The organism is Mesorhizobium sp. f-mel (assembly GCF_053850215.1).
Map to the genome: position 1 here is coordinate 1 of NZ_JBSPTO010000005.1, position 56081 is coordinate 56081.

56 protein-coding genes and 1 tRNA gene (1 of these 57 running past the window's edge) are annotated in these 56081 nt (G+C 63.2%); 23 read left to right on the forward strand and 34 right to left on the reverse strand.

The genetic code is table 11. The features are described from left to right. The coding region (locus ACWUKX_RS09140) for a hypothetical protein (protein WP_456005942.1) at positions 1–244 on the reverse strand (244 nt) is incomplete at its 3' end. A gap of 240 nt (positions 245–484) precedes the next feature. On the opposite strand from ACWUKX_RS09140, the gene ACWUKX_RS09145 reads away from it, so the two are divergent. Further along, positions 485–2446 carry a M23 family metallopeptidase gene (locus ACWUKX_RS09145; RefSeq protein WP_456005945.1) on the forward strand — a complete coding sequence of 654 codons (1962 nt, stop codon included), beginning with the start codon at positions 485–487 and terminating at the stop codon, positions 2444–2446. A 26-nt stretch (positions 2447–2472) separates the two neighbouring features. Here the strand turns inward: ACWUKX_RS09145 and ACWUKX_RS09150 are convergent, their stop codons facing one another. The 9 genes from ACWUKX_RS09150 to ACWUKX_RS09190 form a co-directional block, all read right to left on the reverse strand. Next, the gene (locus tag ACWUKX_RS09150; protein ID WP_456005948.1) at positions 2473–4038 is read right to left on the reverse strand and encodes an MFS transporter; all 1566 of its coding nucleotides are present in this window, start codon (positions 4036–4038) and stop codon (positions 2473–2475) included. A gap of 200 nt (positions 4039–4238) precedes the next feature. After that, positions 4239–5705, reverse strand: a complete 1467-nt coding sequence (locus ACWUKX_RS09155; RefSeq protein ID WP_456005951.1) for a L,D-transpeptidase family protein — start codon at positions 5703–5705, stop codon at positions 4239–4241. Between the two features lie 251 nt (positions 5706–5956). Beyond that, on the reverse strand, positions 5957–6322 hold the full coding sequence (locus tag ACWUKX_RS09160; RefSeq protein ID WP_456005953.1) for an MmcQ/YjbR family DNA-binding protein: 366 nt from the start codon (positions 6320–6322) through the stop codon (positions 5957–5959). A gap of 43 nt (positions 6323–6365) precedes the next feature. Further along, on the reverse strand, positions 6366–8972 hold the full coding sequence (clpB, locus tag ACWUKX_RS09165) for an ATP-dependent chaperone ClpB (protein ID WP_456005956.1): 2607 nt from the start codon (positions 8970–8972) through the stop codon (positions 6366–6368). Positions 8973–9196: 224 nt separating this feature from the next. After that, positions 9197–10183: a DUF4167 domain-containing protein gene (locus ACWUKX_RS09170; protein WP_456005958.1), complete on the reverse strand. Its 987-nt coding sequence runs from the start codon at positions 10181–10183 to the stop codon at positions 9197–9199. 303 nt (positions 10184–10486) lie between these two features. Next, on the reverse strand, positions 10487–11365 hold the full coding sequence (gene prmC, locus ACWUKX_RS09175; protein WP_456005960.1) for a peptide chain release factor N(5)-glutamine methyltransferase: 879 nt from the start codon (positions 11363–11365) through the stop codon (positions 10487–10489). After that, entirely contained in the window at positions 11358–12437 is a 1080-nt protein-coding gene (prfA, locus tag ACWUKX_RS09180; RefSeq protein ID WP_456005962.1) for a peptide chain release factor 1, read from the reverse strand. Before prfA ends, prmC begins: the two co-directional genes overlap by 8 nt. A gap of 9 nt (positions 12438–12446) precedes the next feature. Further along, positions 12447–14717, reverse strand: a complete 2271-nt coding sequence (gene ptsP / locus ACWUKX_RS09185) for a phosphoenolpyruvate--protein phosphotransferase (RefSeq protein WP_456005964.1) — start codon at positions 14715–14717, stop codon at positions 12447–12449. A gap of 180 nt (positions 14718–14897) precedes the next feature. Then, positions 14898–16151, reverse strand: coding sequence for an aspartate kinase (locus ACWUKX_RS09190; protein ID WP_456005966.1), 1254 nt, complete (start codon positions 16149–16151; stop codon positions 14898–14900). A 278-nt stretch (positions 16152–16429) separates the two neighbouring features. Here ACWUKX_RS09190 and ubiG point away from each other — a divergent pair, with 278 nt between their 5' ends. Then, the gene (gene ubiG, locus ACWUKX_RS09195) at positions 16430–17179 is read left to right on the forward strand and encodes a bifunctional 2-polyprenyl-6-hydroxyphenol methylase/3-demethylubiquinol 3-O-methyltransferase UbiG (protein WP_029348550.1); all 750 of its coding nucleotides are present in this window, start codon (positions 16430–16432) and stop codon (positions 17177–17179) included. A gap of 27 nt (positions 17180–17206) precedes the next feature. On the opposite strand, the gene ACWUKX_RS09200 is transcribed toward ubiG, so the two are convergent. Next, the gene (locus tag ACWUKX_RS09200; protein ID WP_456005969.1) at positions 17207–18136 is read right to left on the reverse strand and encodes a DMT family transporter; all 930 of its coding nucleotides are present in this window, start codon (positions 18134–18136) and stop codon (positions 17207–17209) included. Between the two features lie 105 nt (positions 18137–18241). Between ACWUKX_RS09200 and ACWUKX_RS09205 the strand changes: the two genes are divergently transcribed. Continuing rightward, positions 18242–18727, forward strand: a complete 486-nt coding sequence (locus tag ACWUKX_RS09205) for a MarR family winged helix-turn-helix transcriptional regulator (protein ID WP_456005971.1) — start codon at positions 18242–18244, stop codon at positions 18725–18727. A 41-nt stretch (positions 18728–18768) separates the two neighbouring features. Here the strand turns inward: ACWUKX_RS09205 and ACWUKX_RS09210 are convergent, their stop codons facing one another. From ACWUKX_RS09210 to ACWUKX_RS09230, 5 genes are read right to left on the reverse strand one after another with little or no spacing between them, the layout of a single operon-like run. Further along, positions 18769–19473 carry a hypothetical protein gene (locus ACWUKX_RS09210; RefSeq protein WP_456005973.1) on the reverse strand — a complete coding sequence of 235 codons (705 nt, stop codon included), beginning with the start codon at positions 19471–19473 and terminating at the stop codon, positions 18769–18771. 6 nt (positions 19474–19479) lie between these two features. Further along, complete coding sequence (locus ACWUKX_RS09215; RefSeq protein ID WP_456005975.1) at positions 19480–19905, reverse strand: DUF1178 family protein; 426 nt, start codon at positions 19903–19905, stop codon at positions 19480–19482. Further along, entirely contained in the window at positions 19902–20783 is an 882-nt protein-coding gene (locus ACWUKX_RS09220) for a carbon-nitrogen hydrolase family protein (protein WP_456005977.1), read from the reverse strand. Before ACWUKX_RS09220 ends, ACWUKX_RS09215 begins: the two co-directional genes overlap by 4 nt. Positions 20784–20793: 10 nt before the next feature. Continuing rightward, positions 20794–21063 carry a glutaredoxin 3 gene (grxC, locus tag ACWUKX_RS09225; RefSeq protein WP_065008462.1) on the reverse strand — a complete coding sequence of 90 codons (270 nt, stop codon included), beginning with the start codon at positions 21061–21063 and terminating at the stop codon, positions 20794–20796. Positions 21064–21090: 27 nt separating this feature from the next. Beyond that, entirely contained in the window at positions 21091–21876 is a 786-nt protein-coding gene (locus tag ACWUKX_RS09230; RefSeq protein ID WP_456005979.1) for a ComF family protein, read from the reverse strand. 53 nt (positions 21877–21929) lie between these two features. Here ACWUKX_RS09230 and ACWUKX_RS09235 point away from each other — a divergent pair, with 53 nt between their 5' ends. Beyond that, a complete protein-coding gene (locus ACWUKX_RS09235; protein WP_456005981.1) occupies positions 21930–22802 on the forward strand; it encodes a methyltransferase domain-containing protein in 873 nt (290 codons plus the stop codon). Between the two features lie 49 nt (positions 22803–22851). Here the strand turns inward: ACWUKX_RS09235 and ACWUKX_RS09240 are convergent, their stop codons facing one another. The 6 genes from ACWUKX_RS09240 to ACWUKX_RS09265 all read right to left on the reverse strand — a co-directional run bounded on the left by ACWUKX_RS09240 (position 22852) and on the right by ACWUKX_RS09265 (position 26421). After that, positions 22852–23031: a Flp family type IVb pilin gene (locus tag ACWUKX_RS09240; protein WP_029348558.1), complete on the reverse strand. Its 180-nt coding sequence runs from the start codon at positions 23029–23031 to the stop codon at positions 22852–22854. A 98-nt stretch (positions 23032–23129) separates the two neighbouring features. After that, complete coding sequence (locus ACWUKX_RS09245; protein ID WP_456005984.1) at positions 23130–23516, reverse strand: hypothetical protein; 387 nt, start codon at positions 23514–23516, stop codon at positions 23130–23132. A 115-nt stretch (positions 23517–23631) separates the two neighbouring features. Next, positions 23632–24054, reverse strand: a complete 423-nt coding sequence (locus tag ACWUKX_RS09250) for a (deoxy)nucleoside triphosphate pyrophosphohydrolase (protein ID WP_456005986.1) — start codon at positions 24052–24054, stop codon at positions 23632–23634. Further along, on the reverse strand, positions 24051–24830 hold the full coding sequence (locus ACWUKX_RS09255; protein ID WP_203546890.1) for a GNAT family N-acetyltransferase: 780 nt from the start codon (positions 24828–24830) through the stop codon (positions 24051–24053). Before ACWUKX_RS09255 ends, ACWUKX_RS09250 begins: the two co-directional genes overlap by 4 nt. Continuing rightward, positions 24830–26071, reverse strand: a complete 1242-nt coding sequence (gene argJ, locus ACWUKX_RS09260) for a bifunctional glutamate N-acetyltransferase/amino-acid acetyltransferase ArgJ (RefSeq protein WP_456005988.1) — start codon at positions 26069–26071, stop codon at positions 24830–24832. Before argJ ends, ACWUKX_RS09255 begins: the two co-directional genes overlap by 1 nt. 119 nt (positions 26072–26190) lie before the next feature. Beyond that, positions 26191–26421, reverse strand: a complete 231-nt coding sequence (locus ACWUKX_RS09265; RefSeq protein WP_456005990.1) for a hypothetical protein — start codon at positions 26419–26421, stop codon at positions 26191–26193. Between the two features lie 112 nt (positions 26422–26533). Here ACWUKX_RS09265 and ACWUKX_RS09270 point away from each other — a divergent pair, with 112 nt between their 5' ends. Next, the gene (locus ACWUKX_RS09270; RefSeq protein ID WP_456005992.1) at positions 26534–27196 is read left to right on the forward strand and encodes a TetR/AcrR family transcriptional regulator; all 663 of its coding nucleotides are present in this window, start codon (positions 26534–26536) and stop codon (positions 27194–27196) included. Positions 27197–27323: 127 nt separating this feature from the next. On the opposite strand, the gene ACWUKX_RS09275 is transcribed toward ACWUKX_RS09270, so the two are convergent. Next, on the reverse strand, positions 27324–28256 hold the full coding sequence (locus ACWUKX_RS09275) for a peptidylprolyl isomerase (protein WP_455839981.1): 933 nt from the start codon (positions 28254–28256) through the stop codon (positions 27324–27326). A 251-nt stretch (positions 28257–28507) separates the two neighbouring features. Here ACWUKX_RS09275 and secA point away from each other — a divergent pair, with 251 nt between their 5' ends. The 4 genes from secA (at position 28508) to ACWUKX_RS09295 (ending at position 35429) form a co-directional block, all read left to right on the forward strand. Next, entirely contained in the window at positions 28508–31240 is a 2733-nt protein-coding gene (gene secA / locus ACWUKX_RS09280; RefSeq protein WP_456005994.1) for a preprotein translocase subunit SecA, read from the forward strand. A gap of 575 nt (positions 31241–31815) precedes the next feature. After that, positions 31816–33216 (forward strand): lipopolysaccharide biosynthesis protein, encoded by a 1401-nt coding sequence (locus ACWUKX_RS09285; protein ID WP_456005996.1) that lies wholly within the window; start codon positions 31816–31818, stop codon positions 33214–33216. Beyond that, positions 33216–34496, forward strand: a complete 1281-nt coding sequence (locus ACWUKX_RS09290) for a GNAT family N-acetyltransferase (RefSeq protein ID WP_456006411.1) — start codon at positions 33216–33218, stop codon at positions 34494–34496. Before ACWUKX_RS09285 ends, ACWUKX_RS09290 begins: the two co-directional genes overlap by 1 nt. Positions 34497–34820: 324 nt before the next feature. Beyond that, a complete protein-coding gene (locus ACWUKX_RS09295; RefSeq protein WP_456005998.1) occupies positions 34821–35429 on the forward strand; it encodes a hypothetical protein in 609 nt (202 codons plus the stop codon). 140 nt (positions 35430–35569) lie between these two features. Here the strand turns inward: ACWUKX_RS09295 and ACWUKX_RS09300 are convergent. Beyond that, a tRNA-Leu gene (locus ACWUKX_RS09300) sits at positions 35570–35654 on the reverse strand. A gap of 272 nt (positions 35655–35926) precedes the next feature. On the opposite strand from ACWUKX_RS09300, the gene ACWUKX_RS09305 reads away from it, so the two are divergent. Both ACWUKX_RS09305 and ACWUKX_RS09310 read left to right on the forward strand, forming a co-directional pair. Beyond that, a complete protein-coding gene (locus ACWUKX_RS09305) occupies positions 35927–36514 on the forward strand; it encodes a YqaA family protein (RefSeq protein WP_095517776.1) in 588 nt (195 codons plus the stop codon). Between the two features lie 115 nt (positions 36515–36629). After that, on the forward strand, positions 36630–37148 hold the full coding sequence (locus ACWUKX_RS09310) for a disulfide bond formation protein B (protein WP_456006001.1): 519 nt from the start codon (positions 36630–36632) through the stop codon (positions 37146–37148). Between the two features lie 154 nt (positions 37149–37302). Here the strand turns inward: ACWUKX_RS09310 and ACWUKX_RS09315 are convergent, their stop codons facing one another. Beyond that, the gene (locus ACWUKX_RS09315) at positions 37303–37860 is read right to left on the reverse strand and encodes an HNH endonuclease (RefSeq protein WP_029348574.1); all 558 of its coding nucleotides are present in this window, start codon (positions 37858–37860) and stop codon (positions 37303–37305) included. A gap of 229 nt (positions 37861–38089) precedes the next feature. Next, on the reverse strand, positions 38090–38731 hold the full coding sequence (locus ACWUKX_RS09320; RefSeq protein WP_456006003.1) for a DNA-3-methyladenine glycosylase family protein: 642 nt from the start codon (positions 38729–38731) through the stop codon (positions 38090–38092). A 91-nt stretch (positions 38732–38822) separates the two neighbouring features. Between ACWUKX_RS09320 and gluQRS the strand changes: the two genes are divergently transcribed. Both gluQRS and ACWUKX_RS09330 read left to right on the forward strand, forming a co-directional pair. Further along, positions 38823–39698 (forward strand): tRNA glutamyl-Q(34) synthetase GluQRS, encoded by an 876-nt coding sequence (gene gluQRS / locus ACWUKX_RS09325; RefSeq protein ID WP_456006006.1) that lies wholly within the window; start codon positions 38823–38825, stop codon positions 39696–39698. Between the two features lie 146 nt (positions 39699–39844). Next, a complete protein-coding gene (locus ACWUKX_RS09330; protein ID WP_029348577.1) occupies positions 39845–40720 on the forward strand; it encodes a DMT family transporter in 876 nt (291 codons plus the stop codon). A 70-nt stretch (positions 40721–40790) separates the two neighbouring features. Here the strand turns inward: ACWUKX_RS09330 and ACWUKX_RS09335 are convergent, their stop codons facing one another. Beyond that, the gene (locus ACWUKX_RS09335) at positions 40791–41642 is read right to left on the reverse strand and encodes a YihY/virulence factor BrkB family protein (RefSeq protein WP_456006008.1); all 852 of its coding nucleotides are present in this window, start codon (positions 41640–41642) and stop codon (positions 40791–40793) included. 57 nt (positions 41643–41699) lie between these two features. On the opposite strand from ACWUKX_RS09335, the gene ACWUKX_RS09340 reads away from it, so the two are divergent. From ACWUKX_RS09340 to ACWUKX_RS09370, 7 genes are all read left to right on the forward strand, one after another. Next, a complete protein-coding gene (locus ACWUKX_RS09340) occupies positions 41700–42566 on the forward strand; it encodes an SDR family oxidoreductase (RefSeq protein ID WP_095517783.1) in 867 nt (288 codons plus the stop codon). A 22-nt stretch (positions 42567–42588) separates the two neighbouring features. Further along, positions 42589–42780: a twin transmembrane helix small protein gene (locus ACWUKX_RS09345; RefSeq protein ID WP_029348580.1), complete on the forward strand. Its 192-nt coding sequence runs from the start codon at positions 42589–42591 to the stop codon at positions 42778–42780. A gap of 28 nt (positions 42781–42808) precedes the next feature. Continuing rightward, complete coding sequence (locus tag ACWUKX_RS09350) at positions 42809–43390, forward strand: ATP:cob(I)alamin adenosyltransferase (protein ID WP_456006011.1); 582 nt, start codon at positions 42809–42811, stop codon at positions 43388–43390. 26 nt (positions 43391–43416) lie between these two features. Continuing rightward, positions 43417–44220, forward strand: a complete 804-nt coding sequence (locus ACWUKX_RS09355; RefSeq protein WP_456006013.1) for a rhomboid family intramembrane serine protease — start codon at positions 43417–43419, stop codon at positions 44218–44220. 212 nt (positions 44221–44432) lie between these two features. Beyond that, the gene (locus tag ACWUKX_RS09360) at positions 44433–45182 is read left to right on the forward strand and encodes an electron transfer flavoprotein subunit beta/FixA family protein (protein ID WP_456006015.1); all 750 of its coding nucleotides are present in this window, start codon (positions 44433–44435) and stop codon (positions 45180–45182) included. Between the two features lie 19 nt (positions 45183–45201). Next, a complete protein-coding gene (locus ACWUKX_RS09365; protein ID WP_456006017.1) occupies positions 45202–46131 on the forward strand; it encodes an electron transfer flavoprotein subunit alpha/FixB family protein in 930 nt (309 codons plus the stop codon). Positions 46132–46247: 116 nt separating this feature from the next. Continuing rightward, the gene (locus ACWUKX_RS09370; RefSeq protein ID WP_029348585.1) at positions 46248–47126 is read left to right on the forward strand and encodes a 3-hydroxybutyryl-CoA dehydrogenase; all 879 of its coding nucleotides are present in this window, start codon (positions 46248–46250) and stop codon (positions 47124–47126) included. Positions 47127–47315: 189 nt separating this feature from the next. Here ACWUKX_RS09370 and ACWUKX_RS09375 read toward each other — a convergent pair whose 3' ends face one another. The 4 genes from ACWUKX_RS09375 to ACWUKX_RS09390 form a co-directional block, all read right to left on the reverse strand. Next, a complete protein-coding gene (locus ACWUKX_RS09375) occupies positions 47316–47765 on the reverse strand; it encodes an OsmC family protein (protein ID WP_456006020.1) in 450 nt (149 codons plus the stop codon). Beyond that, positions 47762–48391 (reverse strand): GntR family transcriptional regulator, encoded by a 630-nt coding sequence (locus ACWUKX_RS09380; RefSeq protein WP_455850073.1) that lies wholly within the window; start codon positions 48389–48391, stop codon positions 47762–47764. Before ACWUKX_RS09380 ends, ACWUKX_RS09375 begins: the two co-directional genes overlap by 4 nt. Positions 48392–48647: 256 nt before the next feature. Next, entirely contained in the window at positions 48648–49286 is a 639-nt protein-coding gene (locus tag ACWUKX_RS09385) for an NrsF family protein (RefSeq protein ID WP_456006023.1), read from the reverse strand. Position 49287: 1 nt separating this feature from the next. Next, on the reverse strand, positions 49288–49857 hold the full coding sequence (locus tag ACWUKX_RS09390; protein ID WP_456006025.1) for a sigma-70 family RNA polymerase sigma factor: 570 nt from the start codon (positions 49855–49857) through the stop codon (positions 49288–49290). A gap of 207 nt (positions 49858–50064) precedes the next feature. On the opposite strand from ACWUKX_RS09390, the gene ACWUKX_RS09395 reads away from it, so the two are divergent. The 3 genes from ACWUKX_RS09395 (at position 50065) to ACWUKX_RS09405 (ending at position 53913) form a co-directional block, all read left to right on the forward strand. Further along, on the forward strand, positions 50065–51072 hold the full coding sequence (locus ACWUKX_RS09395; protein WP_456006028.1) for an iron ABC transporter substrate-binding protein: 1008 nt from the start codon (positions 50065–50067) through the stop codon (positions 51070–51072). 175 nt (positions 51073–51247) lie between these two features. After that, complete coding sequence (locus tag ACWUKX_RS09400; protein ID WP_456006030.1) at positions 51248–52834, forward strand: ABC transporter permease; 1587 nt, start codon at positions 51248–51250, stop codon at positions 52832–52834. Then, positions 52831–53913 carry an ABC transporter ATP-binding protein gene (locus ACWUKX_RS09405; protein WP_456006032.1) on the forward strand — a complete coding sequence of 361 codons (1083 nt, stop codon included), beginning with the start codon at positions 52831–52833 and terminating at the stop codon, positions 53911–53913. Before ACWUKX_RS09400 ends, ACWUKX_RS09405 begins: the two co-directional genes overlap by 4 nt. A 48-nt stretch (positions 53914–53961) precedes the next feature. On the opposite strand, the gene ACWUKX_RS09410 is transcribed toward ACWUKX_RS09405, so the two are convergent. The 3 genes in view from ACWUKX_RS09410 to ugpA are tightly spaced (at most 8 nt apart) and all read right to left on the reverse strand, a layout consistent with a single transcriptional unit that may run on beyond the window. After that, positions 53962–55029 (reverse strand): sn-glycerol-3-phosphate import ATP-binding protein UgpC, encoded by a 1068-nt coding sequence (locus ACWUKX_RS09410; protein WP_456006034.1) that lies wholly within the window; start codon positions 55027–55029, stop codon positions 53962–53964. Between the two features lie 7 nt (positions 55030–55036). Continuing rightward, positions 55037–55885 (reverse strand): sn-glycerol-3-phosphate ABC transporter permease UgpE, encoded by an 849-nt coding sequence (gene ugpE, locus ACWUKX_RS09415; RefSeq protein ID WP_095493408.1) that lies wholly within the window; start codon positions 55883–55885, stop codon positions 55037–55039. An 8-nt stretch (positions 55886–55893) separates the two neighbouring features. Next, positions 55894–56081, reverse strand: the 3' portion of a protein-coding gene (gene ugpA, locus ACWUKX_RS09420; protein WP_029348593.1) for a sn-glycerol-3-phosphate ABC transporter permease UgpA. The gene runs 697 nt beyond the window's last position; 188 of the gene's 885 nt are visible here — the last part of the coding sequence; its start codon lies beyond the right edge, outside the window — the gene reads right to left on this strand; it ends in the stop codon at positions 55894–55896.

A 56081-nucleotide genomic window follows, 5' to 3' on the forward strand; every position in this document is an offset into this window, starting at 1 on the left:
TCGGGGCCGTTCGAGTGTCGCTCACGCGGCTCTCTTGAATTTCGCAGAGGGCAGATCTAGAAGCGAACTTCTTCGTCGCCAGCGGCGCGCCGCCCTCGTTGGTGAGGCGTATATAGTCGGCAGGCGTCCAAAGTGTCAACAACGATTTCGGTCTTTTTTGAATTTTTTGCGACGAAAGATTGCGGTGCCGATTTTCGCTAGCCGACTTCCGCTGCGGCATGGGGATAACAAAGCCGACCACCACCAAGGAGCCCTATTGCCGCCGCATTGCGGTTTGACACCAAGGCCCAACGAAGCTGGCGCATGCACCACCGGCGCGGCGCCCTTATAAGCGACTGTAAGAGAGCCACTAAGAGAGAAGTATGACTGGGGATCTCGGCCGAAGCCAGGCGCTTCGTTGACTTCGCCCGCCGTGACAGGCAAATGTCATGGCCACAACAAAAGCGACAAGCCGTCCCGCCCGGGGAAGAAGCAGCCTTTCTGGATGCCAGATACGGAAAATGTCATAGCCGAACTCGGCAACGAGCCGCCGCTGATTGCGGACGGTCGCAGTGGCCCGCCCGACCGGCGCGAGGTTTCGGCGCGCTGGCTGTCGGGCACTTTTCTGACTGGCGTGACGTCGAGCGTGCTGATGGGCGTGGCGCTGTTCGCAGCCCTCGACGGCCGTCAGCAATTGGCAACACCGCCCGAGATCGCGGAGCTGATCAGCCTTGCAAGAGGCGACGATTCCGGCGAGATCGCCAAGACCACCAGGCTGGTGGCGCCGCGCCAGATCGCCAAGGCCAAGGACCGCCGGCGCATGGAAGTGTCGATGGTGACCAAGGTCGGCGACCGCGATGTCATCCACACCATGCCTTTCGTGCAGATCAAGATGGCGCTTGCCGCCGGGCACACGACCAGCCGAGCCTATCCGCCTTTCAACCCGATGCAGGTGTTTGGGGACGACCGCGACGGCAATGCCGGTCAGCCGGCGACCGCCGCCGCCGGCCAGATCTATGGCGCCAAGGTCGAAAGCGAGATGAGCCTGAAGACGGTCGATTTCCCGATCGAGAAGGCGGCCTTCGACGAAAAGAGTGACTTGTCCGCCGACGAGGTGGAAAAGGTGGTGCGCCAGGCCGGCACGGGCCTGAGCGACGGCGCCGTGCAGGTCGCGTCGCTGCATTATGTCGACCCGCAGCGATTCGGCGATGCATTCGCCGAGAGCATGGCCGGCTCCTACGACGTCAGGATCGTCCCGGAAAACGTCTCGGTGTCGCCGCGTGCTGCCCCCGATGATCAGGCGCCAGCCTTCGCCGAGGAGATCATCCCCTTCACCAGGGACCGCAACATTGTCGAGGCATTTGCCGATTCGGGCTATACGGGCGAGGACGCCACCGGCATGGCCGAGGCGATCGCCAAATTGCTGAATGCGACAGCGCTCAAGGCGGGAACCGTGCTGCGCGTCGGCCTCGAGGTCCATGGCGACGCCGCCAAGGTCGTTCGCACCGGCATCTACGACAGGGCCCAGCATATCGTTACCATCGCGCTCGATGATCACGGCCAATATGTGCCGGCGCAGGAGCCGGAGCCCAATCCCGAATTGCTGACCGCGTTCGATGATTCGCCGCCGGTTGTCGTGCGCGGCAATCTGCCGAACGTCTATGACGGCATCTACCGCGCCGCCTATTCCTACGGCATGTCCAAGGCGATGACCAAGCGGCTGATCAAGCTCCTGGCGTCCGGTGTCGATTTCCAGTCGCGGCTCAATCCGTCGGACCGCATCGAGGTGCTGTTCTCGCAGCCGGATGGCGACGACCAGGCATCCGACGAATCCGAGCTGCTCTATGTCTCGGCGACGTTCGGCGGCACGACGCGCAATTTCTATCGGTTTCAGATGCAGGACGGCAGTACCGACTATTTCGACGAGGACGGCCGCAGCGCCCAGCAATTCCTGCTGCGCAATCCCCTGCCCGCAGGAAAATTCCGCTCCGGCTTCGGTGCCCGCAGGCATCCGATCCTCGGCTATGTGCGCATGCATACCGGCGTCGATTGGTCAGCCGCCATCGGCACGCCGATCATCGCTGCCGGCAACGGTGTCGTCGAGAAGGCCGGCTGGGCCGGCGGCTATGGCAAACAGATCATCATCCGCCACGCCAATGGCTACGAGACCTCCTACAATCACCAGAGCGCATTTGCCAAAGGCATCGCGCCGGGCGTGCGCGTCCGCCAAGGCCAGACCATCGGCTTTCTCGGCCAGACCGGCCTCGCCACCGGTCCGCATCTCCACTACGAGCTGATCGTCAACGGCACCAAGGTCGATCCGATGCGCGTTCGCCTGCCGGTCGGCAAGGTGCTGAAGGGCGACGACCTCGTCGCCTTCAAGCGCGAGCGCGGGCGCATCGATGATCTGCTCAATCAGGAAGACAGTGATTCGCTGAAGGTCGCGAGCGCCAAGATCGAAGGCTGAGCTGACCTTGAAGCCTTCCGGGCTCCTCAACTCTGCGGAGTCTCAGATACACGCGACCATGGCAGTCGTTCGCCGGAGACGGTCGTCCACGCCACGATCGCCGAGAGCAGGCAAAGCAGCGCGGTCGCCAAGGCGACGGCTGCGAAAGCTGCATCGCTGGCGGCAAGCCTTACTGCATCGAGATCCGGTGCCAGGCCCGCCGGCGCCGGTTCGCCGAAACCCGGAATGCCGGATGCGGCACCGCTATTCAGCACTGCCGCATAGACCCAGGCCGCCAGTGACCCCATCGCCGCCACTGCGATCAGGCCGCCAATGCGCGAGACGGCATTGTTGATTCCCGAAGCAGCACCCGTATCCTTGTCCTCGACTGCCGTCATCACCGCCGTCGACAGCGGCGACACGACCAGCGCCATGCCGAGCCCCATCAGCGCCATCAGCGGAAACACTCCCCACCAGAAACTGTGGAGGCCGGCATAGGCCAGCAAGGCAAGCCCGGCAAAGGCGACAGCGACGACCAGACTGCCGCTGGCGATCGGAAAACGCGGGCCGATCCGGTCGGACCACTGGCCGACCGGCCCCGACAACAGCGCGATCAAGACCGACAGCGGCAGGAAGATGAAGCCGACCTCAGCCGCGCTCAGCCCCCATCCGGCGATGAGCAGCATCGGCAGATAGAACAGGTTGGCCGACAGTGCGAAATAGAGGAAGAAGGTCGCCACATTGGCGCCGGCGAAGGCGCCGACCCGAAACAGCGAGAGATCGATCATCGGTTCGCGCTGCCGGCGCTCGAAGACAATGAACATGATGAGCAGCAGCGCGCCGGCGGCGATGCTCTGGCCGGACATTTGCCCCTCGCCCTCCGCGCTCATCGAGGTCAAGCCGTAGGCAAGCGCTCCGAACGCCAAGGTCGCGAGGGCAGCGCCGCCGAGATCGAGGCTGCGCTTTTCCGTCGGTGCGTCGGCCGGGACCTTGGCGAGCAGGAGGTAGATCGAGACAAGACCAAGCGGCAGATTGATCGCGAAGATCGCCCGCCAGATGCCGTCGCCGAAGGCCGACAAGACAACGCCGCCCAGCACCGGGCCAAGCGCCGTCGTCAGCGCCGAGGCCGCCGCCCAGATGCCGATCGCCCTGCCGCGCTCCTTCTTCGGATAGGCCTTGGCGATAATGGCGAGGCTGCCCGGCACCATGATGGCAGCACCGATGCCCTGAATGGCGCGAAACGCAATGAGCACCGGCGGGTTCGGCGCCACCGCGCAGGCAAGCGAGGCCGCAATGAACAGCGCGATGCCTGCCACAAAAGCATGCCGCAGGCCAAAACGGTCGCCCGCGGCGCCGCCGACAAGGATGAGTGCCGAAAGCGTCAGCGCATAGGAGTTTGAAATCCACTGCGCCTCGGCGAAACTTGCGCCAAGATCGACGCGGATCGCCGGTGTGGCGATGGCCAGGATCGAACCGTCGATGAAGCCGAGCGCCGAAGCCAGGATCGCCGCGATCAGCACGAAGCTGCGCCGCGATTGCGGGCAAAACGTATCGGCCGGCAGCGGCCTGATCAGGGGGACGGCTTCGGCGCCGACTTCGCTTGGAGAGCGCATGAAGCCTGCTTAGCCCTCCTATGCGCTGGCAACAACCGGCCAGAGGACTGCTGTCGTTGAAACCAGAACAGGATCGGCGTTTCGATGCCGTTGGACCGCGGCTCCTTCACTTGCGAAAATCATCGGCTGATAATGCACGTCGCCAAAAAGCCTGCCCCCCGAGCCGACCCGGGGGTGTGCAGTGATTTGCGATAAGGCGGTCAGTCGATGAATTCCACCGTGACGCCCGGCGAGACGATTTTTGCCAGTTCGCGCGCGTCCCAATTGGTCAGCCGCACGCAGCCATGGCTTTCGGTTTTGCCGATCTTGGAGGGGTCAGGCGTGCCGTGAATGCCGTAGGTCGGCTTGTCCAGTGCAATCCAGACCGAGCCGACGGGGCCGTTCGGACCCGGCGGGATGGTCAGGATCTTGTTGTTTTCGCCCTGCTTGAAATTGATGTTCGGATTGTAGGTGTAGTTCGGATCTAACGCGACCCGCGACACCGCATGAGTGCCGGTGGGCGACGGCGTGTCCGCCGAGCCGATGGTGGCTGGATAGGCCGCGATTAGCTTGCCCGACGCGCCATAGGCGCGGACCTGCTTCTTGCCCTTGTCGGCGATGATGCGCGCCACCGGCTCCGCCACCAGCCTGCCGAAATTGGCGACCTTGATGATCGTGCCTGGACGATTGAAATTGGCTTCCGGATTGAGCGCCTTCAGATAGTTCTCGTCCATATGGAACCGCTCGGCCAGCGCTTCGGTGACGGAGGTGTAACTCAGCCGGTCGAGCTGCGCCTTCTGGCCGTAGTCTTCCGGCACCGAGGCGACATAGGGGCCGGCCGCATCCTCGGGCGTGATGCTGTAGGAGGCGAAGGCATCGCCGCCGGACTGCTCAAGGGCTGCCTGGATGCCGACCACATCGGTCGACCGCAAATTGCTGCCGGTGATCTCGTTGTAGGCGGCGAGCGCCTTGTCGACATTCGAGCCGAAGCGCCCGTCGACGACGCCGGGCGAAGCGCCGGCGCGGTCGAGCAGCACTTGCAACGCAGCAACATCCTGTCGTGCACCGAGTGAAAGCGACGGATCGGCGACAGTCTTGCCGCCGATCTTTGGCGGCAATGCCGCCTGGTCGCCCGGGGCCGTCGGCTCGGCCGGTTCGATCGAAGCCTCGTCGAGCGGCTGACGCTTGACGGTGCGCGGCTTTATCGGCTGCGGCGCTTCCGGATAATCGTTGCCATAGCTGCCGTCATCCAGCGGCGCTTCGGGAAAAGCTTCCACATAATTGTCGCTGTAGGGATCGTATTCATCGACCGGCGGTACGACGATCAGGCCTTCCTCTTCCAATTGCCTGCGGCGCAAGCGCGCCGTGTCTTCCGGGTCGTCGAGATAATAACGGTCGTCCTCGACCGGTCCGAGATTGCGCAGGCGCTCGCGGCGGAGCGCGCGGCGGTCGAACCTGGTCTGCGGCGGCTGGATGGCGAGGACCTGGCCGGTTTCCGCATCGACGATGACGCGGTTCCCCCTGGCGTCGTAATAGACGTCGAAATCGCCGTTCTGGGCGACCAGCACACCACCGGCATTGGCCGCACGGGCAGATCGCGGCGCGATGTCCTCCGTCGGTGCGGCCATCGCGCTCGAAGAAAGCAGCCCGGCGGCGAGCGCCGAAAGGGTGAAGATCGTGCGGAACATGTTGGCCAAATTCTCCGGTCCGTAATTGCCGCCGCCCGGCGTTGTCTCTTTAGAGCGCCGCGCGTCCCTTCGGACGCGCAAGGACGCTCTAATAGTTAAAATCTTCGCACCAAGCTTTCCGAAAATCGAATTCGATGTTCGGGCCTATGCGGCAGGCGAACCCCTTCGCCAGCAAATCAGTTGCCGACCATAAGGTTCCAACATGAACCGGGCATGAAGATGGCGGATTTCTGGCGATGAGAGCAACATAGCTAGCTGGCGGCGAGTCCCAATTCCTTGCGCGCCTGCTTGGTCAGCTTGAGTACGACAAGGCGATGGCTTTCGCGCAGATAGTCCTTCAGCGCCTCATCATCCATGCTTTGGCTTGTCTGGCGCTGGATCCATTTCATGCCGCGTGACGCAAGATAGGGCGCGGGCCGAAGGCCCGGCTGTTCCTTCAAGACGTCATAAGCGATGTCGGAGCATTTGAAGGTGACGAACGGCTCCTTGCCCTCACTCCAACCGCCTATCGCAAACACCTTGGCTCCGACCTTCCAGACATGGGCGCCGCCCCACTGGACGACATGGCTCGTCGACGGCAGCGAGGCGCAGAAGCTGTTGTAGTCATCCAGCGTCATCTGCGCCCCGCCGTTGAGTGTTTAATTATGTGGCGGCCTCGAATCAGGCCGCCGCCTCGGTCGCCACGACCGTCGGCTTCGAGCGGAAGTTCAACCGGTCGGAACCTGTGGTGACCTTGACGGTCGAACTGTCGAGGATGTCGCCGAGCAGTATCTTCTCCGCCAGCGGGTCCTGCAGTTCCTTTTGCATCACCCGCTTCAGCGGCCGCGCGCCATAGGCCGGATCGTAGCCCTTGGCCGCCAGCCAGTCGATCGCCTCCTGGTCCAGCGAGAGCGTGATCTTGCGATCGACGAGCAGGTTTTCCAGTCGCTTGAGTTGGATCTCGACGATGCGGCCCATATCCTGCCGGCGCAGCCGGTGGAACAGGATCACTTCATCGACGCGGTTAAGGAACTCCGGCCGGAACGATACCCGCACCACGCCCATCACCTCGTCACGTACGGCATCGACGTCCTGGTTCTCGTTGAGATTGACCAGATATTCGGCGCCGAGGTTCGACGTCATGATAATCAGCGTGTTCCGGAAATCGACCGTGCGGCCCTGCCCGTCGGTCAGGCGGCCGTCGTCGAGCACCTGCAGCAGCACGTTGAACACGTCCGGATGCGCCTTCTCGATCTCGTCGAACAGCACAACCTGGTAGGGCCGGCGCCGCACCGCTTCTGTCAGTGCCCCGCCTTCCTCATAGCCGACATAGCCGGGAGGCGCGCCGATCAGCCGGGCGACCGAGTGTTTCTCCATGAATTCCGACATATCGATGCGCACCATGGCGCTCTCGTCGTCGAACAGGAAGCTGGCGAGCGCCTTGGTCAGCTCGGTCTTGCCAACGCCCGTCGGTCCGAGGAACATGAACGAGCCGATCGGCCGGTTCGGATCCTGCAGGCCGGCGCGGGCACGGCGAACGGCTTTCGACACGGCCTGCACCGCCTCGCCCTGGCCGACGACGCGCTTGCCGATCTCGTCTTCCATGCGCAGCAGCTTATCACGCTCGCCTTGCAGCATCTTGTCGACCGGAATGCCGGTCCAGCGCGACACGATATGGGCGACGTGATCGGGGGTGACCACCTCTTCGACCATGCCGACCTTGCCGTCTTGCGCCTCGGCCTGCGTCAGCTTTTTTTCGAGTTCCGGAATCTTGCCATAGGCAAGCTCGCCGGCGCGCTGGAATTCACCCTTGCGCTGGGCAATGGCGAGCTCGTTTCGCGCCTCGTCGAGCTGTTTCTTCAGATCGGCCGCGAGCCCGAGCTTCTGCTTCTCGGCCTGCCACTTCGAGGTCAGTTCGGTCGATTCTTCTTCCAGAGCGGAAAGATCCTTTTCGAGGCGGGCGAGCCGGTCCTTTGACGCGTCGTCCTTCTCGACCTTCAGCGCCTCACGCTCGATCTTGAGCTGCATGATGCGGCGGTCGATCTCGTCTAGCGCTTCGGGCTTCGAATCGACCTGCATCCGGAGCCGCGACGCGGCCTCGTCGACAAGGTCGATGGCCTTGTCCGGCAGGAACCGGTCGGCGATATAGCGGTTGGACAGCGACGCCGCAGCGACCAGCGCCGAATCCGAGATGCGCACCTTGTGGTGCTGCTCGTATTTTTCCTTCAGGCCGCGCAGAATGGAGACGGTGTCTTCGACGGTCGGTTCATTGACGAAGACCGGCTGGAAGCGGCGGGCAAGGGCGGCGTCCTTCTCGACATGCTTCCGGTATTCGTCGAGCGTCGTCGCGCCCACACAGTGGAGTTCGCCGCGTGCCAGCGCCGGCTTCAACAGGTTCGACGCATCCATGGCGCCATCCGCCTTGCCGGCGCCGACCAGCGTGTGCATCTCATCGATGAACAGGATGATGCCGCCAGCGGCAGCGGTAACTTCCGAAAGGACCGCCTTCAGCCGCTCTTCGAATTCGCCGCGATATTTGGCACCGGCGATCAGCGACCCCATGTCGAGCGCCATCAACTGCTTGTCCTTGAGCGATTCCGGCACGTCGCCGTTGACGATGCGCAACGCCAGCCCTTCGGCGATCGCCGTCTTGCCGACGCCGGGTTCACCGATCAGCACCGGATTGTTCTTGGTGCGGCGCGACAGCACCTGGATGGTGCGGCGGATCTCGTCGTCGCGGCCGATGACCGGGTCGAGCTTGCCGGCGCGGCCGTCGGCGGTCAGGTCGCGCGCGTACTTCTTCAGCGCATCATAGCCCTGCTCGGCGCTCGCCGAATCGGCGGTGCGACCCTTGCGGACGTCGTTGATCACCTGGTTCAGCGCCTGTGGCGTCACGCCGGCCTTGGTGAGGATGTCGGCAGTCTTGGCGGATTTCTCGACCGCCAGCGCCGTCAGCAGCCTCTCGACCGTAACGAAACTGTCGCCGGCCTTCTTGGCCAGTTCCTCGGCGGTCGAGAACACCTTGGCCAGCGGCTGCGCCAGATAGAGCTGGCCGTTGCCGCCTTCCACCTTGGGCATTGCCTCAAGTGCCGTCTCGACGCCAAGCTTGACGTCGCGGACGCTGCCGCCGGCGCGCTCGATCAACGACGCGGCCAAGCCCTCGTCGTCGTCGACGAGCACTTTCAATACATGTTCGGGAGTGAATTGCTGGTGGTTGCGCGAGAGCGCCAAGGTCTGCGCGGACTGGATGAAGCCGCGCACGCGCTCGGAATATTTTTCAAGGTTCATTTCTGTCTCCTTCCGTCACCGGCCCGCTTTGCGGCACCGGATCAGATTGCGGTGACGGACCCGCCCGTTCGAGCCGGGTCCTGTTCACGCGAGATATGGGGCGCAGGCCACGGACCCTCAAGACGTCCCAATAATGGTGAATGCATAATATTGCCCGGGTGCGCAAAACAAAAACGGCGGAGATTTCTCTCCGCCGTCCAAGAATGTCTGAAGGCCTTGCTCGATCAGTTGTTGACGTCGATGATGGCAGGCTCGCCACCGGCGTCTTCCGCCGGCGCTGCATTCACGTTATCGGCGCCAGCATTGTCGTTACCGCCATCCACCTGATCAGCGTTGACGCGCGGACGGCGCGGACGCCTGGGGCGGCGGGCAGCGCCGCTTTCGGCGGCTGCTTCGTTCATCTCGGCCTGGGCAGCCAGAGCCGCCGGCGAAAAGCTTTCGAACTGCGGCGCGGGTTCGGCCACAGAAACCGGCTCGACCGCAGACACAGTTTCCGCCTGTATGGGCGTCTCGTTCTGTACCGGTGTCTCGTTGCGCCGGCTCTGATCGCCGCGCCGGTTCTGATCGTCGCGTTGTCCGCCCTGCTCGCCGCGCGCACCAAATTCGCCGCGCTGGCCGTTCTGGCCGTAGCCGCCATTGGGGCGACGGTCGCGATGGCGGCCGCCATTGTCGCGCCCACTATTGTCGCGCCCACTATTATCGCGCCCTCCGGTATCGCGCCCTCCGGTATCGCGATTGTCGCGGCCGTTTTCCTGGTTGAACGCCAACTCGGCTGGCGTGCCGTCGATGACCGGCTGCGGGCCGCCAGCGTGGTTGACCACCGGAGCCGCAGTCTCACCGACATTGCTGTTGCCGGCATTGTCGAACTCATCGCGATCTTCGTCGCCGTCATCGTCGAAATCGTCGCGGTTCTGCTGAGCGCTCTGGATCGGTAACTGCGCCTGCGCGGCAGCGATGATGCGATTGTAGTGCTCGGCGTGCTGGAGATAGTTTTCCGCCATCACCCGGTCGCCGGAGCTTTGCGCGTCACGGGCAAGGGTCGCGTATTTTTCGGCGATCTGCTGAGCCGATCCGCGGATCTTCACATCCGGACCGTTGCTCTCGTAGTTGCGCGTCAGGGGATTTGGGCCCTTGCGGTTATTGTTGTTGTTATTGCCGCCGCCATTGTTATTGCGACCGCGCATGCGCCTGTTCTGCTGTTGTGGCCTCATTCGACTCTCTTCAATTTTGAATTTTCGAAAACTTTTTCACGAACGGAGGCGCTCATGCAGCCAGCCGTTTCGTCTCTTCACCGGCGTTCGCCCGCATCGATTGCGTTGGCGCCACGTGTCATCCTGTTCCGGTTACATCACTTGTCGGACGATTCCCGCACGAAGCTTGGGCGTCGTTTGCGCAAGAAGGCAGCTATTTCCAAGGAAACCGAATCGCTAAGAGCACTGCCTGCTTCGTCTCATCCGGTTAAGGCGACCCTAGCCGCATTCCCCGGCATTGCCAAGCGCTTTTTTCGCACTGCATCACGGCTTTGTCAGTTCAAAGATCAGAACCCTCTCGTTTCCGCCAAAGTCTCGGAATACCCCCGTCGGCACATAGCCGGCTGCGGAGAATATGCCCGTGACCTCTTTGCGTTGGGTGTAGCCGATCTCGACCGCAATCCTGCCCTCGGCTTCCAAAAAACCTGCCGCCTCGGCGGCGATGATCCTGTAGGGACTCAGACCATCCACGCCGCCGTCGAGGGCTTGGCGTGGATCGAAATCGCGGACTTCGTCCTGCAGATTTTCAATGTCTACGGATGCTATATAGGGAGGGTTAGCGGCAATTACATGGTATCGGCCAAAAACTTTTTCGAACCAGTCGGATTTGAGCACCTGGAACCGGTCGGCTAACCCCAATTCCCTGGCATTGCGCATGGCGGTCGCCAGCGCGCCTTGCGAAATATCGACACCGGTAGCGACCGCCGCCGGAACGGCGCTGAGCAGCGCCAGCGCGATGGCGCCGGTGCCGCTGCCGATATCGAGGATGCGGCATTGGCCTTGCCGTTCCGCTGTCGCCTTCACGAAGGGCAGCACCGCTTCGACCAGCGTTTCGGTGTCCGGTCGCGGCTCAAGCGTTTCCGGTGACAGCGACAGGCGCAAGCCGTAGAATTCGCGATAACCCAGGATGCGATGCACCGGCTCGCCGGCGATCCGCCGCCTCAGGGCTGAATCGATCGCGGCGATCGCGCCGGCATCGACCCTGCATTCGGGATCGGCGATGGCTTGTGTGCGGGTCGTGCCGGAAATGTGTTCGACGATCAGCCTTGCATCCAGCGTCGGATCGGCGACTGCGGCCGCAGCAAGGCGTGCCCGCGCCGCTTTCAGCAGTGGCCCTAACGTACCGGGCAGACTGTCAGCCATCGAGGCCGATGTCGGCGAGCAGCTTCGACTGGTGGTCGGCAATCAGCGCGTCGATGATCTCGTCGAGTTCGCCCATCACCACCCGGTCGAGCTTATAGAGCGTCAAATTGATGCGATGGTCGGTGACGCGGCCCTGCGGGAAATTATAGGTGCGGATACGCTCCGAGCGATCGCCCGAACCGACCTGCGATTTGCGCGATTCGGAGCGTTCCTCGTCAGCCTTGCTGCGCTCGAGGTCGTAAAGCCTGGCGCGCAGGATCTGCATGGCTTTCGCCCGGTTCTGGTGCTGCGACTTCTCCGCCTGCACCACCATGATGCCGGTCGGCAGATGGGTGATGCGCACCGCCGAATCGGTGGTGTTGACGTGCTGGCCACCCGAACCCGAGGCGCGCATCGTGTCGATGCGGATGTCTTCGGCCCTGATGTCGATGTCGACCTCTTCCGCTTCGGGCAGCACCGCAACCGTCGCCGCCGAGGTATGGATACGCCCGCCGGCCTCGGTCGCCGGCACGCGCTGCACACGATGCACACCGGACTCGAATTTCAGATGGGCGAAGACCCCCTTGCCCGAAATGGTGGCGATGATTTCCTTGTAGCCGCCGACCTCGCCCTCGCTGGCCGACACCGTCTCGAAACGCCAGCCGCGTGCGGCAGCATAGCGTTCGTACATGCGGAACAGGTCGCCAGCAAAGAGAGCCGCCTCGTCGCCGCCGGTGCCGGCGCGGATTTCGAGGATGGCGTTCTTGTCGTCTGCGGCATCCTTGGGCAGAAGCAGGATCTGGATGTCCTTCTGCAGCACCTCGATGCGTTCCCTGACCTCGGGCAGATCGGCCTCGGCCAATGCCCGCATGTCGGCATCGGTGCTTTTGTCGGCGAGCATCGCCTGCAGGTCGGCCTGTTCATGCTCGGCGGTTCGCAGCTCCCTGATCTTTGCCACCATCTCCTGCATGTCGGCATATTCCGACGCCATCCTGACATAGGCGTCCGCCGCCGGCCCGGCCGACATCTGCGCTTCGAGCATGTCGAAACGCTTGACGACTTGATCCATGCGGTCGCGGGGCAGGTTGATCATGGCGAAGGTCTACAACGGAATGGAGCGGTCGTCGGCAAAGGCTTGCAGCAGCGCCCGCATCGGCAACCCGTGGGCCGGCGCCATGAGATTGTCGTCGAAGAACGTCTCCAGCTCGGCCAGCGGCAGTTCCGTCAGCATCGCCTTGACCGGACCGATCGAAGCCGGCGACATCGAAATCGACCGGTAGCCAAGGCCGATCAGCGCCATCGCCGAGATCGGCTTGCCCGCCAGCTCGCCGCACAAGGTCACCGGGGTGTGATTGCGCACCCCGGCGTCGGCAATCTGCTTCAGAACGCGCAGGAACGGCGTCGACAGCGGATCGAAACGGTCGGAGAGCTGCGTGTTGCCGCGATCGACCGCCATAACGAACTGGAACAGATCGTTCGAGCCGACCGAGACGAAATCGACGGCCTTCATCAGCTCGTCGAGCTGGAACAGCAGCGACGGCACTTCCAGCATGGCCCCGAGCTTCAGGCTGGTCGGCAGATGATGGGCAAAACGCGACAGATGCCGCACCTCGCGATCGATGATTTCGCGCGCCTGTGCGATCTCGCCGAGCTCCGTCACCATAGGCAGCATCAGCTTCAGTTCACGCCCACCGCAGGCCTTTAGAAGCGCGCGGATCTGGGTGCGCAACAGGCCCGGCCGGTCCAGCGTCAGGCGGATGGCGCGCCAGCCGAGCGCCGGGTTCTCTTCCTGAATCGTGTCCTTGAAGTAGGGCAGCACCTTGTCGCCGCCGATATCGATGGTGCGGAAGGTCACCGGCTTGCCGCGCGCCGCGTCGAGCACGTCGCGGTAGAGCCGTTCCTGGGCTTCCGCACGCGGAAAGGTCGAGGCGACCATGAATTGCAGCTCGGTGCGGAACAGGCCGATGCCGGCGGCGCCCGCCTCGGCAAGCTGCGGCAGATCGACGGCCAGGCCCGCATTCATCAAAAGGTCGACCTGGACGCCGTCCTTGGTCACCGACGGCTTCTTACGCAGTTCGCGATAGACCTCCTGCCGCCGCGCCCGGAAGCGGACCTTTTCGGCATAGGCGGCTTCGAGGTCGGGCTGAGGACGCAGATGGATCGCGCCTTCTTCGCCGTCGACAATGATGGCGTCGCCGTTTTCCGCCATGGAAACGGCGCCCCTCATCTGGCCCGCGGCCGGTATGCCCATGGCCCGCGCCACGATAACGACGTGGCTGGTCGCCGCGCCGTCCTCGAGCACCAGCCCGCGCAGCTTGTCTCTGGGATAATCGAGCAGTTCGGCAGCCCCCATCGAGCGGGCGACGATGATGGCGTCCTTCGGCAGCGAGGCCGCGACATCGTCCGGCCCCCGCCCCATCAACTGGCGTAGCAACCGATTGGCGAGATCGTCGAAATCGCTCATTCGCTCGCGCAGATACGGATCGGTCATGTGAAGCATGCGGGCACGCATGTCGCTCTGCACTTTTTCCACCGCTGCTTCCGCCGTCAGGCCGTTGCGGATCGCCTCTTCCAGCCGGCGCACCCAGCCGCTGTCGTTGGCGAACATGCGATAGGCTTCGAGCACCTGGCGGTGTTCACCCTCGAAGGCGACTTCGCGGCGTTCCAGCATGTCGTCGATGGAGAGCCTGAGCGAGCCGAGGGATGCGTCGAGCCGCTTGATCTCCTCATCGCTGTCCTCGTTGAACAGATTGGTGACGACGATGCGCGGCTCGTGCAGCACGACATGACCGAGCCCGACGCCTTCGTTGAAGGACAGGCCGGTAAAGCTCACCGGGCGGCGCAGGTCGAGTTCGAGCCCGGGCCGGGTCAGCCGGGCAAGGTCGCCGGTGGCGATCATCTCGGCGATCACCATCGCCGTCGTTTCCAGCGCCTCGACCTCGTCGTCGCGATAGTGGCGCATGGTCTTGTTCTGGACGACCAGCACACCGAGCGTGCGCCCTGCCCTGAGCACCGGCACGCCGAGGAAGGAATTGTAGATCTCTTCCCCCGTCTCCGGCAGATAGGCGAAGGCTGGATGTTCCTGCGCATTGGAGAGATTGAGCGGCCGTGCTGAGGCCGCGATCGTGCCGACGAGGCCTTCCCCCAGCCTGAGCTGCGCCAAATGGACGGCGTTCGGGTTCAGACCCTCGGTGGCATAGAGTTCGAGCACCGAATCGGCGCGCAGCACATAGAGCGAGCACACTTCGGCGACCATATTGGCGGCAATATCGCGCACGATGCGGTCGAGCCGCTCCTGCGGCTCCAGCGGCTCCTGCATGAGCTCGCGGAGCCGTTTCAGCAAAACGCGCGGGCCACTGGCCGTATCACGCATCGCGGCTTGTTCTCCAATGGACATTTTGCCCGCCACAGTTTCTCCCGCGGCCGGCGCTCACGCAACAACTCAATTAGAGCGCCATGCGTCCAATTGGACGTCAAAGGACGCTCTAAGACTTTCGATCTGCTGCATCGTGCTTTCCGAAATCGACTCCGATTCTCGGGCCGATGCAGTCTGCTACTGCTTATCCAGACCGTAGACGGAATGCAAAGTACGAACCGCTAGTTCGGTGTAGGGACCGTCGATCAGGATCGAAATCTTGATCTCGGAGGTGGTGATCGCTCGGATGTTGATCGCCTTGTCGGCCAGCGCCTTGAAAGCGGTGGCGGCGACGCCCGCATGGCTCCTCATGCCGATGCCGATGACCGAGACCTTCGACATGCCGGCTTCCGACTGCACGACGTCGTAGCCGATCGTGGTTTTCAGCCGCTCGAGCACGGCAAGCGCCTTGTCGACATCGCCGGACGGCACGGTGAAGGTCATGTCGGTGAACTTGCCGTCCTCGGAAATGTTCTGGACGATCATGTCGACATTGATGTTGGCCTCGGCCAGCGGCCCGAAAATGCCGGCGGCGACGCCCGGCCGGTCGCCGACACGGCGCAATGAAATCTGCGCTTCGTCCTTGGCATAGGCAATTCCGGTGACGACCTGCTGTTCCACGATCTCTTCCTCGTCGCAAATAAACGTTCCGGGCGGATTGAGCAAATCCCCCATTCCGGGCGCGTCGGGATCGTCGAAGGACGACCGCACGAAAGTACGCACCCTGTGCACCATGGCAAGCTCGACCGAGCGTACCTGCAGGACCTTGGCGCCGAGAGAGGCCATTTCAAGCATTTCCTCGAAGGAAATCTTGGCCAGCCGCCGCGCTTTCGGCTCGATGCGCGGGTCTGTGGTGTAGACCCCATCGACATCGGTGTAGATGTCGCAGCGGTCGGCCTTGACCGCCGCCGCGATGGCGACAGCACTGGTGTCGGAACCGCCGCGGCCGAGCGTGGCGATGCGATTGTCCGGCCCGATGCCCTGGAAGCCGGCGACCACCGCCACCTGGCCCTCGCCGAAGCGCTTGATCAGGAACGCGCCGTCGATGTCGAGAATGCGCGCCGCGCCATGCGCATTGTCGGTCTTGATCGGGATCTGCCAGCCTTGCCAGGAGCGGGCATGGACGCCCATGTTCTGCAGCGCGATCGCCAGCAGGCCGGCGGTCACCTGCTCGCCGGAGGCGACGACGACGTCATATTCGCGCGCATCGTGCATGGGCGAGGCTTCGCGCGTCCACTGCACGAGCTCGTTGGTCTTGCCGGCCATCGCCGAGACGACCACCGCAACCTCATGGCCGGCATCGACCTCGCGTTTGACATGGCGCGCCACATTGCGGATGCGGGCGATGTCGGCGACGGAGGTTCCGCCGAATTTCATCACGATGCGCGCCATGGAAGCGAAATGCCTTTGACTGGGTGCCGGACCGGCGGCCGAATAACGGAAAGGGAGCGCCCGCCTGGGCCGGTCGCCGAATTCGCGGCCTCCTTAGCCAAATGCTACGGGTTTCGCAAGGCGTGCCGCCGCTTGCCCTGGGCGACGAAGGCGACACACGAGCGCAACGCGCGTACCCGCATACCTGTCGCATAGGCGCAACGGGCAACAGTCGAAATTTGCTGCCTTGACATTCGCTGGCTCTCGACCGACTTCCTAACGTTCGAGGAGACCACACGATGCCAGAACCCCGACGATCGACGATCGATGCCGGAGAAGTGGAGCGCTTTTCCGCCCTTGCCGCCGAATGGTGGAATCCGAACGGCAAATTCCGCCCGCTGCACAAGTTCAATCCGATCCGGCTTGCCTATATACGCGACCAGGTGGCGGCGCGCTTCGGCCGCGACCCGCGTGCGGCGCGGCCGTTCGAGGGCCTGCGCTTCCTCGACATCGGCTGCGGCGGCGGGCTGTTGTGCGAGCCGATGGCGCGGCTAGGCGCCGAAGTGGTCGGCGCCGACGCATCGGCCACCAACATCGAAGTGGCCAAGCTGCATGCGGCGGAGGTCGGCGTGACGGTGGATTACCGTGCCACGACGGCGGAGGATCTGGCTGACGCCGGCGAGAAATTCGACGTCATCCTCAACATGGAAGTGGTCGAGCATGTTGCCGACATCGACTTGTTCGTGGCCAAATGCGGCGACATGCTTAAGCCCGGCGGCATCATGTTCGTCGCCACCATCAACCGCACACTGAAGGCCCTGGGCCTGGCCATTATCGGCGCCGAATATGTGCTGCGCTGGTTGCCGCGCGGCACCCACCAGTTCGGCAAGCTGGTGCGGCCAGACGAGCTGGAAAAGGCGCTAACCGGCGCTGGCCTGACCATCATCGACCGCACCGGCGTCACCTACAATCCGCTCGCCGACCGCTGGCAGCGGTCGAAGGATATGGACGTCAACTACATGGTGCTGGCGGAGAAGGCACCCGCCTGAACTTTCTCACGAAACGTCTGAACCTTCTCACGCCGCCACCTTCTCACCCGTCTGGCTTTGCGCCTTTGTGGTGATCTGGCTTTGCGCTTTGGTGGTGATGAACACGCCGGCGATGATGATGGCAGCACCCGCCCAGGTCAGCAATCGATAGTGCTCGCCGAGAAACATAGTGCCGGCAAACAATCCGACCGCAGCCGCGACATAGCCGATCTGGCTGAGATAGACCGGGCCGCCGACCGCCTGCAGCCGGAAGAAGAAGACGAACATCGCCGCGGCAGACGCGACCTGCCCGACGACCACCATTGGCACGCCGCCGACCAGGGCGAGCGAACCGCCGCCCTGCAGCGTGAAGATACCGCAAAGAAGCAGCGCAGCCGATGCCAGATGGCTGCCGACGGCAAGCTCGATCGGTCCGGTCCCTTCCGGCCAGTCGACCGTGCGGTAGATGTTGCCGGCGGCAAGGCTGACCGGGATGAGCAGCCCCACCGCCACCCAGAAAAATTCGGCCGGCTGGCCGGCCTCGCCGCGCGTCCCCGCCACCATCACCGCACCGAGGAAGCCGACGGCAATGCCGACGACACCAAGCAGATTGGGGCGCCGAACGCCGAGCAGGATCGAAAACACCAGGGTAACTACTGGCGACAGTGTGAACATGATACCGGTATAGCCGGCGCCGAGATGCGGAATGGCCGAAAACATCAAGAGATTGGGGAATGCATAGGACATCGCCGCGGTGACGACGAAGTAGCGCAGCCTGTGCGGGGTGAGCCGGATGCGTTGCCCGCGCAGAAGCAGGGCGCACAAAAGCACACCGCCGGCGCCGAGCGAGATAACGAGGGCCCAGACCATGGCCGAAACGCCGGCCGCCGTGGCGATCTTGCCGAACGGCAGCGTCAGGCCGAGCAGGCCGCCGGTGACGACCAAAAGGCCGGGCGCTGAATCCCAGAGAAATTTCATAACGAACCTTGCACCTTATTGTCTTTGCAGCTCTTGGCCAGCACTGTGTCTTGAGATAAGATAATGAAAAGATTCTTAACGTCAAGATATTTAACGGTGAGATAGATGGATCGAGCCGCGAAAGCCATCGAGCAGTGGAAAAAAGAACGGCCGGATCTGGATGTTTCTCCGATGGCCGTGCTTGGACGGTTGAACGAAGCCTCGTCGCTGATTGCACGAGAGCGCCTCGCTCCGCTGTTTGCCCGTTTCGGACTGCAATCCGGGGAATTCGATGTGCTGGCGACGCTGCGCCGTTCCGGATCGCCTTACGCGCTGACGCCAACTGCCCTCTACGAAGCGACGATGGTGTCGTCGGGCGCCATGACCAACCGGCTCGATCGGCTGGAGAAGGCCGGCTTGATCCTCCGCGGTCCGCACCCCAACGATCGGCGCGGGATCGTCGTGCAGTTGACCGGAAAAGGTCTCGCATTGGTCGATGAGGCGGTCACCGCCCACGTCGCCAACGAGCACGAGATCCTTTCCGGCCTGACGCGCCAGGAGCAGGACACGCTCTCCCGGCTGCTTGAAAAATTGATAGGAAGCGTGGGCTGAACAGCGGGCACAGTCAGAGACCAGCGACGGAAAAGGAGGAATCAATTCGGCTGATCGGAAGCCCTTTTGCCATCTTGCCGCCCTAAGATCCTCCGATGTCGCCATCGCGCGAAAGAGACGATGATGCCCGCAAGCCAAGCCGGGGCATCGAGATGGAGCAAGGCATCCCGGGCGCCAGCGATCTCCCGGGCTTTGAGTGCTGCATTGGAATAGTCAACTGGCCGATCCTGCCTGGCTTCGACCCATCGGCGAATACTCTCTCCATTCGGCAGTTTCGCTGCGAAGGCCAGTTCACGTTCCATACAGACCTGTTCCACCCGGTCGCGCAATTCCTGCTCGTAGCCAATGCCCCCTTGATGGAGGCGCGCATGCGTGGCTTCATGCACGATAGCACCGGCGATCTGCTCGGTCGTCGTGTGCTCGCCCAGAACAAATCGTTCATCGAGCTCACAAGTCGGCGTCAAATTGACGAACTGGCCGGCGGCACCGGTATCAGTCGTAATCCAGATCCGTTTGATATCCTGGACCACGCGTCTGTAGCGAACAGGATCGAAATCGCTTATCAGTTGAAGTGCTGCAGCAACCTTGTCCGTAGCTTCACTGCCTTTGTGTTTGCTAAAAACGATCACCATTCCGCTGATCGTTTGCTTGGCGCTCGCCTTCATGGCCAGCCAATTGAGAGTGTCCTGCCACACGATTGAAAAAGGTCGCCGTTCAGGCTTCCCGCGCCGACGCGACGTGGTCACGGGCACTCAGTTCCGTTCGTCGGGGAACCTTGGAATCGGCATGAATTCGACGCCTTCCTCGGCCAGACCCTTCGCCTCCTCCAGCGTCGCCTCGCCATAGATGCCGCGCGGATCACTCTCGCCGAAATGGATCTTGCGCGCTTCCTCGGCAAACTTGTCGCCAACATAGTCGGCGTTCTCGCGCACCTTCTCGGCCATCGCCTTCAATTGCGCCAGCGCCTGCTTCTGGGCCTCGCCCATGGCTAGTGCGATCTTCTCCTGCTTGCGACCGGTGGAGACGGCCGGCGCCATCAACGCCTTCTCGACCTTGTGCGAGCCGCAGGTCGGGCAATCGACGAAGCCACGCTTCTTCTGGGTGTCGAAATCGTCGTTGCTGCGAAACCAGCCCTCGAATTCGTGCTCGTGCTCGCAGATCAGAGAAAACCGGATCAAGATGCTGCACCCCTGAGTGGCAGTGCCTCAGCCTGTCCGCCGTTTACGGCAAAATCCCGCGCATTCTTCAGGTTTGGGATCTTCTTGCGCGCGGCGGCCGACTGCGCTGGGTCGATCTCAGCGATGATCACCGCCGGTTCGTCATGTGCCGCTTCGGCGACGATGCGGCCCCAGGGATCGACGATCAGCGAATGACCATAGGTCTCGCGGCCGTCCTCGTGCAGTCCGCCTTGCGCCGCGGCAACGACATAGGCGCCGTTCTCGATGGCGCGCGCCCGCAGCAGCACATGCCAGTGCGCCTCGCCGGTCTGGCGGGTGAAGGCAGCGGGCACCGAAAGCAGGTCGGCGCCGGCCAGCGCCTCGGCGCGGAAGAGCTGCGGAAAGCGCAGATCGTAGCAGACGGCGAAACCCAGCCTCGCACCATCAATCCCGGCGCCGCTGATCTCCGTGACGACGGCCTGGGTGCCCGGCTCGTAGGCGGCGGATTCGCGCCAGCTTTCGCCATTGTCGAGATCGACGTCGAACATGTGGATCTTGTCGTAGGTGGCAATCGTCGCGCCATCCGGTCCGAACAGAAGCGCGCGATTGGCGAGCTTGCCGTCGGCGCGCAGGATGGCGGTCGAGCCGATATGCAGGAAGACGCCAAGTTCTTTCGCCAGCTTCCGCGAGATCGAGACGATGATGTCCTTGTCCTCGGAAGTGAAGGAGGCGGCCCGCGCTTGGCTGTCGCGGACCAGCGCACCGGTCATTTCCGGTGACTGGATATAGGTCGCGCCCAGACCCGCCGCCTCGCACACCAGCCGCTCCAGATCGACCGCGTTGCGCTCGGGGCTGGTGCCCGAACGCATCTGGATCGCCGCCGCCTTGAAAGCACCCATCGTCATGTCCTCAATTCGTCGAGCCATTGGCGAGCAGACTGTCCAGCCGGCCCTCTGCCTCCAGTTCATGGAGATCGTCGCAGCCGCCGACATGCGTATCGCCGATGAATATCTGCGGAAAGGTCGAGCGGCCATTCGCGCGGGAAATCATTTCCCGGCGCAGTTCCGGCGAGAAGGAGGCGTCGTGCTCGGTGTAGGCAACGCCCTTGCGCTCGAGCAGCCGCTTGGCCGCCACGCAATAGCCGCACATCATCCGTGTATAGATCGTCACGTCGACCATCGGTCAGCAATCCTGCCTTTCTTCAATCTATATAGTCGCGGACTCGTCGGCCCGAAAGTCCCCCGGCAGCACGCGCGCAAAGGTCAGCACGTCGACGGTCCCGGCACCGCCCTTCTTCAGCGCCTTGGCGACCGCGCGGACAGTGGCGCCGGTGGTATAGACATCGTCGATCAAGAGCACCCGGCGGCCGGCGATCTCGATCTTGGCCTCCTCAGACACTCTGAATGCGGCACGCACATTCTCCTCGCGTTCCCGCCGCTCCAGCCCGACCTGCTGGCGGGTGGGTTTGACGCGCCTGACCGCGGAGGGCGCAAAAGGCAGGCCGCCAAGTTGCGATACCGCCCTTGCCAGTTCCGCCGACTGGTTGAACTGGCGCCTGAAAAAACGCCGCCAGTGCAGCGGCACCGGCACGACCACATCGGCTTCCGCGATCAGTTCGGCACCGGCGCGCAGCATCCAGCGCGCCATCCACGGCGCCAGGTCGGTGCGATCCTGGTATTTCAACCCTTGCACCATCTGGCGGGCGACGCCGGAGTAAGCGACCGCGGCCCGCGCGCGCTCGAACGGCGGCGGGTCGGCGATCGCCTCGGCCGACAGGAACCCCTCGCCCATGTGATGGATGAACGGCGTGCCCATCACCGGGCACCATGGCCGCTCCAGGAGCCTGAGCTTCGGCCAGCAGGCGCCGCACAGCACGCCGGGCTGCGAGACATGCCGTCGGCAGCCGGCGCAAACCGGCGGAAACAGGATGCGCGCCGGCCAGTCCAATGCCTTTCGAGCGATACTCTTGATATCTGGCATTGGATCGGCCACGTGGTTGCTCCCCCGCCACCCTATATCAGACAGCGGAAACCAGGAACCGTCAGTTGCAACCTATAGTGGACACTTCTCTCTGGCTGGCGCACAAGCGCCGGGCGCTCGCCCGACCGACTGCCGGCGCGGATTTCCTGATGCGGCGGGCGGCCGAGGAGCTTGCCGAACGGCTGGGCGCCGTCGAGCGCAAATTCGACAGAGCGGCCGTGCTGTTTTGCCAGACGCCGGCGGCGGTCGACGTGCTCGCGGCAAGCGGCAAGGTTACGGATATCATACGCGTGGAGGCGGACGCTATGTTCCTGGGCGATGCCGCCGGACTGGTGGCGCCGCTGGAGACCGTGCCGTTCGAGCCGGAAAGCCTCGACCTCGCCGTGTCTCTTTTGTCCCTTCAGGCAATGAACGACATTCCCGGCATGCTGGTGCAGATCCGCCGCGCCCTGAAGCCGGATGGTCTGTTCCTCGGCGCTTTTGCCGGCGCCGGTACGCTTTCCGAGCTGCGCGAAAGCCTGCTCGCCGCCGAGACCGAGCTTTACGGCGGCGCCAGCCCGCGCGTTATCCCGTTCACCGACGTGCGCGACGCCGGCGCGCTTTTGCAACGCGCCGGCCTGGCCTTGCCCGTCGCCGATGTCGAGACGGTGACGGTGCGCTACGATACCCTGTTCGGCCTGATGGCGGACCTGCGGGCGATGGGCGAGACCAGCGCGCTCATCGACCGCAGCAGGCGACCGGGCACACGAAGGCTGTTTGCCCGCGTCGCCGAAATCTACGCCGAGCGGTTTTCGGATGCCGATGGTCGCATCAGGGCGAGTTTTCCGATCGTCTGGATGTCAGGCTGGGCGCCCGACGCCTCGCAGCAAAAACCGCTGAAGCCGGGCTCGGCGAAAATATCGCTGAAGACGATACTGGAAAATCCCGGCGGGCGTTGACCGGATTTCTGTCGACCGGACTCTTATGGATGCTGGTGGCCGGTCGCGATCACTGCGCGAAAGCGTTCACAAGCCTGCTGGAATTGTCGCTGAACAGCCACGCCATTGCGTCAGCCGCCTGGCCGATGCCGCCTATGATAGTAAGCGACAGCACGGTCACGATCAGCCCATATTCGATGGCCGTCGCGCCGGTCTCGTCTTCCAAAAATCGTTGCAGCAATATTTTCATGGCCGTCGATCCCGCTTGCCGAAACCCTAGCGCCGACCTGTTAAGAAAGGTTAATGGCAAAGGCTTAACAGGCGGTGAAACGGCTGCTCTAAACCATCTCAGCAGTCGCCGCTGCGCTTGCCATTGTCGCGTATCACGCAGACCGAACTGGGCAGCGGCTGCAGCACGCTCCTGCGCAGCGTGTAGGTCCCACGATGGCCGATCGAGCCCGTGTTTCCAATCGAGCCCGTGTTTCCAATCGAGCCTGTGCTCCCCACCGACCCTGGGCTCCCAATCGATCCTGTGCTCATTCCATCGAGGCCGCCGGCAAAATGGTCGCGGGCGGTCTGCAATCGCGTCCGGCTGTCGAGGAAGGGCGTCGCGATCAAGGCCAGCGCCACCACGGCCGAGCCGAATAGCAGCGTGATCCGCAAAATGCCCATGCCGGCATGGACAGCGAAGCTGCGGTCGGGTCGGATCGAATCCCAGTCCCTGTCGAGGCTCATGCAACCGCCCTCCGAAGGCCTGAACACGGCCTTCCCTTCAATGTCCACGCCTCAATTTTCCACAGCGAGATAAATCTTCCATTAACGCTGTCTAACTCGGGCAGTGACGGCACAATCACAGAAGATCGATGAGGAACTGGATCAGCGGCGCGTCGGCCGGCGGCATCGGAAAATCCCGCATCTGGCGCGGCCGCACCCATTTCAGCACCTGCCCTTCCTTCGGCTGCGCGATGCCGCGGAAGCGACGGCAGACGAACAGCGGCATCAGCAGGTGAAAATCATCGTAGGAATGGCTGGCGAAGGTGAACGGCGCCAGGCAGGGAATATCGGTTTCGATGCCGATCTCCTCGTACAACTCCCGGATGAGGCATTCTTCCGGCGTCTCGCCGGGCTCGACTTTGCCGCCCGGAAACTCCCACAGGCCGGCGAGCTGCTTGCCTTCGGGCCGCTGCGCCAGCAGCACGCGGCCGTCGGTATCGACCAGCGCGCAGGCTGCGACCAGGAGCAGGCGCTTGCCGAGAGGGTTCGGGCCGGTCATGCGCCGGGCGGCCGGCGATAATGGTAACGATAGACTTCGTCGAACCCGAGCGAACGATAAAGCGCCAGCGCCGGCGCATTGTCGGCCTCGACCTGCAGCCAGGCTTCCCGGGCGCCGCGCAGCCGGGCCCATTTCAGCGCCGACAGGATGAGGTGGCGGCCATGGCCCTGGTTGCGTACCGATCTGTCGGTAGCGATCTCGAACAGTCCGGCAAGGTCGCCGTCATGGACGCAGATCAGCGTCGCCAGCGGTTCGGTGCCCTTTTCGAGCGCGAACAGCCCGGCTTCCGGCTGGATGGCGCCGATGATCTCCGACAGGCCCGGCCGCAGCGACACATCCGAGCCGCTTACCTTGAGCGACGCGCCGATGAATCGGCTGATGTCCTTCAGCGGAATCTGGTCCATGGCGGCATCGAGCTGGGCGTCTGCAAGCGGCAGCCGCATGACCAGCGATTCGTCGAATGTGCTCCAGCCTTCGCTGTTGAGATGTTTGGAAAGGACCGGCCCCGACAGCGGCGATATGCGGAAGGTCAGCGGCCGGCCATAGGCGTCGAAGCGGCGGCTGGCGCGGCCGATGCGCTCGGCGATGTGCTGGATGTCGCCCGGATCGAGCGGATTGACCGAATTCAGCCGCTTGGCCGGATGACCCGCGGTCAGCCGCACCACCCAGGTGCCGTCATAATGGACCGCCGCCGCCGGCCAGGCGCGAAAGCCGGCCGCCTCGTAGCGGCGCACGATGGCAAGCACGCTTGCCGGATGTCTGGAAACCAACGCCATCAGCTCCGATAATCGCCGTTGATGGCGACATACTCCTTGGTGAGGTCGCAAGTCCACACCGTCGCCTTGCCGCGGCCGATGCCGATATCGGCACGGATACGGATCTCGTCGCGCTTCATGTAGGCCGATGTCGCTTCTTCGGAGTAGGCGGCGTCGCGCTCGCCCTCATGCGCCAGCCTGATATCGCCGAACCAGATCGACAGAAGGTCGCGGTCGGCCGGTTCGCCGGCCTTGCCGATGGCCATGACGACGCGACCCCAATTGGCATCCTCGCCGGCGACCGCCGTCTTGACCAGCGGCGAATTGGCGATCGACAGCGCGATGCGCTTGGCCGAGCGGGCCGATTTCGCGCCGGTGACGGTGACCTCGACCTGCTTGCGGGCGCCCTCGCCGTCGCGCACCACTTGCAGCGCCAGCGATTTCAGCACCTTGCCGAGCGCGCGGCGGAAGGCGCCGAGGCGCGCATCCCCGGCATCGGTGATGTCAGGCGCGCCGCGCCTGGATGCGGTGCCGGTGGCGAACATCAGCAGCGTGTCGCTGGTCGAGGTGTCGCTGTCGACGGTGACCGCATTGAAGGTCTTGGCCGTGCCGCGTGACAAAAGATCCTGCAGCACGGGGGCTGCGATCGGCGCATCGGTGGCGATGAAGGAGAGCATCGTCGCCATGTCGGGCGCGATCATGCCGGCGCCCTTGGCAATACCGTTGATGGTGACGTCGGCGTCGCCGAGTTTTACCGTCGCGGTCGCCAGTTTCGGATAGGTGTCCGTGGTCATGATCGCCTCGGCGGCTTCGGTCCACAGGTCCGGCCTGCCGTCCTTGACCAGTCCGGCGAGCAGATGGCTGAACTTGCCGGCATCCAGCGGCTCGCCGATGACGCCGGTCGAGGCCAGAAACACCTCGTCCGGTGTGCAGCCCGCAGCCTTGGCTGCAGCCTCGCCGGTCATTGCCGTGGAGGCTCGGCCCTTGCTGCCGGTGAAGGCATTGGCATTGCCGGAATTGACGACGAGGACGCGCGCCTTGCCCTGCCCGAGATTCTGCCGGCAGAAATCGACCGGCGCCGACGGGCATTTCGACTTGGTGAACACGCCGGCGACCGTGGTGCCGGCATCGAAGACCATGGTCAGCAGGTCGGTGCGGTTCTTGTACTTTATCCCGGCCTCGGCGGTGGCGATGCGGACGCCCTCGATGTCAGGCATTTCAGGATATTTCTTCGGCGCGAGCGGCGAAATGGTGGCTGACATGAAGACCTCGGGCGGGAAAATCGCAAGGGGAACGCCGGTTTGCCCGATAGCGGGCGCCGGTGCAAGGGCGTTTTCCCGACCGTTGCGGACGACACCAAACTGCCGGCAGCACGCTTGCGTCATTGGGCAGGATTGAGGAACCTCCGGAACATCTTCTGCACGCCGGGAATGAGCCCCCAGATCATGATCGCGACCATTAGCGGGGCAATGACCAGCGTGCGCTGCCAGATCTCCCACTGTTCGGTCAGCGGGAACACGACATAGAGGATGGCGGTGATCAGCGGATAGAGGCCGGCAAGCACCAGCAGCGCAAAGCGGAGGCGCGAGAAGCGGGCGGCGGTCGAGGTCATTGGTTCTCTCCTTATCGTTACGAAACGTTCCGTTATATAAAACGGGCCGTTCCGTTTCGTCAAGAGCTCGTATATGCATGCTGAGGAAACTTGCCGATAAGGAAAACAGCAGATGGGTGAGGACGCAGATCAGGCCCGCAAATCAATTGGCGCGCGGCGCAACCCCGACAGCGCCGACGCCATTCTCGACGCCGCCGAGGCGGTGCTGGTCGAGGCCGGCTATTCCGGCTTCTCGATCGAAGCGGTGGCGCGGCGGGCGCGTGCTGGAAAGCCTACGATCTATCGTTGGTGGCCGAGCAAGGCCGCTTTGCTCTTCGACGTCTATCAGCGGCTAAAGCGCGTCGACAACCCCGATACCGGAAACCTCGAGGATGATCTCGTCGGCTTCCTGAAGAACCTGTTCTCGCACTGGCATGAAACGTCCTCAGGCAGCGTCTTCAAATCGCTGATCGCCGAGGCGCAGTCGGATGCGACCGTAGCCGCCGTGCTTGTCGAATACACGAAAGGACGCCATGCCCATACCGCCCAGATGATCGAACGCGCCAAGGCAAGAGGCGAAGTGGCGGCCGACGTCGATTCCACGCTCGTCGCCGACCTGGTCGCCTCCTTTGCCTGGACGCATCTTTTGACCAATCGCCTCGACGAAGACGAAGCGACGCTGCGCAGGGCGGTTGGCTATGTGTTGAAGGGCATAGCCGCCGACGATGCCGACTCGGTCAACGCCGCGGCGGTCCGGCGGAGGCGTCGACGCGTCATCGGGCGCACCACCAGGTAGAAGCGACAGGGGCGGCAGAGCAAAACCCACGCCCTGTCGTGATGGAGACCATCAGAGGCACAATTATCGGGGGGCGGCGCCGGCGCCAACGATTGATCGTCTCCATCATCTGCGGTGGCGGGCTGGCCTACTTGGTGTTTTCCAGCGCGTCGACCGTCTTCTTCAGCTTCTCGTCCGGGATCTCGACCTTGGCCTCGGCGCGCAGCGACTTGACCAGCGCGATGTACTTGTCGCGGATAACCGCCTGGCGGGCCTGGTCCTTGACCTGATCGAAGGCCGGCGGCTGCTTGGCGCGCTTGTCCTCGACCTGGATGACGTGCCAGCCGAACTGCGACTGCACCGGCTGCTCGGTGTATTTGCCCACCGCCAGCGCGAAGACCGCCTTGTCGAACTCCGGCACCATCTGGCCGGGTCCGAACCAGCCGAGATCGCCGCCGCTGGTCTTGCCGCTCGGATCGCTGGTGTGCTCGTTGGCGAGTTTCTGGAAATCGGCGCCGCCGTCGAGCTGCTTGATGATCGTATCGGCCTCTTCCTTCGTCTTCACGAGGATGTGACGCGCATGCACCTCGTTGGTCGGCGGCGTGTTGGCGATTTCCTGATCGTAGCGGGCGCGAATTTCGGCGTCCGTGACCTTGCCGACGACATCCTTCTCGACCATTTCGCCATGCAGGGCGCGCTGCTGCAGGAATGCCATGCGGCGCTGGAAGTCGGGATCCTTATCGAGGCCGGTGGTGACCGCTTGGGCAGCCATGACCTTGATCTCGATCGCCGCCGAAAGTGCTGCGGCGCGGCGCTGTTCGGGCGGCATCTGCGCGAACTGCTGCGACAGCTCGCCTTCGGCAAGGGCAAGGTCTGCCTCGGTCAGCGTCTGGCCGTTGATCGTGGCGACCACGGCGTTCGGATCGACCGGCGCGGCCGGTTGGGCGGGGGCGGCCGGTTGGGCCGGGGCTGGTTGGGCGGGGGCGGTGTCCTGCGCCATCAGCGGCGACAGCGACAGGGCCGACAGCCCGAATGCCAGGCCGAGGCTGGCGAGGGACGCGCGGCGGAACAATAAGGACATACGATTAACTCCAATGGGGGATAGCTAGAGCGGGATGGCTTCCAGACCAGCCAGATTGTGGCGGAATTTGGCACGGTCGACAGGGCGAGCGCGCCGTTGACATCGATTGAGCCCCCTCTTATCTGTCCAACGACTTTGCGTCCAGAACCGTTTTCCGGGCGCTCTTTGCGTTTGTCCGCGTTTCACGTGGATTTGATGGGGCCGTCGGCACCCGTCGCAACGACTTGGAATGCTATCGAAAGGACCATTGAATGGTCAGTTTTGGCGGTCTCGCCCGTAAGGTTTTCGGCTCCTCCAACGATCGTCGGGTCAAGTCGACCCGACCGCGCGTCGAAGCGATCAATGCCATGGAAAACGAGATGCGGGCGCTCTCCGACGCCGAGCTGGCGGCCCGCACGGAAAAATTCCGCCAGGACGTCGCCAACGGCGCCAGCCTCGATGATCTCCTGGTGCCGGCCTTCGCCACCGTGCGCGAGGCGGCGCGCCGCGTGCTCGGCATGCGCCCGTTCGACGTCCAGCTCATCGGCGGCATGGTGCTGCACAATGGCGGCATCGCCGAGATGCGCACCGGCGAGGGCAAGACGCTGGTCGCCACGCTGCCGGTCTATCTCAACGCGCTCGCCGGCAAGGGCGTCCATGTCGTCACCGTCAACGACTATCTTGCCAAACGCGACTCCGAATGGATGGGCCGCGTCTACAAATTCCTCGGCCTTACCGTAGGCGTCATCGTTCATGGCCTGTCCGACGAGGAACGCCATGCTGCCTACGCCGCCGACGTCACCTACGCCACCAACAACGAGCTCGGCTTCGACTATCTGCGCGACAACATGAAATTCGAGCGCGCCCAGATGGTGCAGCGCGGCCACAGCTACGCAATCGTCGACGAGGTCGATTCCATCCTGGTCGACGAGGCGCGCACGCCGCTGATCATTTCCGGTCCGCTCGAGGACCGTTCGGAAATGTACAACACCATCGATGCCTTCATGCTGAAGCTCGAGCCGTCCGACTACGAGATCGATGAGAAGCAGAAGACCTCGATCTTCACCGAGGAGGGCACCGAAAAGCTGGAAAACCTTCTGCGCGACGCCGGCCTGCTCAAGGGCGAGTCGCTCTACGACGTCGAGAACGTTGCCATCGTCCACCACGTCAACAATGCGCTGAAGGCGCATCAGCTGTTCCAGAAGGACAAGGACTATATCGTGCGCAACGGCGAGATCGTCATCATCGACGAATTCACCGGCCGCATGATGCCGGGCCGCCGCTATTCGGAAGGCCTGCACCAGGCGCTCGAGGCCAAGGAGCATGTGGCGATCCAGCCGGAGAACCAGACGCTCGCCTCCGTCACCTTCCAGAACTATTTCCGCCTCTACAAGAAGCTCGCCGGCATGACCGGCACGGCGCTGACCGAGGCCGAGGAATTCGGCAACATCTATAATCTCGAGGTCACCGAGATCCCGACGAATCTGCCGGTGATCCGTATTGACGAAGACGACGAGGTCTACCGGACCGTCGAGGAGAAATACAAGGCGATCGTCAAGGAGATCAAGGAAGCCCGTGCCAAGGGCCAGCCGACGCTGGTCGGCACCACCTCGATCGAGAAATCCGAGCAGCTGGCCGCGCGTCTGCGCAAGGAAGGCTTTACGGATTTCGAGGTGCTGAACGCCCGCCATCACGAGCGTGAGGCGGCGATCGTCGCCCAGGCGGGAAAACCCGGTGCCATCACCATCGCCACCAACATGGCCGGCCGCGGCACCGACATCCAGCTCGGCGGCAACGCCGATATGCGCATCGCCGAGGAGCTTGGCGATATGCCTGAAGGCCCCGAGCGCGAAGCCAGGGAAAAGGCAATCCGCGACGACGTCGCCCGGCTGAAGGAAAAGGCGCTGGCCGCCGGCGGCCTCTACGTGCTCGCCACCGAACGCCATGAGTCGCGCCGCATCGACAACCAGTTGCGCGGCCGCTCAGGCCGCCAGGGCGATCCCGGCCGCTCAAAATTCTTCCTGTCGCTGCAGGACGATCTGATGCGCATCTTCGGCTCCGAGCGCATGGACGGCATGCTGCAGAAGCTCGGCCTAAAGGAAGACGAGGCGATCATCCACCCCTGGATCAACAAGGCGCTGGAAAAAGCCCAGAAGAAGGTCGAGGCGCGCAATTTCGACATTCGCAAGAACCTGCTGAAATATGACGACGTCTCGAACGACCAGCGCAAGGTGGTGTTCGAGCAGCGCCTCGAGCTGATGGACGGTGAAGGCCTGTCCGAGACCATCGCCGAGATGCGCGAGGGCGTCATCGAGGAGATCGTCGCCAAGGCCATTCCCGAAAACGCTTATGCCGAGCAGTGGAACGTCGCCGGCCTCAAGGCCGAGGTCGCCGAATTCCTCAATCTCGACCTGCCGATCGAGGACTGGGTCAAGGAAGAGGGCATTGCCGAGGACGACATCCGCGAGCGCATCAGCCAGGCCGCCGAGACTGCCGCGAAAGAGCGTGCCGAGCGCTTCGGCCCCGACGTGATGACCTATGTCGAGCGCTCAGTGGTGCTGCAGACGCTCGACCATCTGTGGCGCGAGCACATCGTCAACCTCGACCATCTGCGCTCGGTCGTCGGCTTCCGCGGCTATGCCCAGCGCGACCCGCTGCAGGAATACAAGGGCGAGGCATTCGAGCTGTTCCAGGCGATGCTGGGCAATCTGCGCCAGGCCGTCACCGCGCAATTGATGCGCGTCGAGCTGGTCCGCCAGGCCGCCGAAGCGCCGCCGCCCGAAACCCCCGACATGTTCGGCAGCCATCTCGACGGCACCACCGGCGAGGACGATTTTAACGGCGGCGAGACCGGGCTCCTGGTCCGCCAGGAGACCCACGCCATCGTCGCCCCCGAAAACCGCGACCCGAACAACCCGGCAAGCTGGGGCAAGGTCGGCCGCAACGAGGCCTGCCCGTGCGGTTCGGGCAAGAAGTACAAGCACTGCCACGGGGCGTTTGCGTAAGCTTTCCTTCTCCCCGTTCACTTTACGGGGAGAAGGTGCTGGCAGGCGGATGAGGGGCAGCGCCGGCGCTCGCGATAAGCCAATCTCCCCACCTGAGGGAGATATCAGGCGGCCAGAGGGGGGCGCTGTCCCGCCGGCTTGATCCGCTAGTATCCCGCGAAAGCGACTTCGTCCACAGTCACTTTCTCAAACCATCTTCACCGACATTCACCCATTGTGAGGGGAACGGACGAACGCAGCTGTATTTCGTCCGTCTGCTCGGCTTGCGGTTGAGGCACCTATTTCGGTCGGAAGCAGTCGAACTGCGAGGCTTTTCTACCGGCGATAGTCCAGAGTTTCTACGGCAGAATGGCGCTCGTCGATGAACTTGAACGCATGATTGTCTGATACCGCGACCCACGTCAGGCAATATTGGGCAGCGTAAAATTCTCGAAAGTCGGCGCCGCCCCTCATCCCCCTGCCGGGACCTTCTCCCCGGATAGTGACGGGAGAAGGAAGCACCCCACCCAACCGTTTCTTAATGTGTTTTCGTTAGACGCATAGCCAGAAAAGAGGCGGAAAACGGAGAGTAGTGGGTGCGCTTTTCCGCGGCGACGACAGCCGGGCGGTTCTTGCCGCAGCGCCTTGCGCTGCGCGTAAAGCCGCTGCTTGGCCGCATCGATGCCGTGCTGTTCACCGCCGACGAGCGCGGCGAAGCCGGCCGCATGTCGCTCATCGCCTTCTCCATCCGCATCGTCAGCGCCGTCATCGCCTTCGTCAGCCAGGTGCTTATGGCGCGCTGGATGGGCTCGTTCGAATACGGCATCTTCGTCCTCGTCTGGGTGACGATGGTCATCGTCGGCAATCTCGCCTGTCTCGGCTTCCACACCTCGGTCATCCGCTTCATTCCTGAATATCGCGAGCGCAACATGCTGGCCGAACTGCGCGGCATCGTGCTGACCAGCCGCCTGTTCGTGCTGGTTGCCTCGACGGCGATCGCCGGGCTCGGCGCGCTCGGCGTCTGGCTGCTCTCGCCCTTCATCGAAAACTACTATGTCGTGCCGTTCATTCTCGGCCTCATCTGCATGCCGATGATCGCCATGTCCGATCTGCTGCAGGGGCTGGCGCGGGCCAACTCATGGGCGCTGTTTGCGCTGGCGCCGACCTATCTGGTGCGGCCGGTGCTGATTCTGGCGCTCATGGCGCTGATGCTTCTGGTCGGCTTTGCGCCCGACGCCAGGACCGCGATTTTTGCCTCGATCGCCGCCGCCTATGCCACCACAATCGGTCAACTCATCGGCGTCACGACGCGGATGGACAGGAATATCCCGGCCGGGCCGAAGAAGGTTCATTTCGCGCAGTGGTTCCTCGTGTCGCTGCCGATTTTCCTGGTCGAAGGCTTCTTCTTCCTGCTCACCAATGCCGACGTGCTGATGGTCGGCGCCTATATGAAGCCCAACGATGTCGCCGTCTATTTCGCCACGGTGAAAACGCTGGCGCTGGTGCATTTCGTCTATTTCGCGGTCAAGGCGGGCGTCGCCCAGCGCTACGCGCAGTTCACCCATGGCGAGCCGGAAAAGCTCGCCGCCTTCGCCCGCGAAACGGTGTCGTGGACCTTCTGGCCGTCGCTGTTGATGGCGCTGCTGGTGCTGGTGCTGGGCCAGCCGATGCTGGCCTTGTTCGGGCCTGAATTCGTTGCCGGCTACCCGCTCTTGTTCCTGCTGGTCTTCGGCGTCGTCGCCCGCGCCGCCGTCGGCCCCTGCGAAAGCCTGCTCACAATGAGCGGCAACCAGAACATCTGCGCCGCCGTCTACGCCATGACGCTGGCCTTCAACATCGGTCTCAATTTGGTGCTGATTCCGCTTTTCGGCCTGTGGGGCGCGGCGATGGCCACCGCCTTCGCCATGATCTTCGAGGCCGGCGCGCTGTCCTTCACGGTGTGGCGCAAGCTCGGCATCGTCATGGCCATTTTCGTAGCCGCCGAAGGAGCCGCATGATGGCTGCCATCCCGTTGCTCGAGGAAACCAGCGGCGGCCCGGCCGGCGCCATGGTGTCCGGCCTCGCCGGGCTCGCCCGCGAAGCCGACCCCGCCCATATCGAGCTCTTGGCCAACGACCGGCCCGAGCGCAAACTGGCCGTCTACCCGGCCTCAGCCGGCTTCGATCTGGTCGAGGAACTCGACTATCTCTGCACCCGCACGATCGAGCCCAACGTCTTCTTCAACCCGCGATTCCTGGCGCCTGCCATGCCGCGGCTGGAAGACCGCGAGGTGCGGCTGGCGGTCATCCGCGACGGCGACGAATACCGCAACCGGCTGCGCTTGCTAGTGCCGTTCTCGGTGGAGCGGCCGGCGATGCCGCTCGGCGTGCGGGTCATGCGCACATGGTCGAGCCCGTTCGGCCCGATCGGCACGCCGCTGGTCGACCGTGACGATCCCGTCGGCGTCGTCGAGGATTTCTTCTCGATGCTGTCACGGCCGCATCTCAAGCTGCCGAAAGTCTTGGTGCTGCCCGACATCCGGCTCGACGGGCCGGTGGCCAGCCTGCTGGCGACGGTCGCCGAGACGCGTGGCCTGACGCTGGTCACCACCGGCAAGGCCGAACGCCCGATGCTCGAAAGCGGGCTCGACGGCAATGACTATCTGAAGGCCTCGCTGCGCTCGCACCACTATCGCGAGTTCCGCCGCCTGAAGCGCCGCCTCGCCGACCTCGGCAGGCTGGAGCATCTGGTGGCGCGCGGACCGGAAAACATCCGCCATGCCATTGAACGCTTCCTGACGCTGGAAGCAGCAGGCTGGAAAGGCCGCGAGCGCACCGCCATGGCCATCGACCGCTACCGCGCCGCCTTCGCCCGCGAGGCCGTGCACCGGCTCGCCGAACAGGACCTGTGCCGCATCCATTCGCTGACGCTCGACGACCGCACCATCGCCAGCCTGATCGTCTTCGTCGAGGCCGGCGTCGCCTACACCTGGAAGACGGCCTATGACGAGACGCTCGCCGCCTATTCGCCGGGCACGCTGTTGATGATCGAGGTGACCAGACAGCACCTCGACGACCCCAACATCATGATGACCGATTCCTGCGCCGTGCCCGACCATCCGGTGATGAGCCGGCTGTGGACGGAGCGCAGGCCCATCGGCACCCTGGTCATCGGCCTGACACCGGACGCCGACCGCCTCGCCCGCCAGGCGGCGTCGCAGCTTCACCTCTACCGCGAAACCCGCAACATGGCGCGCCTGCTGCACAACCGGATGAAGAGCTTGCTGGGACGGCGGTAGGCTGATGGTGCTGCTGGTTCCTCGACCCAGTGACTTTGACAGGTCGGGGCCAATCAGCAGCGAACGTCGATAATTCCCGTCAGTGGCAAATCGCAAACCTCTAGGATTAGCCGAAACACCCCTCCACTTCGTTATCCCCGGGCGGAGCAAGGAGCGAAGCGACGCGGCGCAGACCCTGGGATGACGAAGGCACAGTCGAGGCCTAGGTCATGAGGGCTAATTCTCCCGGCCAGCGGAAAGGATTAGCATCGGCGATAATCTCGGCCGCGCAACCAGCATCATTGCCGCCTTGCACGGCCAGAACAAAAAATCTGGGAGGAATGCATGACGAAAACAAATTACTTCAGGCGCCGCAGCATACTCGCTTTGACTGGCCTCATCGGCGCCTGCCTGACTGCGGCTGCAGGTCAGGCCGCCGAGCCCGACAAGGCCGAGATCGATGCCCTGAAAAAATCGCTAGCCAAGTACGAGGACTACAAGGCCGCCATCCGCGACCTCTATCTGTCGACTGTCGGATGCGTTTATTACAGCGGCGAAAAAGTGGCTGGAGCTATGGATTATCCTAAGGGCGCGATGGGCATTCATTTCGTCAACGTCGCGAGCGTCAGCCCGACACCAGATCCGACGCGCCCCAATGTCCTTATCTATGAGCCGGTCGACGGCGGCTTGCGCCTGGTGGCCGTGGAATGGCTTGCACCGTTGACGCCCGATACGAAGGAGCCGCCGAAACTCTTTGGACAGACGTTCCAGGGGCCGATGGAGGGGCATTATCCGCTTATTCCGACGGAGTTCTACCATTACGATCTTCACGCCTGGCTGTTCAAGGACAACCCGCTCGGAATGTTCAGCCCGACAAACCCGGACGTGAAATGCGACAATTACGCGTTTCCCATGCCGGAGCAGCCGACCAAGATGGTCCCGGGGCCGATGTGATGGCGACCTGAGCTACGGAGTCCGATCTAATCAGGAAGGACTGGCCTCGTTGTCAGGAAGGACCGGCCTCGATTGTGATTATCCCAGGATGCTCCTGGGATAACATCCCGCCGAGCTTTTAAGACGTCTCGGGTGGAAAATGGTGCCCCTAGCCGGGATCGAACCAGCACTCCTTGCGGAACTCGATTTTGAGTCGAGCGCGTCTACCAATTCCGCCATAGGGGCTCAGGCCGGGCGGCCTGGATGGGCGCGGACTATACGGTTGGAGGCCTGTTCGTCAACTGGCCAATTCCCGACATGCGGCCTTCGCTCAACCCCAGCCTTCGATTTCGTGAAGCTGCGGCCATTGTGCGGCGCGAAAAATCTTTCTAGACAGGCAGCGCATTGAAGCGCGTCGCGTCTCGAGAGATTCATGTGGCGCGCTTTTGGTCTTTGTTTTTATGCATTGTTATCCCAAAACCGCTGCGCATTTTGGGCGACGTGCATTAGGAGTGCCGATGCTTCGCGGACTTTACGACTGGACCTTGTCGCTGGCGGCAAAGAAATCCGCCGAATGGTGGCTGGCCTTCATCGCTTTCGTCGAAAGCTCGGTGTTCCTGGTGCCGGCCGACGTGCTGTACCTGCCGATGGCACTGTCGCGGCCGGATCGCGCCTATCGCTACGCGCTGGTCGCCACGCTGGCCTCCGTTCTGGGCGGCATCGCCGGCTGGTACATCGGCCACTATGCCTACGACACGGTGGCGAAGCCGATCCTCGAATTCTACGGCAAGTATGACGACTTCGAGGCGCTGCGCGTCTCGTCGGGAATCGGCTTCATCATCCTGATGCTGATCACTTCCGGCCTCGCCCATCTGCCGCCGATCAAGGTGGTGACGATCCTGTCCGGCGTTATCGGCGTCAATCTCCTGCTGTTCATCGTGCTGGCCATCGTGGCGCGCGGCGCCCGCTTCCTGTTCCTCGCCTGGCTGCTGCGCCGCTATGGCGAACCGATCCGCGAGTTCATCGAAAAGCGCCTTGGAATGATCGCGGGCGCCGCCGCTGCTGCCCTGATTTCGCTCTATATCGTCGTCAAATACGCCTTCTAGTATGAGAAGTCCGGGCTAGTATGAGAAGTCCGGGCTAGTATGAGAAGTCCGGGCTAGAGCAAAGGTTGTTCAAATTGACCCATCCTTTGCTCTGACGGGAATGGACGGTAGATCGATGACAGCGACCGTGAGTGCCGACACTGGACGCCAGCGTATGCGGACGGCGGTGTTTCTCGCCGTCGCCATGGCGGCCACCGTCGGCTCGGCGCTGGCCTTCCAGCACCTGGGCGGCTACATCCCGTGCAAGCTCTGCCTGGAGCAGCGCACCCCCTACTACATCGGCGTGCCGCTGATGCTGCTGGCGGTGCTGTCGTCGGCGTTGCGCTGGCCTACTTGGCTGACACGCGGCCTGCTGGCCGTTGGCGGCCTGCTGATGGTCTACGGCCTCTATCTCGGCGTCTATCACTCCGGCGTCGAATGGGCGTGGTGGCCGGGGCCGACCAATTGTGCGGCGGCTGCAGGACCGGTGGACACCGGCGGCAAGGGCGTGCTCGACGCGCTCGAAAAATTCGTCCCGCCCTCCTGCGACAAGGCGGCACTGCGCATTCTCGGCCTCTCGCTGGCCGGCTGGAACGCCATCGCCAGTTTTGTCCTGGCCGTGGTCGCCTTCCGTGGTGCGTTTGCGCGCGATTAAATCTAGCGCGGCGCGAGATCGTCCAAGAATTCGGCAGGCTGAGTCGTATGGAGTGATTGTCGAGAACCGAAGCGCAGCGGACATTTGGGTCCGTGAGCATCGGAAGCGCAGACAATCGCTTCAGACGGCCAGCCTCCCGAATTATCGGACGATCTCAAGGTTCGAGTTCGACATCCCAGTACAGATAATCCATCCAGCTTTCATGCAAATGGTTGGGCGGAAACAGGCGGCCGTTGTTGTGCAGATCATGCACCGTCGGCTGGTAGGGCTTCTGCAGCGGCCACATCTTGGCGTGCGCCGGCATCATGCCGCCCTTTCTCAGATTGCACGGCGAGCAGGCGGCGACGACATTCTCCCACGTCGTCGCGCCGCCGCGATGGCGGGGAACGACATGGTCGAAGGTCAGATCCTCCGGCGTGCCGCAATACTGGCACTGGAAACGGTCGCGCAGGAAGACATTGAAGCGGGTGAAGGCCGGATGCCGCGATGGCTTCACATAGGCCTTCAGGCTGACGACGCTCGGCAGCTTCATCGAGAAGGTCGGCGACGACACGGCGTGCTCGTATTCGGCGACGATGTTCACCCGCTCGAGGAACACCGCCTTGATGGCGTCCTGCCAAGACCAGAGCGACAGGGGGTAATAGCTGAGCGGACGGTAATCCGCGTTCAGCACCAGTGCTGGAAGCCCATCCGGAGATACGGCAACCGTCACGTCATTGACCTCCTTGGTTCAGCGCATGACCCCGAAAATCGGATCGATTTTCGGAAAGGATCATGCGCAGCTTCAAAAGTCCTACAGCGTCCATTGCGCATCCAACTGGATGCGCGGCGCTGTAACCTGTCGGCGCGGATACTGTAAGCCCGACATGACAGGGATGTGAAGCGGCTTGTCGATCAAACGCCACGCCAAAAGCGCCTGATTTCAATGCTTTTTTGCGAATTCAGGCCGGAGGCGCGGCGTCCCTGCCCTTCAATTCGCGATAATAGGCCCAGAAAAGCCGCGATGCGACACCTCGCCACGGGCTCCATGATTCGGCGAGCTGGATCAGCGTTTTCTCGGGCGGACGCGGGTCGATGCCGAGCGCGTGGCCGACCGCGCTCTGCAGGGCAACGTCGCGTGCCGGGAAGACATCGGGGTGACCGGCGGCGAACAAAAGATAGACTTCCGCCGTCCACGGGCCGATGCCCGACACCTTGGTCATCGCCGTGATCGCATCAGTGGCGTCGAGCAAGCAGAGATGATCGAGGTCGAGGCCGTCGACCACCGCCTGGGCCACGGCGATCAGGCCGCGCTGCTTCGGCCGCGACAGTCCGGCCTCGCGAAACATGGCTTCGTCGGCGGCAAGGATCGCTTGCGGCGTCAGCGGATCGACCAGTTTTGTCAGCCGCCCGAAGATGGCGTCGGCGCTGGCGCGGGAAACCTGCTGCGAGACGATGATCGAGGCAAGGCTTCTGAACCCCGGCTCGGAAAGCCGAAGCGGCACCTCGCCGGCCATGCCGCGCACCTTTGCGAGACGCGGGTCGAGCAGGCAGAGTGCGTCCAGCCCTTGTGCGATGTCGTCGAGCGTGGCGATACGTTGCATGTCTGCTTGTTCCCAGCGCAAAATGTCAGATGTAATCAGGCGCAAAGTAGCAATTGGCGAAAGCGCCGCACAACCCGATTGCCGCCGAACGATGACACTCCTGACATTCCGCTTCGCACCGAGCCCGAATGGCGAACTGCATCTCGGCCATGCCTATTCGGCGCTGCTCAATCAAAAATTGGCGAGAGCAACCGGCGGGCGCCTGTTGCTGCGCATCGAGGACATCGACACGACGCGCTGCACCCCGGAATTCGAGGCCGGCATTTTTCGCGATCTGAAATGGCTCGGGCTTGGCTGGGAAGAACCGGTGCGCCGTCAGTCGGATCATTTCGCGGACTATCAGGCGGTGCTCGACCGGCTGATCAGGGAAGAGCTCGTCTACCCGGCCTTCATGAGCCGTGGCGAAATCCGCGCCTTCATTGCCGCCAGCGAAAAGCGCGGGCGCGACTGGCCGCGCGACCCGGACGGCGTGCCGCTCTATCCCGCCGTCGACAAGGCAATGCCGATGAGGGAACGCCAGCGTCGGATTGCCGAAAATGCGCCTTTCGCCTGGCGGTTCGACGTCGATGCTGCGATGGCGCGCGTCGGGACGGACCTGTCATGGCTGGAATTTTCGGATGAGCGGCTTTCCGCAACACGCACGGTGCATGCTCGGCCGCAGGACTGGGGCGACGTGATCGTGGCGCGCCGTGAAATCCCGACCAGCTATCATCTCGCCGTCGTCGTCGACGACGCGCTGCAGGGCGTCAGCCATGTCGTGCGCGGCCAGGACCTCTATTCCGCCACCAGCGTGCAGCGCCTGCTCCAGGAGATCCTTGGCCTGCCGCAACCAAGCTACTTCCACCATCGTCTCGTCCTCGGCCCGGACGGACGAAAGCTGTCGAAGAGTCTTGGGGATACCGGCCTTGCCGCCTTGCGCGAGGCCAGCGCATCGCCGGCCGACGTCAGGCGGCTGATTGGATTCTAGATCGGCGCATACGACCGCAAATATGAGCGCACCCTTCAATTCGGATGAGCCTATGGATCAACCGTTTGGTTTTGCTTGCCAGGTTGAACCGCATTACAGCAGTCGCGACACTCAACCCTCACCGATCACGCGGCAGCCTCCCGAAAATGCACAGCATCAAGCGGTTCATCCCCGCCTCCTTTGTCGTCCTGTGGGCGACCGGGTTCATTGGCGCGCGTTACGCCATGCCATGGGCCGAGCCATTCACCTTCCTGGCCGCGCGCTTCGTTCTGGCAGCCGTCCTGTTGGCTGCCTTGATGGCAGCACTCGGTTCCAGGCGGGCGACCCGCGCGGAAGCGTTGCACGCGACCGGCGCCGGCATCCTGATGCATGGCGTCTATCTCGGCGGCGTGTTCTGGGCCATCCATCGAGGCATGCCGGCCGGGCTTTCGGCCTTGATCGTCGGGCTGCAGCCGCTGATCACCGCGGTGATGGCCGGCCGATTTCTCGGCGAGGCCATCCTGCCGCGCCATTGGGCCGGTCTCGGCATCGGTCTGGTCGGTGTGGTCATTGTGCTCTGGCCGAAGCTCGGTGCGCTCGGCGGCGGCGTGACGGCCGAGACGCTGGCCGCCTCGCTTGTCTCGGTGCTCGGCATGAGCGCCGGCACGATCTGGCAGAAGCGCTTCGCCTCCGGCGGCGATCTCGTGGCGGCCACCAAATGGCAATATGTCGGCGGCGCATCGGTGATGGTCCTGGCCTCGCTCGCCTTCGAGACGCGAACGGTCGTCGTCAACGGCGAGTTGATCTTCGCCATGGCATGGTTGGTGCTGGTGCTGTCGATCGGCGCCATCTTCCTGTTGATGGTGATGATCCGCGACGGCGAGATGTCGAAAGTCGCTTCGCTGTTCTATCTGGTCCCGGCCGTCACCGCGGTCATCGCTTGGGTATTATTCGGCGAACAGTTGAACCTGGTCCAGATCGTCGGCATGGCGATCGCGACGCTCGGCGTCGGGCTGGCAACCGCTCAGCCGACCAAAGCATGATCCCGAACCGAAGGTCAGCGCGGCAAAAAGTGGGAACCGGTTTTCGGAAAAGATCATGCTCAACTAAGACTCAGCCGACTCTCGCGCGTGCCTCCAGATAGCGGCTGATCGCGGCATTGAGCTCGCCGCCAAGGATGAAGATCGCCGAGACGATGTAGAGGAAGACGACCGCGACCATGATCGAGGCAAGGCCGGCATAGGTCGTCACATAGGACGAGAAACGGTCGAGATAGGCGGCGAAGATGGTCGACCCGATGAGCCAGGCAATCAGCGTGAAGATGATGCCCGGTATGATCGAGACGAAGCGGCGCTTGCCGGCAGGCAGCCAGTAATGCACCGCGAACAGCCCACCGACGATGACGGCGGAGGCGATGATGTAACGCCACAGTGTGATCGTGCCCATATAGGGCTTTATCCATTCGAAATTGGCCTCGGCCAGCCGCCCCAGTAAGGGCGCGAAAACCACGAGCACGCTGATCACCAGAAAACCTGCCGTGGCGATCAAAACGAAGGCGATGCTCTGCACCCGTCGATAGATGATGCCGCGCGTTTCGGAAACGCGGTAGGCGCGGTTGAGCGAGGTGCGCAGCGCCTCGATACCGTTCGAGGCGAAGAAGGCGGCAAGCAGCACGCCATAGGTCAACAGGTCGCTGCGCTGCACGGTGAGCACGTTGAGCACTTCGCGCGCGATCGGCTTGGCGATCTGCTCGGGCCAGGTGTCGAATACGAGATGCACGGCGGTGTCGGCAAAAGCCTGTGCGCCGAGGAAGCTGGCCAGTGTCGTGGCGAAAATCAGAAAGGGGAAAAGCGCCATCAGCGCCGTGATCGCCAGATGACTGGCCATCGCCCAGCCATCGTCCGCATCGAAATGGCCGACCGCGTCATAAAGCACGCGTTTGAGGGCTACGATCTTCCGCAACAAGAACCGCGTTCCCTTCGATTGTCTCGACGCCGCGAATATGGGAAGGGATTGCGGCAAATGGCAAGCCTAGGTCAAACCACGCTTCCTCCCGGAGAAGAGTTGCGCACCATCATCGTCACCGGTGCTTCTTCCGGGATAGGCGCCTATTGCGCGCGGGCGCTGAAGGCGGAAGGCTGGCAGGTCTTCGCGACGGCGCGCAAGCCAGAGGACATCGCTGCCCTCGAGGCCGATGGCATCGAGGCTTTCTATCTGGACTACCGCGAACCTGGATCCATCGAGACGCTGGTGGCGTCGGTGCTGGAACGGACGGACGGACGGCTCGATGCCCTGTTCAACAATGGCGCCTACGCCCAGCCCGGCGCCGTCGAGGACCTGCCGGTCGCAGCACTCAGGGAGCAATTCGAGGCGAATGTCTTCGGCTGGCATGACCTCACCCGCCGTGTCGTGCCGGTGATGCGCCGCCAGGGCCATGGCCGTCTCGTCCATTGCTCCTCAATCCTCGGCCTGGCGCCGCTGCCCTTTCGCGGCGCCTATTCGGCGTCCAAGCACGCGATCGAAGGGCTGATGCTGTGCATGCATCAGGAACTCCAGGGCAGCGGCATCCATGTCTCGCTGATCGAGCCGGGGCCGGTAATATCGAAGATCGCCAGCAACGGCCTTGGGTGGTTTCTCAGGAATATCGACCGTGAGAATTCCGTCCACCGTCTGGCCTACGAGGCGCAGCTGCAACGGCTGCAGGCCGGTGGCAGCACGTCACGGCTGAAGCCTGGGCCGGAGGTGGTTCATGCGGCCTTGCGCCATGCGCTTCTGTCGCGGCGCCCGCGTCCGCATTATGTGGTAACGGTGCCGGCCAGGATCGGCGTTATCCTCAAACGCGTCCTGCCGGCATCAATGCTCTACCGCCTGCTTGCCAAACGCGCCTGAACGCAATGACTGGAAACACACTATGGCAACCGTCTTCAACATCCTCGCTGTCCTCGTCATGGTCGCCGTGGTGATCGTGCTGATCCGCGGCCTCATCAACATGATGCGCGGCGGCTCCGCCATGACCTCCAACAAGCTGATGCAGACCCGCGTGCTGCTGCAGTTCGTGGCATTGGTGCTGATCATGCTGGCGGTGTATTTCACCCGCAAGTGACGAGGGTGGCGATTTCGGGAGGCAGAGCGTGGTCAAGCTCAACAAGATCTACACCCGCACCGGCGATGACGGCACCACCGGCCTTGGCACCGGTGAACGGCGGCTGAAATCCGATCTGCGCATCGACGCCTATGGCACGATCGACGAAGCCAATGCCTGCATCGGCATGGCCCGCATTCACACCGCGGCAACCCATCCGGGGATCGACGCGATGCTCGGCCGCATCCAGAACGACCTTTTCGACCTCGGCGCCGATCTGGCGATGCCGGACGACGGCAAGCCGCTCGGCTATGAGCCGCTGCGCATCACCGCTGTGCAGACCGACCGTGTCGAAAAGGACATCGACCTGCTCAACAAGGACCTGCAGCCGCTCAAATCCTTCGTGCTCAACGGCGGCACGGCGGCGGCGGCGGCCCTTCACCTTGCCCGCACGGTGGCACGGCGGGCCGAGCGCATCATGGTGGCTTTGACGCAGGACCCAAGCGAGCATGTCAACCGCGAGGCGATAAGATACATCAACCGCGTGTCGGACTTTCTGTTCGTCGCCGCACGCGCGGTCAATGACAATGGAAACGCCGACGTGCTATGGGTTCCCGGCAAGAACCGCTGAATCTGCCGAGGCTGGAGGGGGATCCGATGTTCATCCCGCTTTATGACACCAACCGGCTGCGCCACATCAAGCAGCAATATGTGACGATCGGCCTGATCGCGTTCAACACGCTGATCTACTTCGCCACCGCGCTTGGCGGCGAGCAGTTCACCAACGCTGCTGTGCTGGGCCTCGGCTTCATCCCGTCGGTCGTCCACGACAGCGTCGAACTGGCTCCGCAGTTTGTCGTGATCCCGGAGAGCTTGAGCTACGTCACCTATTCCTTCCTGCATGCCGATATTCTTCACCTCGGCGGCAACATGCTGTTCCTCTGGGTGTTCGGCGACAATGTCGAGGACGCGCTCGGTCATGTACGCTTTCTCATCTTCTACCTGCTGTGCGCCATCGCCGGCGCCTTCTTCCAAGGCCTGATCGCGTGGGACTCGCAGGTTCCGCTGATTGGCGCCTCAGGCGCCATCGCCGGCGTGGTCGCCGCCTATCTGATCCTCTACCCCAGGGTGAAGGTATGGGTGCTGGCCTTCGCCCGCATCCCGCTGCGGATCCCGGCCTTCATCCCGCTCATCCTGTGGATCCTGTTCCAGATTGTGATGTTCGCCGCCGGTGGCGAGGATCAGATTTCCTGGGCCTGCCATGTCGGCGGCATCATCGCCGGGGCCGTGCTGGTGCTCATTTTGCGCAATCGCGCCGTACCACTGCTTGCCGGTGCTGAGGAAGAGGCAGTGGTGGTCGTCGGCCAGGTGCCTGTTGCCGCAGAGCCGGCGTCAAGCGACCCGCAGCCGGCGCAGGCGGCGCCGCGCTGGGGACGGGGAAGCGCGTCCAGTCCGGACTGAACCGATTTGAGTGCGTCACGGATAATTTGGGCGCGCCTCGGATATTGACGTGCGGGGTCGCCGCAACTACGGAAGCTTTCCCACACTAGGCGGTCGGAGACTAGAATTCCGTCCGGAATGTCGGCTTTCGACAACTCTGAAGAGGCGCACACTGCTATAGCGCCCCCGACTATCTTGAAAGAGGTGGCTATCGTGAAAGAGGTGACAGGCAAATGAAGATCCTTGTGCCCGTGAAGCGGGTTGTGGATGCGAATGTGAAGGTTCGTGTGAAAGCTGACGGTTCGGCGGTGGAACTCGCCAACGTCAAGATGGCGATGAACCCGTTCGACGAGATCGCGGTCGAAGAGGCGATCCGGCAGAAGGAGGCCGGCAAGGCGGAAGAGATCATCGTTGTCTCGATCGGGCCGCAGCAGGCGCAGGAGACCTTGCGCACCGCCCTCGCGATGGGCGCCGACCGCGCCATCCTGGTCAAGACCGACGAGCAGACGGAGCCGCTGGGTGTCGCCAAGGTGCTGAAGGGCGTGGTCGAGGCGGAAAAGCCCGGTCTCGTCATTCTCGGCAAGCAGGCGATCGACGACGATTCAAACCAGACCGGTCAGATGCTCGCCGCACTTCTCGGCTGGGCGCAAGGCACTTTCGCTTCCAAGGTCGTTATCGATGGCGACAAGGCCAAGGTGACGCGCGAGGTCGACGGCGGCCTGCAGACGGTGGAGCTGAAGATGCCGGCGATTGTCACCGCGGATCTTCGCCTCAACCAGCCGCGCTATGCCTCGCTGCCCAACATCATGAAAGCCAAGAAGAAGCCGCTCGACGAGAAGAGCCCGGCCGACTACGGCGCCGACGTCAAGCCGCGGCTGAAGGTGATCAAAACCGAGGAGCCGGGCGGCCGCAAGGCGGGCGTCAAGGTCAAGAGCGTCGCCGAATTGATCGACAAGCTCAAGAACGAAGCCGGCGTGCTGTAAGGCTGCGAAGGGACAAAAAATGACAATTCTTCTGATTGCCGAACACGACAATGCGACGCTTTCCGACCAGACCGCCAAGGCGCTTTCGGCGGCACTGCAGATCGGCTCGGACGTGCATGTGCTGGTCGCCGGCAAGGGCGCAAACGGCGCTGCCGATGCTGCCGCCAAGCTCAAGGGCGTGACCAAGGTGCTGCTCGCCGAAGCCGACGAACTCACCGAGCGCCTCGCCGAGCCGCTGGCCGCACTCGTCGTCGGCATAGCCGGTGCCTATGACACGATCATCGCGCCGGCGACCTCGTCGGGCAAGAATGTCGCGCCGCGCGTGGCAGCACTGCTCGATGTGGCGCAGGTATCGGAGATCATCGAAGTTGTATCGCCCGAGACCTTCAAGCGGCCGATCTATGCCGGCAACGCCATCCAGACGGTGCAGTCGAGCGACGCCAAGAAGGTCATCACCGTGCGCACCGCCTCCTTCCAGGCCGCACCCGAGGGCGGTTCCGCCCCGGTCGAGACGATTCAGGCGGCGGCCAATCCCGGCCTGTCGAGCTTCGTCGAGAACAAGCTGTCCGAGACCGATCGTCCTGAGCTGACTTCGGCCAAGATCATCATCTCGGGCGGCCGCGCGCTGGGCTCTTCGGAGAAATTCCAGGAAGTCATCCTGCCGATCGCCGACAAGCTCGGTGCGGCCGTCGGCGCCTCGCGTGCCGCCGTCGACGCCGGCTACGCGCCGAACGACTGGCAGGTCGGCCAGACCGGCAAGGTGGTCGCACCCGATCTCTACATCGCGGTCGGCATCTCCGGTGCCATCCAGCATCTTGCCGGCATGAAGGATTCGAAGGTCATCGTCGCCATTAACAAGGACGAGGAAGCGCCGATCTTCCAGGTCGCCGATTACGGCCTCGTCGGCGACCTTTTCGTCATTCTGCCGGAACTGCAAAAGGCGCTTTGACGCCTTCTGCCAAAGCGTATTAAATTGTGAAGGGCGGGGTAGACGAAGTCGCCCCGCCCTTTTAGTTTGCACCGCACAAAAAGCAGGCCGCAAAGCCTTTTGACGGGATCGGTGTAATGAACAAGATCGAGACGATCGGCATCATCGGCGCGGGCCAGATGGGCGGCGGCATCGCCCATGTGTCCGCGCTTGCGGGCTACAAGGTGCTGGTCTACGACATCTCACCCGACCGCATCGAAAAGGGCATCGCCACGATCAGCGGCAACATGGCCCGCCAGGTCGGCTCCGGCAAACTCGAGGAAAAGCTGCGCAACGAGGCGATGGCGCGCATTTCGGCGGCGCCCACCATGGCCGATCTTGCGGGTGCCGATCTGGTGATCGAAGCGGCGACCGAGGACGAGACGGTCAAGCGCAAGATCTACGCCCAGCTCTGCCCGCAGCTCAATCCGGAAGCCATCCTGGCGACGAACACCTCGTCTATCTCGATCACCCGTCTCGCCGCGCAGACCGACAGGCCGGAGCGTTTCATCGGCATCCATTTCATGAATCCGGTTCCACTGATGAAACTGGTCGAACTGGTGCGTGGCATCGCCACCGAGGACCAGACCTTCGAAGCGGCAAAGGCCTATGTGAACCATCTCGACAAGACGATCACCGTCTCGGAGGATTTTCCGGCCTTCATCGTCAACCGCATCCTGCTGCCGATGATCAACGAGGCGATCTACACGCTCTATGAAGGGGTCGGCTCGGTCGACGCGATCGACACCGCCATGAGGCTCGGCGCCAACCATCCGATGGGACCGCTGCAACTCGCCGATTTCATCGGCCTCGACACCTGCCTGTCGATCATGCAGGTGCTGCATGACGGCCTGTCGGATTCGAAATACCGCCCCTGCCCGCTGCTGGTGAAATATGTCGAGGCCGGCTGGCTCGGCCGCAAGACCGGACGCGGCTTCTACGACTATCGCGGCGAGCATCCCGTTCCGACGCGTTAGGCTCGAAACCCAATTGTGGTTGTTTAAGAGGCGATGGTCTAATTCCTTGGTGTCCGGAGTTTTCGGATGGAAGGGCTGGATTGGCAACGCAATACGTTTCGACGGCCGCCCTGTCTTCGGTCCGGCCCTTGAGCTCGTTCAACAGTCTACGGATATCCACCGATCAATCGCGACGGTAAAATGGATATCTCAGGTGGCTACCTGGATTTCCGTCTTGACTGAATTGGCAATGAAGCACTGTTCATGCGCCAAGTGGTGCAGTTCCGCTTGCGTTGCGGCGGTTGGCGGCTCTCCGGCGTAGACAATGGTCGGATTGAGGCCGACGCGGCTGACAACCAATCGTCCGTCGACCTTCTCCATCATGCCGATCGCCTTGTCGGTATAGCTCTCGACGACGATTCCCTGGGGCGCCGCGATCGAGAGAAAAGTCAACATATGGCAACTGGAAATCGCCGCGATGTAGGCCTCCTCCGGATCGACATTGGCTTCCACTGAATAAGGAAGCGGAACGATGTGCGGCGAAGCCGAGGCCGGCACCACTTGGCCTCCGTCGAAGCGCCAAACGTGTGCGCGGCTGTAGCGCTTGTCGGTAAATACTGCCCCTTCTCGCTCCCAGTGCACCTCGACGGTCATTTTCATGATTGATCCTTTGTCGGAATGGAAAGAAGTCTTGCAGTCGTCTGGGTTAAATGGCGGCGAAGATGCTGCGCAGCAGCGTCGAAATCCCGCCTCGCACAAGCGGCAACGATCGCCGCGTGTTCCTCGAAGAAATCAATTCGCTCCTGCGCGCCACGCTCTTGGTGAAGGGTTGACCGCCGGGATTCTCGTCGAAGGTCTCCGACGGTCTTAAGTAATCGAGTATTCGTGCAACCGCTGTACAGGGCGAGGTGAAACTGTTGGTCGAGTTCCAGAATCCGCGACGGATCATACTCCGCGAATAGCTCGTCGTTGAGCCTCTCAGCCTTACGCAAGGCGGAAGGCTGAAGCCCCGGTACCGACTGCTCCAAGGCGGCGACCTCCAAAATGGCCCGAAGTTCGCAAAGTTCAGTCGCCTCCCGTTCTGAGAGGATCGCTACCGCCAAGCTTCGATCGCGACGCCGCACGACCAAGCCACTCCCGAGTAACTGGTCTAAGGCCTGCCGGACGGGCTGGCGGCTGACCCCGAAACGCTCGGCGATCGATTCCTGCTTGAGAACGGAGCCTGGTGCCAATTCACCTGACTCGATCTCGTCCTGCAGCTCGCTAAAAATCGACTTTGGATCCATGGATCCAAATAATATACCCCCTTGGAGTTGGTCAAGCCTTAATCAGCTAACAAATTTTCCTCCTGGATCACGGCGTTCCCGCTCTTCCGCCTGGGCTCAAGAAACGAAGCGACCAGGGGCCGACGACCGGGCAGTCCTCCCAGCGCCTCTGGAGCGCAGCATGTGCATGATCCCCGAGATCGCCCGCCGGTCAGAGCGAATTCGATTTCGGGCCGATCACCTACCGTGCGCCTATTGTTCCGATCGCGGGCCGTCGCTACCAGCGCACGAAAATCCACGCGCCGAGCGCGCCGAGCGCCGCAAGGATGGCAATGGCGATCGTGTACCAGGTGGCGACGAAAAGCGGCGAGTCGTCGAAGCAGTGTGCGGCATAGAAAGTTGCCGCCAGCCCACCGGCGAGCAGGCCTGCCACGGTTCCGGCAAGCACCGGCCGCGTCGGGGCGCCATAGCGCAGCACCGCTAGGAAGATGGCGAGCGGACCGATGCCGATCAGCGGAATGAACGTCAGGCAGATCACCAGATTGCTGCCGACCAGCCGCGTGCCCCAGTCGGCCGCAGGCACGGAAAGGAGTTCCAACACCACCGCAATGGCCACCAACAGCGGTGCGGCAATCATCCATGCCGCCGCCCTGCTCGTCGATGCGCCGGGTGTCGACAGGGCGCGGATCAATGCGAAGGCGCTGACGGCCAGAGCAGTCGTGAAGACGAACTTGGCGAGGAAACGCATCGTATGCATGGCGGTCGCGATGTCGGTGCGTGGGCCGATCGCCAACCAGAAAACCACCGCCGCGATCCCCGTAGCCGCACCGGCGGCCACCCACCAGGCCGAGCCAAGCGGCATCGCCCTGCTGCGGGCATCGGCGTCAAGCGCCTTTATGAGATCGTCGGTCCTCATGTCATTCCCGCTTGAACTGTTTGGCCCGCCCGAATTGTTTGGCCCCGAACCGTTTGGCAATGGTTGCGAGCCCACGATGCAGCGACACGCGCACCGCCGTTTCGCTGATGCCGAACTTCGCTGCCGTCTCGCCGATGGAACGGCCTTCGACCGACACCGACGAGACCACGGAACGCTGCGCCGGTGGCAGGCCGTCCAAGGCCCGATTGATGTCGCGCTCGCTGACCGTCTCGGCCTCCGGCTCGGCGAAGGTCTCGGCGATCTCGTCGATTTCGATCTCGATGCGCCGCCCGCGCCGCCGAAAGGCATCGATCAGCTTGAAGCGCGCAATGGCGTAGACCCAGGGCAGCACGGCCAGATCCTGCCGCCAGGTATGCCGTTTCACATGAATGGCCAGCAAGGTTTCCTGCACGACGTCCTCGGGATCGACCCCGCGCTGAACGATCTTGCGCCTGATAAAGCCGCGAACGAGAGCAGCCGTCCGGCGCAGAAAGTCGGCGTAAGCCTTTTCATCTCCCGCGATCGCGGCCCGCATCAGCCGGGAAAGCTCGGCCTCGTCGTTGCCGGTCACAAGAGTTCACTCCCCGATATTCGCGCCTCGGCGCTGATTTGTTACGTGCCCGGCGAATAATGTCCAAGCCAAAATACGGGAATATCACGAAGGTTTCACCTCCAGCGCCCGATTGCGCCGTTCATAAATGTTGACTACACCGATCAGGAATTGATAGGTGCAGTCTTGCTAAATCAAAGACCATTGAGATCGAGAGGGATAACGTCCATGAAATATGCTCTTTCCGCCCTTGCCGGTGCCGCGGCACTTGCAATCAGCCTGATCGTCGGCCCGGCAATGGCCCAGGACGGCGGCATCATCGTCTACAATGCCCAGCATGAAAGCCTGACCGACGCTTGGGTTGAAGGTTTCACCAAGGAAACCGGCATCAAGGTCACCGTTCGCCACGGCGGTGACAGCGATTTCTCCAACCAGATCGTCGCCGAAGGCGCCGCGTCGCCGGCCGACGTGTTCCTGACGGAAAACTCCCCCGCCATGGTGCTGGTCGAATCCGCCGGCCTGTTCGCGCCGGTCGATGCCGAGACGCTGGCCCAGGTTCCGCAGGAGTACCAGCCGTCCAGCGGAAAATGGGTGGGCATCGCCGCGCGCAGCACCGTCTTTGTTTACAACAAAACCAAGCTGACCGCCGAACAGCTGCCCAAGTCGCTGCTTGATCTCGCCGATCCGAGCTGGAAGGGACGCTGGGCCGCTTCGCCGTCCGGCGCCGATTTCCAGGCGATCGTCAGCGCGGTTTTGCAGCTCAAGGGTGAGGCCGCAACGGCCGGCTGGCTGAAGGCGATGAAAGAGAACTTCACCGCCTACAAAGGCAACAGCACGGTGATGAAGGCGGTCAATGCCGGCGAGGTCGAAGGCGGCGTGATCTATCACTATTACTACTACGGCGACCAGGCCAAGACCGGTGAGAACAGCAAGAACATCGGGCTTCACTATTTCAAGAACCAGGATCCGGGCGCGTTCGTCTCGGTTTCCGGTGGTGGCGTGCTGGCCTCCAGCAAGCACCCGAAGGAAGCCCAGGCCTTCCTGAAATGGGTGACCGGCAAGGGTGGTCAGGACGTGCTGAAGACCGGCAATTCCTTCGAATACGCGGTCGGCAAGGGCGCGGATTCCAATCCGGCGCTGGTGCCGCTGGCCGAACTGCAGGCGCCGAAGGTCGACGCGACGACGCTGAACTCCAAGAAGGTGACGGATTTGATGACGGCAGCCGGCTTGCTTTAGTCGGCGTTCGTCCTAAAAGGGCAACCGACTGCGCTCCTGCGGGAATTCGCTTCCGCAGGAGCGCTCTGTTTTTCGAGGTGGCATTCGTCCATGACGACAAGCTGCGTTTCTGGCCGCGTTTGCGGCCGTTCGACCGTTTCCGCCATCGGGCGGCAGCGGCACGGCGCCTGAGCTCATGCAGTCTGCGGCCGACCTTGCACGCTCTGGCCTGCCGACCGGCATGGTTGCTGGGCAATGGACGCGCCGGCGGCCGATATCCTGGATTTCGCTTGCCGCCATCCTGATCTCACTTTTCTCCCTGCTGCCGCTGGCCTTCATCATCTGGATTGCCGTGCAGACCGGCTGGGAGACCGTATCGGCACTGGTCTTCCGGCCGCGCGTCGGCGAGCTGCTGGTCAACACCCTGCTTTTGGTGATGCTCGCGGTACCGATCTGCATCGTGCTCTCGGTGGCGCTGGCCTGGCTGACCGAACGCAGCGATCTTCCCGGTGCCCGCCTGTGGGCCTGGCTGTCGGTGGCGCCACTCGCCATCCCCGCCTTCGTCCACAGCTATGCCTGGATCAGCCTGGTGCCGGGACTGCATGGCCTGTGGGCGGGCGTTCTGGTTTCCGTCGTCGCCTATTTCCCGTTCCTCTATTTGCCGGTGGCGGCAGCTTTGCGCCGGCTCGATCCTGCTCTCGAAGATGCCGCGGCAGCTGTCGGCCTCGGGCCGGGGCGCGTGTTCCGGCGGGTGGTGCTGCCGCAGCTCAGGCTCGCCATCTGCGGTGGCTCTCTACTGGTCGGCCTGCATCTCCTGGCCGAATACGGCCTTTACGTGTTCATCCGCTTCGACACCTTCACCACGGCGATTGTCGACCAGTTCCAGTCGACCTTCAATGGCCCCGCTGCCAACATGCTGGCTGCGGTGCTGGTGACATGCTGTTTCGTGCTGCTCGGGATCGAAGTGCTCGTGCGCGGCGAGGAGCGTTATGCCCGCGTCGGCTCGGGCGCCGCGCGCCAGCAGCAACGCACAAGGCTCGGCCGCGCCACGCTCCCGTGCCTGCTGCTGCCGGTTATCACCACTCTGCTGGCGCTGGGCGTGCCGTTCGTCACCATCGGCCGCTGGCTCGTAGCCGGCGGTGCCGATGTCTGGCGCCTCGATGAGATCGGCCTTGCGCTCGGCCAGACCCTGTTCCTGGCGCTCGCCGGCGCCCTGCTCGCCACCATCGCCGCCATGCCGATGGCGTGGATCTCAATCCGCGCGCCGGGACCGCTGCAGCGTCTTCTGGAGGCTTGCAACTACATCGTCGGATCGTTGCCCGGCGTCGTCGTAGCGCTGGCGCTGGTCACCATTACCGTGCGCATCGCTCTGCCGCTTTACCAGACCCTGTTCACGATCCTCGTTACCTATGCGCTGATGTTCCTGCCGCGCGCCCTGATCAGCCTGCGGGCGTCGATCGCGCAGGCGCCGGTCGAGCTCGAACTCGCCGCCGCCAGTCTCGGCCGGTCACCGCTCAAGGCGCTGTGGTCGACGACGATCCGCCTGTCGGCGCCGGGTGCCGCGGCAGGCATGGCGCTGGTGGCGCTCGGCATCATGAACGAATTGACCGCAACGCAGATGCTGGCGCCCAACGGCACCCGCACGCTGGCGATGGCGTTCTGGGCCCACAGCGGCGAGATCGACTATGCCTCCGCCGCACCTTACGCCCTCATCATGGTGGCGATCTCGCTGCCGCTGACCTGGCTGCTTTATATCCAGTCGAAGCGGATGGCCGGACGATGAGCTTCCTCGAACTCACCGATGTGCACAAGCACTACGGCCCGGTGGCCGCACTGGCCGGCGTCGATCTCAGCGTGGCTAGCGGCAGCCGCACCGCGATCGTCGGGCCGTCCGGCTGCGGCAAGACGACCTTGCTGCGGCTGATCGCCGGCTTTGAGGCGCCGGACCAGGGCCGCATCGTGCTTGACGGCGAGGTGCTGGCCAATGGCGGCGCCGCCGTGCCCGCCTATCGGCGCGGCATCGGCGTGGTGGCGCAGGACGGCGCCCTGTTCCCGCATCTGAGCATCGCCGCCAATATCGGCTTCGGCATGCGACATCACGAGGACAAGCGCACCGAGCGCATCGTCGAGCTCGCCTATATCGTCGGGCTCGACAAGGCGATCCTGAAACGGCGGCCGCACGAGCTCTCCGGCGGCCAGCAGCAGCGTGTGGCGCTGGCCCGCGCCATGGCCATGAAGCCGCGGCTGATGCTGCTCGACGAGCCGTTCTCGGCGCTTGACACCGGGCTGCGCGCCTCGATGCGCAAGGCGGTGGCCGAACTTCTGGAGACCGCCGGTATCACCACGATCCTGGTCACGCACGACCAGGCGGAGGCGCTGTCCTTTGCCAGCCAGGTCGCGGTGATGCGCGATGGAAAATTCTCGCAAATCGGCACGCCGCACGAACTCTATCTCAAACCGAAGGACAGGATGGTCGCCGAATTCCTCGGCGATGCCATCATCCTGCCGGCCAAGATCGCGGACGGCTTCGCCAACTCGCCGCTCGGCCGCATCGCCGTCGACAGCACCGAGCGGCGCGATATCGTCCGCATCATGCTGCGGCCGGAACAGGTGCTGTTGAAACGGACATCGCTCGAAGGCATGTCGGGCACGCCGGACATGCTGTTCGGCGAAGTGACGGAGTCCGAATTCGCCGGTTCGATGTGCACCATCGCGGTGCGGCTCTTGAACAGTCCCGATCCGCCGGACGCAGCCGCGATCGGCAACACACCATTGATCCTGCGCAAGCCGGGCATGGACACGCCGGGGGTTGGCGAGATCGTCCGGCTGACGGTGTCGGGCAAGGCGCATGTGTTTGCCTGAACGGCCTTGCGCCTCGCGCGGTTCGCTGGCCAGGACGACAGGCTGGCTTCAATCGACCCGTTTTCCGGCCTGATCGAACCAATGCAGCTTTTCGGCTTTGGCCACGACACGCAACTGGTCACCAGGCTTTGCGGCGGCGCGCCCTGAGACGCGCACGACGATACGGCTACCGCCTGCGGCGCAGTGAAGAAAGCTTTCGGCACCGACCGGTTCGACTGTCTTGACTGTCGCCGGCAGGACGAGCGCACCGGCCAGCGCCTCCGCATTGAAGGTCACGTCGGCATCTTCCGGACGAAAACCCAGTGTCACGGCTGGTGTTTCGCGAGCCGCAAAGCCGATCGCCGTCCCGTCAGCCAATACCGGGCCTGAGGAACTTCCGGTTAGCGCCAGAAGATTCATCGGCGGCGCGCCGATGAAGGAAGCGACGAAGATCGAGGCTGGCTTCTCGTAGACGTCGAGCGGCGCGCCCGTTTGCTCGACCAGTCCGGCGTTCATGACAACAAGGATGTCGGCCAGCGTCATCGCCTCCAGCTGGTCGTGGGTGACATAGACCGAGGTGACGCCGAGCGTGCGCTGCAAATTCTTGATCTCGACCCGCATCTGGCCGCGCAGTTTGGCATCGAGATTGCTGAGCGGCTCGTCGAACAGGAAGACTTTCGGGTTGCGCACGATGGCGCGGCCCATGGCGACACGCTGGCGCTGGCCGCCGGAAAGCTCGCGCGGGCGCCGGTCGAGCAGCGCCGAAAGCTCCAGCACCTTGGCTGTCGAGCGCACCCTGCTGTCGATCTCGTCCTTCGGCGTGCCGCGATTGCGCAGGCCATAGGCCATGTTGTCGTAGACCTTCATATGCGGGTAAAGCGCGTAGTTCTGGAACACCATGGCGATGTCGCGCTCGGTCGGGCCAATGGCGTTGACCACCTTGCCGTCGATGGCGACCGTACCGGCAGAAATGGTCTCCAACCCGGCGATCATCCTCAGCAGCGTGGACTTGCCGCAGCCGGAGGGGCCGACCAGAACACAAAGCTCCCTGTCGGGAATGGCGATGGAGACCCCCTTCACGGCTTCGACGCCGCCGGGATAGACCTTCTTCACGTCCTTCAGATCGACGGTCGCCATCGGCTTCTCACTTTTCGGATTCGACCAGGCCGCGCACGAACCAGCGTTGCATCAGCACGACCACCAGGATCGGCGGCACGATGGCCAGCATCGCCGTGACCATGACCAGGTGCCATTCGGTATCGGCATCGGCGAAGGAAACCATCTTTCTCAGCGCGATGACGATGGTGTTCATGTCGTTGCTGTTGGTGACGAGCAGCGGCCAAAGGTACTGCGTCCAGCCGTAGATGAAGAGGATCACGAAAAGCGCCGCGATGTTGGTGCGCGACAGTGGCAAGAGGATATCGAAGAAGAAGCGCCATGGCCCGGCACCATCGACACGCGCCGCCTCGACCAATTCGCCCGGTATGGTCATGAAGAACTGGCGGAACAGCAACGTCGCGGTGGCGGAGGCAATCAGCGGGATGATCAGGCCGGCGTAGGTGTCGATCATGCCGAGGTCGACCATAACCTTGTAGGTCGGCAGGATGCGCACCTCAACGGGAAGCATCAAGGTGATGAAGATCAGCCAGAAGAAGGTCATGCGCAAGGGAAAGCGGAAGAACACGATCGCATAGGCCGACAGGATAGAGATGAAGATCTTTCCCACCGCAACGCCGAGCGCCATGACCGTGGTGTTGAGGAGCAGTTGGCCGACGCTGACACCGCCGATGCGGCCAATACCGCCGAACAGCGCCTCGCTGTAATTGTTCCAGAGCTGGCCGCCGGGCAAGAGCGGCAGCGGCGGCCTGAGGATGGTTTGCAGCGTGTGGGTCGAGGCAACGAAAGTGTAGTAGATCGGAAAAGCCACGATCAATATGCCAAGGATGAGCACGGCATGGGCGATGAAGGTGCGGAGCGGGGACTGGCCGATCATCGCTGCCCTCAACCGTAATGGACTTTGCGTTCCACGTAGCGGAACTGGATGGCGGTGAGCGCAATGACGATGGCCATCAGGATGACCGACTGCGCCGCCGAGTCACCCAGGATCAGATTGACGAAGCCGTCATTGTAGACCTTGTAGACCAGCGTCTCGGTCGTCTTGCCCGGCCCGCCGCCGGTGACGGCATGAA

Bases quoted from the DNA above. Each gene is read 5' to 3' on its own strand.
- ACWUKX_RS09265 (WP_456005990.1), bottom strand. From the start codon at position 26,421: ATGACCTCGACCGCCGCCCGCTTCTCGCGCCTCCGCTTTGCGCTGCTG.
- ACWUKX_RS09145 (WP_456005945.1), top strand. From the start codon at position 485: ATGCCAGATACGGAAAATGTCATAGCCGAACTCGGCAACGAGCCGCCG.
- prfA (WP_456005962.1), bottom strand. From the start codon at position 12,437: ATGATCAACCTGCCCCGCGACCGCATGGATCAAGTCGTCAAGCGTTTC.
- ACWUKX_RS09150 (WP_456005948.1), bottom strand. From the start codon at position 4,038: ATGCGCTCTCCAAGCGAAGTCGGCGCCGAAGCCGTCCCCCTGATCAGG.
- ACWUKX_RS09295 (WP_456005998.1), top strand. From the start codon at position 34,821: ATGACGAAAACAAATTACTTCAGGCGCCGCAGCATACTCGCTTTGACT.
- ACWUKX_RS09355 (WP_456006013.1), top strand. From the start codon at position 43,417: ATGTTCATCCCGCTTTATGACACCAACCGGCTGCGCCACATCAAGCAG.
- ACWUKX_RS09360 (WP_456006015.1), top strand. From the start codon at position 44,433: ATGAAGATCCTTGTGCCCGTGAAGCGGGTTGTGGATGCGAATGTGAAG.
- ACWUKX_RS09320 (WP_456006003.1), bottom strand. From the start codon at position 38,731: ATGCAACGTATCGCCACGCTCGACGACATCGCACAAGGGCTGGACGCA.
- ACWUKX_RS09275 (WP_455839981.1), bottom strand. From the start codon at position 28,256: ATGTCCTTATTGTTCCGCCGCGCGTCCCTCGCCAGCCTCGGCCTGGCA.
- ACWUKX_RS09240 (WP_029348558.1), bottom strand. From the start codon at position 23,031: ATGAAAATATTGCTGCAACGATTTTTGGAAGACGAGACCGGCGCGACG.
- ACWUKX_RS09400 (WP_456006030.1), top strand. From the start codon at position 51,248: ATGCAGTCTGCGGCCGACCTTGCACGCTCTGGCCTGCCGACCGGCATG.
- ACWUKX_RS09410 (WP_456006034.1), bottom strand. From the start codon at position 55,029: ATGGCGACCGTCGATCTGAAGGACGTGAAGAAGGTCTATCCCGGCGGC.
- ACWUKX_RS09385 (WP_456006023.1), bottom strand. From the start codon at position 49,286: ATGAGGACCGACGATCTCATAAAGGCGCTTGACGCCGATGCCCGCAGC.
- gluQRS (WP_456006006.1), top strand. From the start codon at position 38,823: ATGACACTCCTGACATTCCGCTTCGCACCGAGCCCGAATGGCGAACTG.
- ACWUKX_RS09405 (WP_456006032.1), top strand. From the start codon at position 52,831: ATGAGCTTCCTCGAACTCACCGATGTGCACAAGCACTACGGCCCGGTG.
- ACWUKX_RS09395 (WP_456006028.1), top strand. From the start codon at position 50,065: ATGAAATATGCTCTTTCCGCCCTTGCCGGTGCCGCGGCACTTGCAATC.
- ACWUKX_RS09270 (WP_456005992.1), top strand. From the start codon at position 26,534: ATGGGTGAGGACGCAGATCAGGCCCGCAAATCAATTGGCGCGCGGCGC.
- ACWUKX_RS09190 (WP_456005966.1), bottom strand. From the start codon at position 16,151: ATGGCGCGCATCGTGATGAAATTCGGCGGAACCTCCGTCGCCGACATC.
- ACWUKX_RS09305 (WP_095517776.1), top strand. From the start codon at position 35,927: ATGCTTCGCGGACTTTACGACTGGACCTTGTCGCTGGCGGCAAAGAAA.
- ACWUKX_RS09370 (WP_029348585.1), top strand. From the start codon at position 46,248: ATGAACAAGATCGAGACGATCGGCATCATCGGCGCGGGCCAGATGGGC.
- ugpE (WP_095493408.1), bottom strand. From the start codon at position 55,885: ATGATCGGCCAGTCCCCGCTCCGCACCTTCATCGCCCATGCCGTGCTC.
- ACWUKX_RS09255 (WP_203546890.1), bottom strand. From the start codon at position 24,830: ATGGCGTTGGTTTCCAGACATCCGGCAAGCGTGCTTGCCATCGTGCGC.
- ACWUKX_RS09170 (WP_456005958.1), bottom strand. From the start codon at position 10,183: ATGAGGCCACAACAGCAGAACAGGCGCATGCGCGGTCGCAATAACAAT.
- ubiG (WP_029348550.1), top strand. From the start codon at position 16,430: ATGCCAGAACCCCGACGATCGACGATCGATGCCGGAGAAGTGGAGCGC.
- ACWUKX_RS09345 (WP_029348580.1), top strand. From the start codon at position 42,589: ATGGCAACCGTCTTCAACATCCTCGCTGTCCTCGTCATGGTCGCCGTG.
- ptsP (WP_456005964.1), bottom strand. From the start codon at position 14,717: ATGCGTGATACGGCCAGTGGCCCGCGCGTTTTGCTGAAACGGCTCCGC.
- ACWUKX_RS09200 (WP_456005969.1), bottom strand. From the start codon at position 18,136: ATGAAATTTCTCTGGGATTCAGCGCCCGGCCTTTTGGTCGTCACCGGC.
- grxC (WP_065008462.1), bottom strand. From the start codon at position 21,063: ATGGTCGACGTGACGATCTATACACGGATGATGTGCGGCTATTGCGTG.
- argJ (WP_456005988.1), bottom strand. From the start codon at position 26,071: ATGTCAGCCACCATTTCGCCGCTCGCGCCGAAGAAATATCCTGAAATG.
- ACWUKX_RS09155 (WP_456005951.1), bottom strand. From the start codon at position 5,705: ATGTTCCGCACGATCTTCACCCTTTCGGCGCTCGCCGCCGGGCTGCTT.
- ACWUKX_RS09205 (WP_456005971.1), top strand. From the start codon at position 18,242: ATGGATCGAGCCGCGAAAGCCATCGAGCAGTGGAAAAAAGAACGGCCG.
- ACWUKX_RS09310 (WP_456006001.1), top strand. From the start codon at position 36,630: ATGACAGCGACCGTGAGTGCCGACACTGGACGCCAGCGTATGCGGACG.
- ACWUKX_RS09365 (WP_456006017.1), top strand. From the start codon at position 45,202: ATGACAATTCTTCTGATTGCCGAACACGACAATGCGACGCTTTCCGAC.
- ACWUKX_RS09220 (WP_456005977.1), bottom strand. From the start codon at position 20,783: ATGGGTGCTTTCAAGGCGGCGGCGATCCAGATGCGTTCGGGCACCAGC.
- ACWUKX_RS09250 (WP_456005986.1), bottom strand. From the start codon at position 24,054: ATGACCGGCCCGAACCCTCTCGGCAAGCGCCTGCTCCTGGTCGCAGCC.
- ACWUKX_RS09245 (WP_456005984.1), bottom strand. From the start codon at position 23,516: ATGAGCCTCGACAGGGACTGGGATTCGATCCGACCCGACCGCAGCTTC.
- prmC (WP_456005960.1), bottom strand. From the start codon at position 11,365: ATGGCTGACAGTCTGCCCGGTACGTTAGGGCCACTGCTGAAAGCGGCG.
- ACWUKX_RS09160 (WP_456005953.1), bottom strand. From the start codon at position 6,322: ATGACGCTGGATGACTACAACAGCTTCTGCGCCTCGCTGCCGTCGACG.
- ACWUKX_RS09380 (WP_455850073.1), bottom strand. From the start codon at position 48,391: ATGGATCCAAAGTCGATTTTTAGCGAGCTGCAGGACGAGATCGAGTCA.
- ACWUKX_RS09330 (WP_029348577.1), top strand. From the start codon at position 39,845: ATGCACAGCATCAAGCGGTTCATCCCCGCCTCCTTTGTCGTCCTGTGG.
- ACWUKX_RS09290 (WP_456006411.1), top strand. From the start codon at position 33,216: ATGGCTGCCATCCCGTTGCTCGAGGAAACCAGCGGCGGCCCGGCCGGC.
- clpB (WP_456005956.1), bottom strand. From the start codon at position 8,972: ATGAACCTTGAAAAATATTCCGAGCGCGTGCGCGGCTTCATCCAGTCC.
- ACWUKX_RS09375 (WP_456006020.1), bottom strand. From the start codon at position 47,765: ATGAAAATGACCGTCGAGGTGCACTGGGAGCGAGAAGGGGCAGTATTT.
- secA (WP_456005994.1), top strand. From the start codon at position 28,508: ATGGTCAGTTTTGGCGGTCTCGCCCGTAAGGTTTTCGGCTCCTCCAAC.
- ACWUKX_RS09340 (WP_095517783.1), top strand. From the start codon at position 41,700: ATGGCAAGCCTAGGTCAAACCACGCTTCCTCCCGGAGAAGAGTTGCGC.